The organism is Arthrobacter sp. P2b (assembly GCF_900168295.1).
GTDB lineage: Bacteria > Actinomycetota > Actinomycetes > Actinomycetales > Micrococcaceae > Arthrobacter.
This window is the reverse complement of the sequence record NZ_FVZL01000012.1, coordinates 1-56,769: the sequence shown is the minus strand read 5'-3', so window position 1 is coordinate 56,769 and position 56,769 is coordinate 1. Positions and strand designations below refer to the sequence as shown.

Below are 56,769 nucleotides of genomic sequence, written 5' to 3'. Positions count from 1 at the left end.
TTCGGTTCGATCCCGTCTTCACCCGCGGGGTGGTTCATCTTGCACCCATCCTGCCGGAGGCCGTCGGCACGTTCAGGGCTGAAAACGTCCTCCTGGATTCGGCCAGGGTGACCATCAACGCGTCCGGAACCGAAGGCAGCATCGAAGGGCTTCCGCCGGGCCTCAAGCTGGTGGCCGAACCACGCCCGCCGTTGGCCTACCCGCCTGAAGGCGTCGTGGCAGGGGGAGTGGCCGGAAGGTGAGCCGGGGCGTCGCTCAGGCGCCGGCGCAGGCAGGTGGTCAGGGTACGGCGCGCTCCAGGACGAAGTCGTGCTCCACGGTGCTGCCCAGGGTGAAGGACTTGGTGCCCACCTTGCGGAATCCGGACTTTTCGTAGAAGCGGATGGCCCGGGCGTTCTGGCTGTTGACGCCCAACCATGCTGCGGCCCCGCCTGCCGCCGCCGCGGCCTGCAGGCTGGCGTGCATGAGCTCGGCGGCGGCGCCGAGGCCGTGGTGCTCCGGATGGACGTAGCATTTGCTGAGTTCCACCGACGGAACGATCGTGAGGGCAGCCGCAACGTCAGGGTCCGCAGCCGGCCGGTTGACCAGCAGGCTGTACCCGTTCAGCCGTTTGCCGGACTCGAGGACCAGGATGGTGATGTCCGGGTCCGCGAGGTAGCGCTCGAAGTGTTGTTCACTGAGCGTGCTGGCCAGGTGCGCGGCAATGTCCTCAGGTGACGACGACGGCGGGCAGGCCAGCGGGAAGGTGACGGCCGCCAGCGCCGCCAGCGCCCCGGCGTCGTCCGCTGTTGCTGTGCGGATGGTGTGGTTCACGTGTTTCCCGGTGTCAGGCGGTGATGGTGCGGATGGGCGAGCCGGCGAGCCAGGCCGTCACGTCCTCGAATGCGCCGCCGTAGAACTGCCGGTAGCTCTCCTGGGTGACGTAACCGAGGTGCGGTGAGAGCACGGTGTTGGGGGCGGCCAACAGGGGATGCGAGGCAGGCAGCGGCTCCTGGTCGAAGACGTCCAGGGCTGCACCGCGGATCCAGCCCTGGGTGAGTGCCCGGATCAGTGCGTCCTGGTTGACCAAAGGACCCCTGGCGGTGTTCACCAGGACGCCCTCGGGGCCCAGCAGCCGCAGCTCCTCCTCGCCCACGGTGTTCTCGGAGCGCTCAGAAAGCCGAAGATGGAGCGTGGCGACATCCGATACCCGGAACAGCTCCTTCTTCGACACCAGCCGCGCCCCGGCGTCAGCGGCGGCTTCGGCCGTCAGGTTCTGGCTCCAGGCCACCACGTCCATGCCGAACGCCTGCCCGTAGCCGGCGATCCGGCGGCCAATTTTGCCCAGTCCCACGATGCCCAGCGTCTTGCCTGCCAGCTCGAATCCCACGGTGGACTGCCAGGTTCCGGCCCGCAGGGAGTTCTCCTCGGCCGGCAGGTGCCGGGCGGCTGCCAGCAGCAGGGCCCACGTCAGCTCCGGGGCGGCGGCAGGGGAACCGGGAGTTCCGCACACCGTCACGCCGTGCTCCGCCGCAGCGGCCACGTCAATGGAGGCGTTGGCCATCCCCGTGGTCACCAGCAGCTGGAGGCCGGGAAGTTTTTCAAATACTTCCCGGGGAAACGCGGTGCGCTCCCGCATGGCAATGACAATACCGACGCCGGCAAGCGCCGAGACCAAGGCGTCCTGGGACGCGAAGGGCTCCCGGAACGTGGTGACGGTGACGCCCTCCGCTTCCAGCGCCGCCCAGTCCGCAAAGCCGTGGGCTACGTCCTGGTAATCGTCGAGGATGGCAAGGCGGTGCTGCATGGCGGTGTCCTTCGTCCCGGAGTTCCTGGCGTGAAGTTCATCGTAAGCCAGGGTGCCATCCGGGCGCCCCAACAACCGTCCGTCCCGGCCCGTGATAGCAATGGGAGTGATGAAACTGCTTACTCCCTCCGCCGCCGCATGAGCGGCCGGATTTCTGCCCGCATACCCAAGAGCTGGATCCTGCTTGCCTGCATCGGCCTGCTCGCGCTTAACCTGCGGGGACCGTTTGTGGCGGTCGCCCCAGTGGTTGGCCCGATGCAGGCGGAGCTGGCCTTTTCGCCGGTCATGCTTGGCCTGCTGACCAGCATCCCTGTCCTCTGCTTCTCCCTGGCCGCGCCGCTGGCTTCGCTGGCGGCCCGGAAGTTCGGTGCCGAGTTCGCGGTGACGCTGACCATCCTCGGCGTGCTGGCGGGCGTGCTGGTCCGTTCGGCGGGCGGGCCGGTCCTGGTGGTTGCCGGCACGGTGCTGATTGGCCTGGCCATCACGGTGGGCAATATCGCCGCGCCGCTCATCATCCGCCGTGACTTCGCCCCCCGCCGGCAGGGGACAGCGATGGGAATCTACACCGCCGCGCTGAACATCGGGTCATTCCTGACGTCCGTGGTGACCGCACCGCTGGCCGACTTGGCGGGGTGGAGGTTTGCGCTGGGCTCGGTGGCTGTCCTGGCCGTTGCGGCCATCATTGTCTGGACCCTGGCCGTTGGTCCGCGGAGCGCATTCCTGGCTTCCGCGGAGGACGGCGGGGACACGACGCTGCCGCCGGTGAGCGGTACGGGCTGGACCACGGCGGGCCTGACCGCGGGCTTCGCCGGGCAGGCCTTCTCCTATTACGGGGTGACCGCGTGGCTGCCCAGTTACCTGCACGACGAACTGGGCATGTCCGTCACCGGGGCCGGTGCCGCTTCCTCCATCTTCCAGATCCTGGCTATCGTGGGCGGCCTGGGAGTGCCCTTTGCCGCCAAATTCATGAGTACGACGGCGGTGGCGGTCACCGTGGGAGCGTTGTGGACGGCCGTGCCGGCCGGGCTGCTGCTGGCGCCGCAGCTCTGGTGGCTATGGTCGATCTGTGGCGGCATCGCCCAGGGCGGCGGCATCACGGTCATCTTCATCGCGATCATCCGCTTGGCCCGCGACCAGGCCTCGGCGGGCCGGATGTCTGCCACCGTGCAGGGCCTGGGCTACTGCTTTGCCGCCGTGGCACCGCCCCTGATGGGCTTCGTGCACGACGCGTCCGGGTCCTGGACGCCGGCGCTGCTGCTCGTCCTGGTGTCCGTGCTGACCTTCTTCGTCAGCACCACCCTCGCCGTGCGGCGGGTGCCGAAGGGCCGCTAAGCCAAGTCCCGCCGTCGTACTTCCCTTAACCCCCACCCGCGAGATGGCAATTAACGGTGATGTTTACCCACAACACTGCCGTTAACTGCCATCTCGCGGGGAGGTGGTTCCGTCGCCGGGCCGGCCCTCCGGATTTCGGAGGTGCCTGTTGCGGAGGGCGTGCCGGCCCGGCGGACGGAAGCTGGTTACGCCGCGGCGAGTTCCTCGACGGTTGCCTTTTCGCGGGCCTCCGTCAGGTAGCGGGCGTAGGCGGGGAGGGTGAGGAAGGACGGGAAGTCGCGGGCCAGGGTGACTTCTTCGAAGATGTCGCGGGCGTCCTCGAAGCGGTCGCCGTCGAACCGTTCCAGCCGTGCGAATTCCTGGTCCAGGAGTTCTTCGATCCACTCGTGAGTGATGATCTCGCCGTGGTCCGTGATGGCCCGGGCGTAGATCCACTGCCAGAGCTGGGAGCGGGAGATTTCGGCGGTGGCGGCGTCTTCCATGAGGTTGTGGATAGCGACCGCGCCGTTGCCGCGGAGCCAGGATTCGATGTAGCGGATCCCCACTTCGATGTTGTTCCGGATGCCCTGTTCGGTGATGGTTCCGGTGGTGGCGGCCACGTTGATCAGGGCGCGGTCGTCCGGGGTGACGTCCTCACGGCTGCGGTCCAGCTGGTTGGGCTTCCCGCCCAGGATGCTGTCAAACACCTCGCGGCAAACCGGCACCAGGTCCGGGTGGGCCACCCAGGAGCCGTCGAAGCCGTCGTTGGCTTCGCGGGTCTTGTCCGCGCGGACCTTTTCGAAGGCGTTGGCGTTCGCTTCGGGGTCCTTGCGGTTGGGGACTGCGGCCGCCATTCCGCCGATGGCCATGGCGCCGCGCTTGTGGCAGGCCCGGACGAGCTGTTCGGTGTAGGCGCGCATGAAGGGCTGGGTCATGGTCACCTGGCCGCGGTCCGGGAGGACGAAGCGGGGGCCGCGGGTGCGGAAGTTCTTGATGAGGGAGAAGATGTAGTCCCAGCGGCCGGCGTTCAGTCCGGCGGCGTGGTCGCGCAGTTCGTAGAGGATTTCCTCCATTTCGAAGGCTGCGGTGATGGTTTCGATCAGCACGGTGGCGCGGATGGTGCCCTGCGGGATGCCGAGCAGGTCCTGGGCGAGGATGAAGATGTCGTTCCAGAGCCCGGCTTCGAGGTGGTTTTCGATCTTGGGCAGGTAGAAGTACGGACCCTTGCCCTGGGCGAGCAGGCGGCGGGCGTTGTGGAAGAAGAACAGGCCGAAGTCCACGATGCCGCCGGCGATGGGCTGGCCGTCGATGAGCATGTGCTTTTCGGGCAGGTGCCAGCCGCGGGGGCGGACCACGATGGTGGGCAGTTCGCCCGCGGGCCGGAGTTTGTATTCCTTGCCTTCTTCGGTGGTGAAGTCGATCCGGCGTTCCAGGGCGTCGGTGAGGTTCAGCTGGCCCTTGATCACGTTGCGCCAGGTGGGGGTGGAAGAGTCCTCCATGTCCGCGAGCCAGACCTTGGCGCCGGAGTTCAGGGCGTTGATGGTCATCTTCTTGTCCACCGGGCCGGTGATTTCCACGCGGCGGTCCTCGAGGCCGGGGGCCGGGGGAGCGACCCGCCAGGACGGGTCGTTGCGGATGTGTTCGGTCTCCCGCAGGAAGCGGGGGTCGGCGCCGGCGGCAATGTCAGCACGCCGGGTCCGGCGGGCCTGCAGCAGTTCCTGCCGCCGCTCAGCAGTAGCCCGGTGCAGTTTCGCCACGAACTCCAGGGCATCCGGAGTGAGAACCTCGTTCTGCCGGCACACGGGTTGAGCGGTCAAGGTGATGCCATTAATCGTGAAGCTATCGGTGAAGCTGTTCATCTCAGTCTCCTTAAAGACGAAAAGGGAAAGTTCGACGGCGGCTGGTGACGTACCTAAAGAGGCCGGGAACGCGCAAAGCCGAAGGAGCGGTGATGCGGCAGCCTGCGTAAAGGGGCCCTGTGCCCGCCCCCGACCGAGTTCTACGAGGTCATGGGGCGGGCATGGGGATAGCAGGCAGAGCATTGCCGCTTCGAAGGCGAGGGTGACCGGTCCGCCGTCGAGGGTTGGAAGTTAGTGGAACTGGCCCTCTTCGGTCGATCCGACCAGTGCGAGGGTGGATGCGTTCGGGTTGAGCGCAGTGGAGATGGTGTCGAAGTAGCCGGTGCCGACTTCGCGCTGGTGCTTGGTAGCGGTGTAGCCGCGGGATTCGGAGGCGAATTCCTTTTCCTGGAGCTCGACGTAGGCGCTCATGCCTTCACGGGCGTAGCCGTGGGCGAGATCGAACATCGAGTAGTTCAGGGCGTGGAATCCGGCCAGGGTGATGAACTGGAACGTGAAGCCCATGGCACCGAGCTCACGCTGGAACTTCGCGATGGTGGCGTCGTCCAGGTGCTTGCGCCAGTTGAACGACGGCGAGCAGTTGTAGGAGAGCATCTGGTCCGGGAACTCGGCCTTGACGGCTTCGGCGAACTTGCGGGCCAGTTCCAGGTCCGGGGTGCCGGTTTCCATCCAGATCAGGTCCGAGTAGGGGGCGTAGGCCTTGGCGCGGGCGATGCAGGGTTCGATGCCGTTGCGGACCTTGTAGAAGCCCTCGGCGGTGCGCTCGCCGGTGATGAATTCCTGGTCGCGTTCGTCCACGTCCGAGGTGATCAGGGTTGCCGCCTCGGCATCCGTGCGGGCGATAACCACCGACGGGGTGCCGGCGACGTCGGCCGCGAGCCGGGCGGCGTTCAGGGTGCGGACGTGCTGCTGGGTGGGGATCAGGACCTTGCCGCCGAGGTGCCCGCACTTCTTCTCGGAAGCGAGCTGGTCCTCCCAGTGAACACCTGAGGCGCCGGCCTGGATCATGGATTTCATGAGTTCGTAGGCGTTCAGCGGGCCGCCGAAACCGGCCTCGGCGTCAGCAACGATCGGAACCAGCCAGTCCTCGACGGTCTGGACACCCTCGGAGAATTCGATCTGGTCCGCCCGGAGCAGTGCGTTGTTGATGCGGCGGACAACCGTGGGAACCGAGTTGGCCGGGTAGAGGGACTGGTCCGGGTAGGTGTGGCCCGAGTTGTTCGCGTCAGCGGCAACCTGCCAGCCGGAAAGGTAGATCGCGCGGAGCCCGGCCTTGACCTGCTGCACGGCCTGGTTGCCGGTCAGAGCGCCAAGGGCGTTGGTGTACTTGCCTTCCTTGTGCTCTTCGGTGAGCTGCTTCCACAGCTTCTCCGAACCGCGGCGGGCCAGGGTGTGTTCTTCGGAGACGCGGCCGCGGAGGCGGACGACGTCGGAGGCTGAGTAGTCCCGGGTCACACCTTCCCAGCGGGGGTTGGCGGCCCACTCGAGCTCCAGGGCGGCGGCCTGCTGTTCGGGCGTCTGCTGGGTGGGCTCAAATGCTGCAGTCATCGTTGATCTCCTTGATTGAGCTCCGGATGGAGTAGGTGGGAACCGCGTCGTTGAGGTTCCCACCGGCTTTCCGGTGCGGTGTTTCTTTCCGTGTTCACTACTTTTCAGCACTTTCAACACCCTTTCTAGATAAAAATGCTGGAAAGAAATGCAGTTTTTCGCGTATTCTTCAGAAATGTCGCCTTCAAGCTGGAACAGGGAAGTTTCCCCGCCGCCGTCGTCCGGCTCCGCCGCGGAACTGGACGTCATTTCGCTGGGCCGCCGCGTGCGCCATCTCCGCAAGCAGGCCGGACTTACCCTCGATGACCTGAGCGCCGCCGTCGGGACTGCGCCCAGCCAGCTGAGCCTGATCGAAAACGGGAAGCGGGAACCCAAACTCACCCTCCTCCAGCACCTGGCCGGGGCACTCAATGTCAGCATCGACCAGCTGCTCGGAGCAGAGCCTCCCAGCCGCCGGGCCGCCCTGGAAATCGAGCTGGAGCGCTACCAGCGCGGACCGCTGTACGAGTCCTTGGACCTGCCCAAAATCCGCATCAGTTCGCGACTTCCGCTGGATGTCCTGGAGGCCCAGGTGGGGCTCCTCCACGAGCTCGAACGCAAGATGAACGAGCAGGTGGCAACGCCGGAGGAAGCCCGCCGCGCGAACGGCGAACTGCGCGCCATGATGCGGGAGCGGGGGAACTATTTTCCGGAGTACGAATCCGAGGCGCAGAAGGTCCTCAAGGAGGTGGGGTACACCACCGGGCCGCTGAGCCAGCACGTCATCGCTGACATCGCCGCGCACCTCGGCTTCACCCTGCACCATGTGGGCGACCTGCCGCATTCCACCCGTTCCGTGACGGATTTGAAGAACCGCAGAATTTACCTGACGCAGAGCCAGCGGCAGGACCACGACCCCCGGTCTGTGCTCCTGCAGGCCCTGGGCCACTACGTGCTGGGCCATGAAACACCCCGCAACTACGGCGATTTCCTGGCCCAACGAGTTGCCACGAACTATTTCGCCGCAGCACTTCTCCTGCCGGAGCAGGCCACCGTGGAATTTCTGCAAAAAGCCAAGGCAGCGAAGGAAATCGCCGTGGAGGACATCCGCGACGCGTTCGCCGTCTCCTACGAGACAGCCGCCCACCGCTTCACGAACCTGGCCACCAAGCACCTGGGTATCACGACGCATTTCCAGAAGACGCACCAGAGCGGCATCATCTACAAGGCCTACGAGAACGACGGCGTGAACTTTCCGCAGGACCACACCGGAGCCATCGAGGGCCAGCCGTCGTGCAAGGCCTGGACATCCCGAGCCGTGTTCGACGTGCCGGACAAGTTCAGCGCATACAGCCAGTACACCGATACGCCGTCCGGCACCTACTGGTGCACCGCCCGCACGGAACGCTCCGCCACCGGGGAGTTTTCGCTGAGCATCGGCGTGCCGTACCAGCACGTGAAGTGGTTCCGCGGGCGGGAGACGACAGCCCGTGCCACCTCCAACTGCCCGGATCCCACCTGCTGCAAGCGTCCGCCGGAAGCGCTCACCTCCGAATGGGCCGGGAACGCCTGGCCCTCGGCGCGTGCGCACTCGCACCTCCTGGCCGCCATGCCGCCGGGCGCCTTTCCGGGTGTGGACGAGACAGAGGTGTACAGCTTCCTGCAGGCCCACTCCGGAAACTGAGGGACGCTCTCTCACGTTTTGCGGCTTTTCCCGCAACGCTCTCTCAGTATGTGAAGGAGGGTTTCGGTTCATACCGCGACAGGTGAGAGAGGGTTCCCGATATCGCTGCAGGATGTGAGAGAGCGTGCCGGGTCAGCCGTGCAGTGCCCGGTATGCGTTCGCGGCCGCCGGATGCAGCGGGACACCGGCAGTGTTGATCAGGGTTTCCGGGCTGAGGAACTGCACGCCAAGGCTCGATTGCGGGATCAGCTCGCCGGCGTGATGCACCAGCAGTTGGACGGTCCGCTCCACGGTGGCGGCATCCAGGTCCGTCCGGCACAGCAGCAGGTTCGCGGCGCCCACCGTCCAGACCGCCGGCACACCGGGATAACTGCCCTCTGGAATGAGCACGCGGTCGTATTGCGCCCCATGCCGCTTGCGCAGCTCAGGCAGCAGCGCCGAAAGGTCCAGCAGTGCCAGCGGAACCTCCTGCTGCGCGGCGGCAACCGCGGCCGTGGGCACGCCGCCGGACCAGAACAGGGCATCCACCGTGCCCGCCTTCAGGGCGGCCAGGCCGTCGTTCAGTCCAAGGCTTACGACGGCGACCGTCCCGTCCGCATCGGTGCCACCGACCGTCCGGGTATCCAGGCCTGCTGCCGCAAGGATCCGCGGTGTGGTGAGGGACGTGCCGGATCCAGGCTGGCCGATGGCCACCCTGCGGCCGGCCAGCTGGCCGAGCCCGGTGATTCCGCTGTCCCTGCGCACCACGCAGTGAACATAGTTTTCATAAACCTTCCCGAGCGCCGCCACCTGCACCGGTGCAGAGCCAGGCTCCGGCGACTGTTCGCCCGCCGCATCGGCCAGCGCGACGGCGAAGGTTGCCCTCCCCGCGCGAAGTTCCGCCAGGTTGTCCAGGCTTCCGCCCGTGGACACCGCCGTGGCCCGGCCTGCCACCCCGTGCCGCTCCAGGGCCGCGGCCAGCAGCGTGGAGAACTCCAGGTAAAAACCGCCAGGTTCGCCGCCCGCCACCGTCAGCAGGTCCGGCCGCTTGCTGGTGCAACCGGACAGGGCGAACGGCAGGAACGCGGCCAGGGCCGCGGAAAAACCGGCTTTCAGCAGTGTCCGCCTCGAAAGCGGACCCGCAAGCCCTTCAACCACGCACCTCACCTCCTCCGGATTCCGGATGGTAGCCAGGCGGGGGAGCAGGAAACTCGAGGCGGGCGGACAGGCCCTGCGGTGTTGCCGAAGCAAGCACCAACCGGCCGCCGTTCGCCGCCGCCAGCTCGCCCACGATGGTGATGCCCAGCCCGGTCCCACGGACCGAGGAATGCCGGGGTGAGCGCCAAAACCGCGTCGCAGCGGCGGCGCGCTCCTGCTCGGAAAGCCCGGGGCCGTCGTCGGATATTTCCACTGCTGCCGTGCCCGCCCGAACCCGCACCGCAGCTGTCACCGTGGCACCGGGGGCGTACTTGACCGCGTTGGTGAGGAGCTCGCCGGCCATCTGGGCAAGCTCCGCCGGCTGGCAGGCAACCAGTGCCGGCGGGGAGGGAGGCGGCAGCAGGACAAGGCGGCACCCTGCACGCTCCGCCGCCGGAGCTGCCCGCTCCACCTCGCCCTGCAGAACGGGATACGGATCCACCGGTTCGGCGGGCGGCCGGACGCCCGGACTGCTGAACGAACGGGCGGAGTCCTCGGACGCCCGGTGCTCGGCAGCGGCAAGTTTCAGGACTCCGTCCAGGATCTCCTCCACCCGCTCCAGCTCCGCCACCGCGCTGGCGGCGGCGTCGTGCTCCCGGGCATTTTTCAGCTCAAGCTGGAGTACGTCCAGCCGCAGCCTGAGGGCACCGATGGGGTTCCGCAGCTGGTGCGAGGTATCCGCGATCAGCTGGCGCTGCGACTCGATGCTGGCGCTCACGGTGCGGGCCATCGCGGTGAAGGACCGGCTCAACTCGCGGAGTTCCGGCGGCCCGTCCTCCGGCAGGCGCCCCGCCCGTCCCGTCTTCGCCAGCTCGGTGACCGCCGAATTCAGGCGAAGGACAGGACGGAGCACCCACCCGGTCACCCGGGCCGCGGCCAGCAGGAGTACCGCGGCAAGGGCGACGGCGGCAACCGCCACCGCGAGCCAACGCCCGCGGAGCTTGTTGCGGGCAGTGTCGAGGTCCACGTCCAGGACGACGCCGCCCAGGACCTGGCTGGCGCTGCCAAAGGAACGGAAAATGAGTTCCGAGCCGGACCCGAAAGGCTCCAATGGGGCGAGATCCGTGTCACTGACGTTGAGCCCGGCGAGGGACAGGGCGTCCTGCACGTCGGTGCGCTCCTCACTCAGGCCCCCGGAGCGCAGGATGCCCTGCTGCAGCCGCACCACAATGCCTTCGCCGTAGAGGCTGGAGTAGGTGTCCATTTCCCGCTGCAGCCGCACGGTATCACCGTCGGTCGCCGCGTCGAAGGCCACCTGGGCCAGCCGGTTCAGGGACGCTGCCCGGTTGATCTGGACTTCCTGCGTCAGTTCGCGGGCAGCAGAGCCCAGGATGGTGCCGGAGACCAGGAAGACCACCAGCAGGCAGAGCACACTGAGGACCCCGAGGACGCGCAGCCTCACGCGGTATCCGCTTCCACCCGGTAGCCCACGCCCCGGACGTTGATGATGAACCCGGGCTTCTGCAGCTTGGCCCGGAGCCCGGTGAGATGGACGTCCAGCGAACGGGATGAGGCGAGGAAGGCGTCACCCCACAGAGCGTCAAGGATCTGCTCCCGCGTCACCACGGAGCCAGCATTCCGGGCGAGCAGGGCCAGCAGCTCGAATTCGGTGGCGGTCAGCGGAAGCACCTCTGCATTCTTCGCTGCTGTCCGCCGGTCCAGGTCGATCGTGAGGTCGTCCAGGACAATGGTGCCCGGCGTTGCTGCGCTGCCGCGCCCCACCCGCCGGGTGACCGCTTCGATCCTGGCCAGCAGTTCCACCAGCTTGACCGGTTTGACCAGGTAGTCATCCGCTCCGGAACGGAGGCCAAGCACCACGCTGCGTTCGTCGTCGCGCGCGGTGAGGATGAGGATGGGGCAGTCCGTTACCTGGCGGAGTTTCCGCAGCACCTCCAGCCCGTCCATGTCCGGAAGCCCCAGGTCAAGGAGGATCACCTGGAAACGGCGGTGCGCCAGCAGGGCATCGGCGCCACGGGAAACCCTGGTTGCCTTCAGTCCCGCTGTCCCGACACCGGCCGCGAGGGCACCGGCCATGGCGTCGTCGTCCTCGACGATGAGCACTTCCATTGCCATGTTCCTGTCCTTCGCTGCGGGGCTGCGCCATCCCCCCGTTTGTGGAGACTACCGCCTGGCGGACGTTTTTGCCCGGCCGGGCGGAGGCCGGGCGGGACGGGCACGGGTTTTCGGACCAAAACCTAAGGAAGTGTTAGGAAAGCCGCTGCCACGTTGGCTGTGCCCTGGATCACCCATATTTTGGTGGGGGTCCTCCGCGCTTTCGGGAGACTGTTCACGCCAAGGAAGGTTCATCGATGAGCACCCAACAAGCAGCGCCTCTCAGCGAGGCAGCCCCGACGGAGGCAGCACAGACCCGCAGGGCCGTGGGAAATATCCTCAAAGGTTCCGCCGGCAACCTCGTAGAGTGGTACGACCTCTACGTCTACACCGTCTTCGCGGCCTACTTCCAGGCCCACTTCTTCAGCTCCACTGACGACCTGCAGGCTGGACTTGAGGCAATGGCCGTCTTCTCGACGTCGTTCCTCATGCGCCCCATCGGTGCCTGGTTCTTCGGCAGGTACGCGGACCGCAACGGCCGCAAAGCCGCCCTGACCCTGAGCGTGACGCTGATGTCCGCCGGCTCCTTTGCCATCGCGGTGCTGCCCACCCAGGACGTCATCGGCATCTGGGCCATGGTCCTGCTGGTGCTGGTCCGCCTGCTGCAGGGCTTCTCCGTGGGCGGCGAGTACGGCACCAGCGCCACCTACATGTCCGAAGCGGCAACGTCCAGGCGGCGCGGTTTCTTCTCCAGTTTCCAGTACGTGACCCTGGTGGGCGGGCAGATGCTGGCCCTGTTGGTCCTGGTGATCCTGCAGAACAGCATCGGCAATGATGCCCTCACCGAATGGGGCTGGCGTATTCCGTTCGCGCTGGGTGGCGTCGCGGCCCTGGTGGTGCTCTGGCTGCGCCGCTCCATGGAGGAGACGGTCTCCGCGGACCAGATCCGCGCCGCACACGTTCCGGCTGCCGGCGAGGCGCAGCCCGGAACCCTCAAGCTGCTCTTCACCAGCCACTGGCGTCCGCTGCTGATCTGCATCGGCGTCACCCTGGGCGGAACCGTTGCCTTCTACACCTACACCAACTTCATCCTGAAGTTCATGAACGATACGTCCGGCATCGCCAAGACCGATACCTCCGTCATCAACTTCTGGGCATTGTTCATCTTCATGCTGCTGCAGCCCGTCTACGGCATCATCTCGGACAAGGTGGGCCGCAAGCCGTTGCTCCTCTGGTTCGGCATCACCGGCGTGCTGTTCACCTGGCCGCTGCTCTCCACACTGTCCGGCACCAAGGATCCGTTTACGGCGTTCCTGCTCATGATGGGCGGCCTGCTGGTGGTGGGCGGCTACACCTCCATCAACGCGCTGGTGAAGGCCGAGCTCTTCCCGGCGTCCATCCGGGCACTCGGGGTCGGGCTGGGCTACGCGATCGCAAACTCGCTGTTCGGCGGCACGGTTCCGCTGATCGGCGCGGCGCTGCAGAAGGCCGGCCAGGTGGACCTGTTCTTCACCTACGTCACCGTGGCCATCGCCGTTTCGCTGGTGGTCTACATCTTCGCGCTCAAGAACAAGAAGTCCACGCACCTGGACAAGGAACAGGGCGATGCCTGGGCTGCGGCCAAGACGGACGACGCCGACACGGTGGTGGGTGCCAGGCGCTGACTTAGCCCGACGACGGCTCCCCCTGGCCGGCAAGGCCGGGCGGGCGCCGCTTTTCGCCGTCGTGCCGTCCCGCCCTACCTGAAGCTGCCCGCAGCTGACCTCCGCACCCTGTTCGGCCCTGGCTGGGCGTGACCGAAACGACGGCAAACCGTGACCCGGCCGGCATCGCTACCTTCCGGTCTGGCTGCTTCACTGGACTCATGCAGCGGCTGGAAGTCCTGGGAAACTTTGCTCACAAACCACGCAAAGGTGCCGCGGCGGGCCGGCTTCGCGGCGCTCGGCGTTGTGGTTGCGCTTACCGCGTGTTCGGCATCCCCGCCCGAGATGGTGACCGCGCCGGGGGTCGAGCGGGCCTCCGTGGACACTGCCGCCTACCCGCGGGAGCTTGATTCCCTGCGCTCCTCGGCCTACGCGCTGGGGGAGGCCCTCCTGTCCGACGGCGGGGACGGCACCGCCGGGAACGTGGTCGCCTCACCGGGCAGCCTGCTCACCGCCCTGGTGATGCTCCGGGCCGGAGCGGCCGGTGAAACCGCCGCGGAACTGGACCGCATCCTGGCCCTGCCGCCCACCAACCGGGACGAAGCCGCCAATGCCATGCTGGCCGCCGTCGAACGCTACGACGGCGATCCCGGTGCCGTTGATGAGGACAACCCGCCGCGGAAGCCCGTCATCCACTCGGCGAGCGGACTCTTCCTGGACATCAACACCCCCACGGGACCGGACTACCTGGACACCCTGGCCCGTCATTACGGCACCGGTGTCCACAAAGTGGATTTCCGCGACCGGGACACCACGGAACCCGCCATCGACGCCTGGGTGGACCGGAATACCGGTGGCCGCATCAAGAAGGCGCCTGCTGCTTTTGATCCGAAGAACACCTTCAGCATCCTCAACGCCATCTACTTCGCCGCCGCCTGGAACACCCCCTTCGACCCCTCCCGGACGCTTGACCGGCCCTTCACGACGGGAACCGGGGAAGTGGTCAACGTTCCCACCATGGGGCAGACCGTGGACATGAAATACGCCGCGGGGGAGGGGTGGCAGGCGGTTGACCTTCCCTATGCGGAAGGGGCCGTGATGCGCCTTGTCCTGCCAGCGGACACTGCCGCCGGTCCCCCCGCCGGCAGTGCGGTGACGGCGGAACAGCTCTCCCGGCTGTCGGCCGCGCTGGATGCGGCGGCCATCCAGCCCGTGCACATCACCCTGCCCCGCTGGGACCATAAAACCAGCTTCGACCTGCGGGAAGTCCTGGGAGCCATGGGCCTGCACAACACCCTCAACACCGCCGAAGACTTTGACGCGATCCAGTCCGGGATGAAGATCACGCAGGCCGCCCAGGCGGCCAACATCACGGTTGCCGAGAAGGGGACCGTGGCCGCTGCGGTCACCCAGATCAATGCGCAGGCCGTCAGTGGCACGCTTCAGCCGGACGTGTCGATCGTCTTTGACCGGCCCTTCCACTACCAGATCATCCACACAGAGACGGGGCTGCCGCTCTTTATGGGCAAGGTGGCGGACCCGCGCTCCTGATGCCGGCCGTCCGTTTGGCGTGTCCTAGCGGGCCCCGCCCTGCCACAGGGCATCGAAGGGCGCGCCTGACGCTACCCGGTTGCGGATCCCCGCGGTGACGAATTCCTTGGCGGTCCGGGCCGCTTCCAGGGGGGAGGCACCCTTGGCCAGCTCGGCGGTGACGGCGGCGGCCAGCGAGCAACCTGCTCCGGACACGGCCACCTCGCCCACCTTCGGGGCGCTCAGGACCTCCAGCGTCTGGCCGTCGTAGAAGACGTCGACGGCGTCCGGGCCGTCCAGCCGGACCCCGCCCTTCGCCAGGACTGCTGCGCCGCTGAGTTCGTGGATGCGGACGGCGGCTGCCTTGAGGGATTCGACGTCGTTGATCTCGAGCCCGGACAGCGACTCCGCCTCGAAATGGTTGGGCGTCACGAAGGTGGCCAGCGGCAGGATCTGCGCCTTGAGGGCCTGGTCCGTGTCCAGCGCGTGGCCGGGCTCCTGGCCTTTGCAGATCAGCACCGGATCCAGGACCACGTTGGAAAACCGGTTGTCCCTCAGGGCGCCGGCAACGGTGGCGATGGTGGCCGGGCTGCCCAGCATGCCGATCTTCACGGTGTCCAGCACTGACGGAGCGCCCGACGACGGACCATACGCCGCCGTCGTTGCCTCCAGCTGGTGGGCAATCACCTGCTGGTCCACCGGCACGAAGCGGTGGTTCCAGCTGTCGTTCGGGTTGAACGAGACGATGCAGGTCAGGTTGGCGATGCCGAAGACGCCGAGCTCCTGGAAGGTCTTCAGGTCGGCCTGGGCACCGGCGCCGCCGGTGGCTTCGGAGCCGGCGATGGTGAGGACCACGGCCGGGCTGGTGACGGTCTGCGTTGCATCAGCGGAAACGGAAGTCATGCCCCCATCCTGCCATCCGCCGTCGGGCAATTTCCTTGTGTGGCCGTACAGCCGGTGCCGGCGAGGGGTGTTCAGGGCCACAAGGGTTTAGTTCTGAAAGCGGTCCTGGTTGGTCTGCAGATCAATACTGGGCTCGTCCTGGACTGTGGGGTTCTGGGGTACCTTGCCCTGCTGGTTTCCGCCGTCCTGGCTGGCGCTGACCTGGTCCGCGCTATCCGGTGCGCCATCATGGGCGGTGGCGTCCCGGACTGTGCCATCCCGGGCTGTCCCATCCTGGTCGAGGCGCACCAGCCGCCAGATGGACAGCCGGCCGACGGCGAGGGCGCCGCCGCACGTGAGCGCGGCGGTGGCGGCGAACGTCAGCACGTAGTCCGTCCGGGGCGCGGGGCCGGAGGCCAGCAGCGCGAAGGCGATCCCCAGCACCACTCCCAATCCTGCAAAGGCGGCAACGTGCAGCCACTGGTTCCGGACCGGCTGGAGCAGCATGGCCAGGGGTACGCCCAGGCAGAAGGCCAGGGCGATGGACGGCAGCACTCCCCAGATCACCGTCATCATGAGGGCCTGCCACCACGGGATCCAACTGCCGACCAGAAAGGCGAGCACCGTGGCGCAGCACACCAGGCTGACGAACGTCGCCAGCGCCAGCGCGCCCGTGCCTACGACGACTCGCCGCGGCCGGCTCACGCTGTTCCCTTGGCGACCTGAAGCAGTGCCCTGCCCAGCTCCGGCTGGCTGTAGACGAACCCCGAATCCAGCAGCTTCTGCGGCTGGACCCAGCGGCTCTTGAGCACCAGCTCCGTTTCCGTGCGGATCAGGACGGCGCCCGCGCGGAGCAGCCAGGCAGGGGTGGGAACGCCGAATCGTGCTCCATACGCGCGTCGCACCAGCTGCATCAGCTCCCGGTTGCTCACCACATCCGGCGAGGCCACGTTGACGGGGCCGGTGATGTCCGTCCGGGCGTGCAGGAAACGGGCGCACCGGTAGAGGTCTTCCACGTGCACCCAGCTGAACTTCTGCGTCCCGTTGCCCATGTGCCCGCCCAGTCCCAGCCGCGCGAGGTTGGCGAACGGACGCAGGGCACCGCCTCCGGCACCCAGCACGATGGCAATGCGGAGCGGAATCTTCCGGGTCACCGGCGTGACGGCGGCCTCGAGCTCCGCCTCCCAGGCCCGGGCCACCTCCACCGAAAAGCCCGTCCCCAGTTCGCCGTCGGATTCCGTCTGCGGGCGGTCGCGGGCGTCGCGGTAGATGGTGCCTGTGCTGGCATTCAGCCAGGTCGACGGCGGGCGCCGGCAGTGGGCGATGGCTCGGCCGAGAGCCGCGGTGGTGGAGATCCGGGAACCCAGGATCGCCGCCTTGTTCCGCGCGTTGTAGCGGCACGACACGGACCGTCCGGCGAGGTTGATGACCAGGTCGGCGCCGTTAATCACCTCGGTGATGGCGCCGTCGTCGTCCCAGGATGCGTGCGTTATTTTCCGGCCGGTGGTGCCGCCGTTAGCGCCCGGCCGCCCGGGAGTGCGCCGCCGCCCTCCGGTCCGCGCCCTTCCTACCGTTTTCACCGTCCAGCCGTCCTGCTCGAAGCGGGCGCGCAGGTACTTTCCAATGAAGCCCGAGGCGCCGGCGAGCACCACGGTCTTTGTCCTGGTCATGCTTTTCCCCCGATATTGTTTTGCTGGCTTGCGGCTATGCACGGATGCTCCGGCTGAGGCTGAGGATATCGTCCAGGAGCTTGCTGACGCCCGGGACGCGCGCCAGTGAGAGCACCCTGGCGATCAGCGGGACGCCGCCGTCCACCAGCTTCCTGGTGCGCTGCTGCCCCTCCGAGGTGTCGTAGACCCAGAACAGCGTGACGCCCATGTAGCCGAGCCACAGGAGTTCCGGAAGATCGGCGCGAAGCTTCTTGGGAACTGCCGGCCGCGCGCCCTCCACCGCCGACCGGAAGATCGACAGGGAGGCTTCCCGGGCTGCGGCGGAACCTGCCGCGAAGGGGTTCACTGGCGACGTGGGCCGGATGGCGGTGGTGAGGAAGTCGGCACCGAAGCGGTGGTACGGGGCCATGGAATCGAGGCCTGCATGAAGGGTGGCGCGGAGCCGGCTGCTGAGGTCGGTGGCGTTTTCCATGGCGGACAGCGCGCGTGCCGCATGCTCCTGCTGCACCTGCAGGTACAGCTCCTGGACCAGGTCGTCCTTTGAAGCGAAGTAGTAGTAGGCGTTGCCCACGGAGACGCCCGCCTCTGCCGCGATGGCGCGCATGGTGGTCTTGGCGAAACCAACCTCGCGGAACATCCGCAGCGCCACATCGGCCACCAACTGCCTGGTCTGCCCGCTTTTGTCCGTCATCCTTGCCCCCATTTTGAACGTGTTCAAGAATATTATGACATGTGTTTGAACATGTTCAGTTTTATGCCTGCCTTCACTGATACTGCCTTCAGCGGCACGGGTGGGAGAATAGGCCGACAGTGCTAATACAGCCGGCCTCCTTCCAGCAATCCGGGTGCCGAGCGAACCACTTTGAACGGACTCCCTCATGTCTTCTCCCTCCGGCCAGGACGCCCTGCCTGAAACAACTCCCTCCGGACCCGCGGCCAGGTTCGCATCCATCGGGTCCCCGTACTTCGGGATCATGCTGGCCTTCATGGCGGTGGTGCTGATCCTGTCCAACATCGGGGCGTCCAAGGGCGTTGCCATCGGGCCCATCGTCACCGACGGCGGCTTCTTCCTCTTCCCGCTGGCGTACATCCTGGGTGACGTCATCAGCGAGGTGTACGGCTTCAAGGTGGCGCGCAAGGCCATCCTCACCACCTTCGCGCTGTCCGTCTTCGCCTCGCTCTGCTACTGGGTGATCATTGCCCTGCCGGGATTCGACGACGAATTCGGAACGTCCAAGCAGGCGGCCCTTGAGGGCGCCCTGGGCCCGGTGCCGCAGATCGTGCTGGCCTCACTGCTGGCGTTCCTGGCGGGGCAAACCATCAACTCCTGGATCCTGGTCCGGATGAAGGCCCGTTCCGGAGAAAAGTCCCTGTGGGCCCGGCTGATGGGGTCCTCCGGCGCCGGCGAATTCGTGGACACGCTGATCTTCTGCAGCATTGCGGCGTCCGTCATCGGGATCACGGACTTCGGGACGTTCGTGAACTACGTGGTGGTCGGCTTCGTATACAAGACCTTGGTTGAATTCATCCTGGTCCCCGTGACGTCCCTGGTGATCGGCTGGATCAAGAAGCGGGAACCAAGCTACGGCACCGTGCCCGCCGCGGCCGCCTGACCGCTGTCCCGCCCGCAACGCCAGGACCCTCGCCCACGCCGAGGACGCCGGGACGGTGCGGTTTCGCCGGAACGTTTCAGCGTCCTGGATCCGTTCCGGCGATTTCGACGGCGGCGGGTGCCTCGGGCGCGGGCTGGCGCCTGAGCGCGTCCAGGACCCGGTTCTTGAACTCCTGCTCCCGGAAGAGGTCCCGCCATTCCACCCGGAGGAAGAACCAGCCGGCCTCGGTGAGCGCCTTTTCCCGGCGCCGCTCCTGGAACAGGACTTCGGAGGTTGGCTTGTAGTCGAAGTACTTGACCTTGCCGTCGAATTCAAGGGCAACCTTCTTGTCCCGCCAGGCGAAGTCCAGCCTGTGCCATCCCAACCGGGTTCGGACGTCAACCTGTGCGTCCGGCATGGGAAGCCTCAGCCGGGCCAGGAGTTCCCTGGTCAGTGTTTCTCCGGCCGATTCGGCTCGGGCGTCTGCGTTGGCCAACGCCATCCGCAGGTTCCGTACACCGCGGTGTCCCGAACGCCCCGCCGCCATGGCCTGCATCTGGCCCAGGTCAGCACCGAGCCGCAGTGCATGGTCCATGAGGATCAGCCCCTGGCGGTAATCAAGCGCCGTGACGCAGTCCACTACCGTCCGTTCAAGCGCTGTGACCCTCAGCCTGCCAATCGTTGTCACGTCCTGATCCGTGTAGGGCCGGGTGTGACCGCGTACGTCTTTCCCGAGGCGTTCGCCTGACGGCGATACCCGGAGCAGGATATGGATCAGGTCATTTACGTTCCAGAGGAAGAGGCCGTGAAGACGTGCAGCCGAGGTGTGGCTGTAGACATAGCCTCCCGTCGACGTCGTCAATGTCCCGTGGGCGTGCGCGTGGATCAGCTGCACGCTGCGGACAGTGGCCGGCTGTTTCTCCACACCGCAGCGCGGATATAGCAGCCCCATCGCAGGCGGACCAGCTCACCATGCTTCATGAGCTGGCGGATGTCCCGCGCCTGCAGTCCCTTGGCGCGAAGTTGGTCCGTTCGCCACAGGTTTCCTGTCTCCGGAAGCCGGGAACTTTGTGCTTGAGGCTGTGTCATCCACCCACCTTCCGGCACGCCCCACAGCCCCGCCACCGTTATGTGCACAACGCCAGAACGCCGAAACGGTGCGGGGACGCCGGAACGTTCCGGCTTACCTGCACCGTTTCGGCGATTTCGACGGCGGCAAGCAGTGAAGGGGGGCGCGGGGTGAGCCCTAGCAGCGGCCAGGGTCAGGAGTAGTACTGCCCCAGGGTTTCGGCCTTGAAGTCGAAGAACGTGCCGGACTCGATGGCCAGCCGGGCGTCGTCCACCATCTTCACCACGAACCGCTCGTTGTGGATGGAGATCAGCGTGGCGGACAGCATCTCCTTGGCCTTGAACAGGTGGTGGATGTAGGCCCGGGAGTAGTGGGTGCACGCGTAGCAGTCGCAGCCCTCCTGCAGCGGCCCGAAGTCGCGCTTGTACTTGGCGCCGGACAGGTTGAAGCGCCCGGACGGCGTGTAGAACGCGGAGTTCCGGGCAACACGGGTGGGCGAGACGCAGTCGAACGTGTCGGCCCCGTTCTCGATGGCGGTGAAGATGTCGTCCGGTTCCGAGATGCCCAGCAGGTGGCGGGGCTTGTTTTCCGGCAGCTCCTCGTTGCACCAGCGGACAATCGTGCCGAGGTTTTCCTTTTCCAGCGCCCCGCCGATGCCGAACCCGTCAAAGGGCATGGCGCCCAGGTCCCGGCAGGCCTTGCGGCGGAGGTCTTCATACTGCGCGCCCTGGATCACGCCGAACAGGGCCTGGTACGGCTTCCCCACCCGCGAATCGGTCAGCCGGAAATGCTCCTCGATGCAGCGCAGCGCCCATACCCGTGTCCGCTCCAGCGATTCCTCCTGGTAGCCGCGGGAGTTCTGCAGGGTGGTCAGCTCATCAAAGGCGAACATAATGTCCGCGCCAATTTGGTGCTGGACCTGCATGGAGATCTCGGGGGAGAACCGGTGGCGGTCACCGTTGAGGTGCGATTTGAACCAGACACCGTCGTCGTCGATGTGGGCCAGCCGCTCCTTGCCCGGCGCCACGGCGTCATCCGGCCCGGATGCGTCCACCGATTTCATGTCGATGACCTTCTTGAACCCCGAGCCCAGGCTCATCACCTGGAATCCGCCGGAATCCGTGAACGTGGGGCCGGGCCAGTTCATGAAGGCCCCCAGTCCGCCGGCCTCATCCAGGATGTCCGCGCCCGGCTGCAGGTACAGGTGGTACGCGTTGGCCAGGAGTGCCTGCGCTCCCAGCTCAGCCATGGACTCCGGCAGCACCGACTTGACCGTCGCTTTCGTCCCGACGGCGATGAACGCCGGCGTCTGGATCTCACCGTGCGGCGTGGTGATGGTGCCGGTGCGGCCCAGGAACTCCCCGCCGTTCGCGTCCACCTGCGCAGCCGACGGCGGGCACGATTCCGCCAGGCGGGTGCCCACCCTAAAGGAGAATTCTGACTGGCGGGCGGGGAGTGCGGAAGCAGGCGACGGGGCGGAGGCAGGGTTGGCTGGCACCGTACCAGTGTGCCAGCAATCAGCACACCCCCGGCAATCAGTGGGGCGCCGGCAAACCGGCCAGGACCGTTAGCTCACCGGTTCCGACGAGGGGTAGTTCTCGGACCGCCAGGAGTCCCACGACGAACGGATGGCGTCGAGTTTGGCAGCGCCGAGGTCGTACGTGGAGGCGATGACCAGGGAGCCCTCACCCTCCTCGCGCACATCCTTGATGGCAGGGTGGTCGGCCACCACCAGGAGCCCCTCGCCGTGCTCCGCGTAGCCTTGGACTGTGAGCCCTACCTGGTGGCTGGTCCGGTACCAGACCTTGCCGGAGATTTCCTCACCGGTGCCCAGCGTCAGCTGATAGGGCTCGCCGGGAGCCGGAACCGAGTCCAGTCCGAGCTTCTCGATCGCCGAGCCCTGCCCCTCGGTGAGGTGCAGGAAGAGGGTGTGGCGTTTGCCGTGCGGGTGGCGTTCCAGCGCGAAGCGGAGCTGCTGGAGAAAGGTCAGCCAGCCCTGGGTGATGTCCTCGTCCCAGGCGGCCCACTCCGAGTTGTGGTCCAGGGCCCCCCGCGTCACGCTCACGCGCGTTCCGTCCGTCACGGGCTGGAGTTCGAAGGTGTCCCCGCCATGGACGGTGAGGCTGGTGTGGTCCGGAGCCTCCTCCACATCGCCGGAAAAGTAGATCTCCTTGATTTCGGCGTCCAGGTCCTCGGCCTGCCAGCCATGCCATTGCGCTACTTTGGACGGTTCACGCAGCATGGTCCAGACCTGCGGAGCATCGGCGTTGATCACTACGCTCAGATTGTTCGTCATAGCCCCGAATGTACAACTAAGGTGCGGCCCCGGGTAGGGGCTATTTGTTATGCGCGGACGGCCTCAAGCTCGTTGCTGATGCGGCGCTCCAATTCGCCCATGCCGATCGTTTCCGACCCGCCGTGCGCGCGCAGGAACAGCAGGGATTCCAGCCGCAGCAGCCGCCATTCGCGCTCGGCGTCGTGGTTGGAATTATCGATGGAGCGGAAGATTTCCTTGTCGTACAGGTTGGGCTCGTTGAGAGAGCGCTGCCGGACCTTGGCAGCCATCCGTGCCTTGAACGGATCCGTTTCCTGGTTCTCCGGGGTCCTGATCAGTTTCTCGTAAACGGCTGCCCGTTCGTTCTGCCCGTCCTGCCGGCAGATGTAGCTGGCCAGCGCAAGGGACGCCTCCACCGATGCCCAGCGCCCGGGGTTTCCGTCGTAGGGGAGGACGGTGAGGAGGTCGGCAACGGCCAGCGAGCTTTCGGCGTCCTTGAGCGTGATGAAGAGTTCGTGCGCGAGGTCACTGAGGTCCTTCAGGCAGCTTCCGGATTTGAAGTTGACGCCCTTGGCCAGCCGGTCGGTCAGCAGCAGCACTCCCATCGCGTCCGGATGCGCCTCCGCTGCGGCCTCCACCACGGATTCCGGGGTGCCGGCCGGCGCCGGGATCAGGGCCAGTTCCTCCTCGCTGGGACCGTTCGCGGCAGGCGGCACAGGAGGAAGGGGAGGTACGACGACGGCGGGCACCGCCGCGACGGGCGCCGGCTTTTCGCCGGGCTGCTCCTGCGGTGATTCGGCAGGCTGCCCAACCTCGGCCGGTTCCTCCGGGTGCCCTGGTTCAAGGGACTGCCCTGCGTCCTGGGAAGGGGAGGTTGCCAGCGCAAGGTGCGTGACGTCGTCGGACTGCTCCTCAACAACCGTTACCGAGGAGCCGACGGCGATGCGCAGCGTCCCGCCGCCCGTCAGGCTGGCGAGCACCAGTGCCGGCGCGCCGAAATCGTCCCGCTCAAGCTCCACCTGGTGGATCTCGGCCGTCCGTTCACCGTCCGGCAGGAGGATGAGGTTGCCGGTGGTCAGGGATCCAGCCTGCTGTTCACGGAGGTGCCGGGCGGCTGGTGTTTCGGTCATGGGAGTCCTTAAGTTCTCTTGCGGTCCGCCCTACAGTCTACAAAGGCGGGCACCTAATATCGGGGACCCCCAGGTTCCGGCGAGGGCGTCAGGAGCCCACGCCTGCAAAGGCCAGCGCCTGCCGGATCAGCCCGCCGCGGCCGCCGGAAAACTCCATCTGGACGCCGGGGCTGAGGACTTCCTCAGGGGTCATCCACGTCAGTTCCAAGGCGTCCTGGCGGGGCTCGCACTCACCCGTCACCGGGATGACATAGGCCAGGGACACGGCGTGTTGCCGCTCGTCGGTGAAGCCGGTCTGGGACGGCGCCGGGAAATATTCGGCCACCGTGAAGGGAACCGGGCTGATGGGCAGCTGCGGGAACGCCAGCGGTCCCAGGTCCTTTTCCATGTGCCGGAGCAGGGCGGCGCGGATGGTTTCACGGTAGATGACGCGGCCGGACACCAGGGACCGGACCATGGTCCCGTCCTCGTCGGCCTGCAGCAGGGTGCCCACTTCATTCACGTAACCCAAGGGGTCCAGCCTGACCGGTACCGCCTCCACGTAGACCATGGGCAGCCGCCCGCGCGCCTCAAAGAGGTCTTCTTCGGAAAGCCAGCCGGGGTTCGGGTCAGGTGTGCGCACGTTCATGGTTAAGTTCTACCCCATGGGACGGTGCTGCGAGATCCAGACCGTTGCGGGCACGGAGGGCGCGCCGTTCCGGGCCGAGTCCGGGTTGGCGACGTGAAGGGTGCTTCCGAACGCCTCTTCGGTGAGGCTGACGTCGAACCCGGCGGAGGCGAGGCGGTCCCGCAAAGGTTCCAGCGCGCCGTCGTACTCAAAGCCCAGGCCGGACCGCGGCGGCCCCGACGCCGGCCGCACGATGAGGATTCCGCCGTTCTTTGCGGTGAAGTCCGCTGTCTCGTCGTTGTCCGGCACCGGGCGGGGCCGGGCACCGACGTGCCGCAGGGTGCGGGCAGCGGCGTCCGTGTCCGGTGTGAACCAGACCCCGACGACGGCCAGGGCCGGGTCCGCGTCCGGTGAGGGCACATCGGTGCCGGCCTGGTCCGCCAGGAAGCTGAACCCGTCAGGTGCGGTGATCCTGCAGGCGTCGCCGTGGTCAGCGGTGACCAGTTCGGCGGTGGCCGGCTCCGCGGGCGTGGCGTCGTCGTCCTGGGCAGCGAGGTTGGTGCGGCGGGCGAATTCCGCAAGGTCGCCCACTTCCACAGCGAAGGCCGTGGTTCCGTCGCTTGCATCCCCTTCCGGGACGTCGTGCAGGGCCAGCCGGCCCCCTCCGGCGTCAAAGATGCGGAACCCGCCGTCGCCCTCCGTGAGGACCAGGCCCAGGGCCGTGAGAAGCCGCTCCCAGGAGTCGATGGCGGACGTGAAATGCAGGGGACGGACGCGGAGCATGGGCTGTCCTTCGTGTCGGCGGTGACGTTTACGGCCATAATGCCACGGGCGCCGCCGCAAGGGCACCCGCTTGTTCCGCAGCACTTCAGGAGCAGAATAGGCGCATGGCCATTGAACTCGAGGAACTGCTGGTGCCGGACGCTGCCGCCTGGCGGAGTTGGCTGGAGTCGAACCACCAGAGCAGTCCCGGCGTGTGGCTGGTCCTGCACAAAAAAGGCGGGCAGGTCACGGAGCTGGACTACGCCGCCGCACTCGACGAGGCGCTGTGCTTCGGCTGGATCGACGGCCAGGCCAGGCGCCGGGATGACGAAACCTCTTTTCAGCGGATGACGCCCCGGGGGCGCCGCAGCGTGTGGTCGGCCAGGAACGTCACTTACGTGGCGCGGCTGGAGGAGGAAGGAAAGATGGCCGACGCCGGGCGGGCTGCCGTGGAGGCCGCCAAGGCTGACGGCCGCTGGGACGCCGCTTATGCCGGCCAGGCGACGGCGGAAATGCCGCCCGACCTGGCAGCCGCCATCGCCGCGGTACCGGCGGCCCAGGCGATGTTCGATGCCCTCACCAGGGCCAACCGTTTCGCCCTCATCGTCCGGACCAATTCGGCAAAGCAGGCCGCCACCCGGGAGCGCAGGATCGCCGGATTCGTGGAGATGCTGGCCCGCGGTGAGGCTCCTTATCCGCAGAAAAAGCGTCCGGGTGACGCCCCGTCACCACCGGGTTTGTGACCTCCCGCTCCGGAAGCCAATTAGGTTCCGTGCCCCGGGCCGGTAAAATTGACGGTTCACTTGCGCTGGTGCCGTTCCCCGATCCGGGGGACGGCACTTGTGCGTTCAGCGACGGATTGAAACCATGCCCCGAAATATCCTCGGAACCGTACTCCCCGCACTCAAGAGCTTTGCCCCCAGCCGGCGCCCCCTCCTGTGGGCGGTGGCCGCGGGGGCTGTCCTGGTCCTGGCAGTCTCCCTGGTGCTCGGCGGAAATGCCCGGCCGGGCGCAGCAGCTGCCGCCGAACGCGTGCTGGGAGAGGTAGCCGCTGCGCAGGCTGCAGCCAAGGACCGGAGCGGCGGCTACGCCTCCCTCTGGCTCAAAGGCAACGATTCCACCCTGGTTGAACGCGGCGGCGACGTCCCAGCGGATGGGACGGAAGACGTCCGCAGCATCGAGTGCGGCACGGGCTGGCTGGCCGGTGTGCGGACGGACGGGAAAGTCTATCTTCGCAGCAGCATGGCCGGCACGGTGGAAGATGACCCTGCAAAAGTGGAGCTTCCGGACTGCGTCAGCCCGGAAGCCCGGGACGCCCTGTTGAGTGACTTGGGCGTTCAGCAGTCATGGCCCCCGCCGGAGGCGGCACGTCTGGCTGCACCGGCCGGGGACCCCGGTTACCGCCCGGCCTACCACCTCACGCCGGAGCAGCGCTGGATGAATGATCCGCAGCGGCCGTTCTTCCTGGACGGGCTGTGGCACTACTACTACCTCTACAACGCCCACTACCCGGAGGGGAACGGCACCGAGTGGTTCCACGCCACCAGCCCGGACCTGGTGCACTGGAAAAACGAGGGCGTGGCCATCGAAAAGTTCCGCAACGGCCTGGGCGACATCGAAACCGGCTCCGCGGTGGTGGACACGGAAGGGACTGCCGGCTTCGGCAAGGGGGCCGTGATCGCCGTCCTCACCCAGCAGCACGACGGCGTCCAGCGCCAGTCCCTGTTCTACTCCACGGACAACGGGTACAGCTTCCGGAACTACGACCAGAACCCGGTGATGGACAACCCCGGCGCGGAGCACTGGCGCGACCCGCGGATCGTGCGGGACGAGGCCAACAACCAGTGGCTGATGCTGCTGGCCGAGGGCCACAAGATCGGTTTCTACACCTCCCCGGACCTCAAGCAGTGGAACTACGTCTCCGCCTTCGAGCGGGACGGGCTGGGCATCCTGGAGTGTCCCGATTTCTTCCAGATGGACGTGGACGGCGATCCCGCCAAGCGCACCTGGGTGCTGGCGGCCAGCGCCAACGGTGCGGAGGAGGGCCGCACCACCGGCCTGGCGTACTGGACCGGCGCCTGGGACGGCAGGGGATTCTCCCCGGAGGGCGGCCACCAGTGGCTCGACGCCGGTTCGGACTTCTACGCCGCCGCCACCTGGGATGACCCCCGCCTGACGGACGGCCAGCGCAAGGCGTCCCGCCACGCCATCGGCTGGATGAACAACTGGGCCTACGCCCGCGAGCTCCCCACTGACGGTTGGTTTGGCGCGGCTTCCGTGGTTCGGGACATTCGGCTGGAGTCCGACGGCGGCCGCCCGGCCCTGGTCTCCACGCCGACGCCCGCGCTGCAGTCACTGGAGGGCGAGCCCGTCCAGGTACCGGGCGCCACCTTGGGTGACATCCCCCTGCCGGCGTTGCCGGAGAGTGGTGCGTTCAAGGCTGACATCGAGCTGGAAAAGCCGGCTTCAGCAGCAGGGGAAGCGCGGCTGCTGCTGCAGAGCGGAGGCAGGACGTACGCCACGGTGGGCTATGACTTTGAAACCGGCAAGGCCTTCGTGGTCCGGGACGGCGATGTAGTTGCAGCAGCACCAGACCGGGCTGCCGGTACGGGAGCCCGGGCCGCCGCGTACGAGTACCGGCAGGCGCGTGCCGTGGAGGCGAAGTCCGGCGGCGGCACGGTGAACCTGACGGTCTACGTGGACCGGTCCTCCCTCGAGGTGTTCGTGGACGGCGGCCGCCAGACGCTGACCTCGCTGGTGTTTCCGCCGGCAGGCAAGAAGGAAGCCCGGCTGGCGGCGGAGGGCGGGCCGGTGTCACTCAAGAGCGCTGCCGTCACGCCTCTCGCCGCCATCCGCCAGTGAACGTCCCCACGGCTTGCCGGAGCTGATGGCCGCCGCGGCCTCCAGCACCATCCATGCCTGCAGCTGGGTGGAAAGTTCGACGGCGGCTCCCCGGGGATACGTCTCCTCCGCCGGTCGTGCAGCATGCACCGAAAAGATGCTCCCGCCGCGATGTTTTCCCCCAGGCTCGGCGGCGCCCAGGCTGCGCTTTCCGCTCCAGAAGGCCTCCGCGGTATCGGTCACCAGCCGCGTGGCAGTGGCGCGGGTCAGTTCCGGAAGCCGGGTATCCGTTGCGGCGAGCGCCAGGTAGCGGCAGAGGATCCCGGTGAACAGGCCGCCGTCGCCCGTTCCGTCACAGCGCAGCACCGTACCGCCGCCGGGCACGGTCAGTTGCCGGTTCACCGCCTCCACCACCTCGGCGACGCGGGCGAGGTTGGCCTCCCCGCCCAGCTCCAGGAGGGCCCCCAGTACCGGGCCCTGGTTGTAGGTGTAGACGGCCCGGTCCACCTGGACTTCACCGGCGGCGTTCAGCCGTGCGCCGTCCAGGTACAGGCCCTGGGCTGGATCGAAGAGGGTCCTGTCCAGCCAGTCAACCAGCGCCTGGGCTTTCGCCTGCTGACCTGTCCGGGCGTAGAAGAGCGCAACCGGAGCGGTGGCGGGCGTGTTTTTGAAATCCCGCTTCTTGCTCCAAAACACACCGCCGCCCATATGGTCAGTGCTGGCTGCATCGAACTCGAGCTTCAGCCTTTCGCGGACGGCTGCGTTGCGGCGGCGTCCAGATCCCCCCGTCTCCCCGGCCAAAGCATCCAGGCGGAGGGTGGCCAGGGCGAGCCAGGCCATGTCGTCGTAGTAGTTGTTGACCACCGTGAATGCGTTGCGCAGCCAGATGCCCGTGAGCAGCCGGGACGCCAGCCTCCCGCCGAGGGGGCTGCCGGGAGCGCGCCTGCCCGCATCCACCAGGCAGTCAACGTAGTGGGCCTGCCACCAGTAGTGCCAGGGAAACTGCAGGCCTGCGAGTGAGCCCAGCCGCTGCAGGGCTGCCTGCCACGTCCCCGCAGGCTGCCCGGGGTTCCGTGTCACGGCGGCCAGGTGCGTGCCCGGCAGGAACAGCAGTTTCCGGCCAAACAGCGCGGTAACGGAGTGTGCGGCATGGTCTGCCCGGCCCTGCCAGGCCGGATCAGTGGCGGAACTGGAGGTCATGGTTTCCACCATAACGGGCATCCCGCCGCCCGCCCGGAACGGCGGGTGGTGCAGGCGGCGGGCATTTCAGTTAACATTCACTAACTGTTACTCCGCGGCCTGCCGCGGTGCGGGGCCACATCAAGGAGGATGGATGGACATCACAGGCAGCGTCGCGCTCATCACCGGAGGTGCGTCCGGCCTGGGTGCCGCCACCGCCCGGACCCTGTTCGACGCCGGAGCCTCCGTGGTGCTCCTGGACCTCCCCACGTCCGGCGGGGCGGACCTCGCCGACGAGCTCAACCGTTCAGCGGACGGAAGGACGGCCGTCTTTGCCCCCGCTGACGTGACCAGCGAGGCGCAGGTGCAGGCCGCCGTCGACACCGCTGTTGGGCTGGGACCACTGCGGATCGTGGTGAACTGCGCGGGCATCGCCACACCGGGAAAGGTGCTGGGGCGCGACGGGGTGCTTCCCCTGGAGGCCTTCAACCGGGTGGTCCAGGTCAACCTCGTCGGAACCTTCAACGTGCTGCGCCTGGCGGCAGCGGCAATGGTGGCCACCGAGCCGGCCGTCACCGAACTGGGCGGCCCGGAACGCGGCGTCATCATCAATACCGCTTCCGTGGCGGCATTCGAAGGCCAGATCGGGCAACCTGCCTACGCTGCCTCCAAGGGCGCCGTGGCAGCCATGACCCTGCCTATCGCCCGGGAACTGGCGCGCTCGCTGGTGCGGGTGGTGACCATCGCGCCGGGAATCTTCGAAACTCCCATGATGGCGGGCCTGCCGCAGGAGGCACAGGACTCGCTGGGTGCCCAGGTTCCGCACCCGTCGCGGCTGGGGAAACCGCAGGAATACGCCAGGCTGGTGGCACACATTGTGGAGAACGCCATGCTGAACGGGGAAGTTATCAGACTGGACGGTGCCATCCGGATGGGGCCGAAATGAGCCCCGCCGCCGGCAACCTCGTGGACCTGCCCACCGCGGACTTCTTCGCCTACGAATCCCTGCTGAGCCAGCCGGAACGCGACAAACTGGCCGAACTCAGGGCCTTCCTGGCCACCGAGATCGCACCCTACGCGGGGGAGTGGTGGAACAAGGCCGAGTTTCCCGCCCACATCCTGCCGAAGCTGGCCGCCCTGGAACTGAGCACCCCGGCGCAGCGCGGCTACAGCCATCTGTTCGCCGGCCTGGTCATTGCCGAGATGACTCGCGTGGACACGTCCATTGCCACGTTCTTCCTGGTCCACCACGACCTTTTCGTGGAATCCCTCTACGCCTTCGGCAGCCCGGAACAGCAGCAGCGGCTGCTGGCGGACGCCGCGGATCTACGGATCACCGGAGCGTTCGCCCTCACCGAACCCAACCACGGCTCGGACGTGGCCGGCGGAATGGAAACCCGTGCCCGGCGAATCTCCTCCTCCACAGGCCGGCCCGACGACGGCGGGGACACCTGGGTTCTGAACGGCGCCAAGCGCTGGATCGGCAACGGGACGTTCTGTGACTACATGCTGGTGTGGGCGCGGGACGAGGCTGATGGTGCGGTCCGCGGCTTCATCGTGGACGCCGCCCTTCCGGGCGTCAGCCGGACCCGGATCGAGAACAAGGTCGCCCTGCGGACAGTGCAGAACGCGGACATCGTGTTCGAGGATGTCCGGGTGTCGGAAGCCGACCGCTTCGCCGCGATCAGCAGCTTCGAGGACACCAAGGAACTCCTGCGCGGCTCCCGGATCATGGTGGCGTGGCAGACCGTGGGCCAGCAGTTGGCGGCGTTCGACGTCGCCCGGCAGTACGCCGTCGAACGCCATCAGTTCGGCCGTCCGCTGGCGCAGTTCCAGCTGATCCAGCAGCAGCTGGTGACCATGCTCGGCAACGCGGTGGCAAGCATGGCGATGATGGCGGGCCTGGCGCGGCTGCAGGACGAAGGCGCCGCGGACATGCCCCAAGTGGCTTTGGCCAAGTCCTACCTCAGCGCCCGGATGCGCGAGAGCGTGGCGCTGGGCCGCTCCATCCTGGGCGGCAACGGGATCCTCACCGACTACCGGATGGCCAGGATCTTCTCCGATGCCGAGGCCATCTACACCTACGAGGGGTCCTTCGAGATCAACACCCTGATCGTTGGCCGCGCCGTCACCGGGGTGTCGGCCATCGCCTGACTGCCGGTGGTTGAGGCAGCTCCATCACCGGGCTGCCGGCAGGCTCAATCGTTCGGGAACGGCAGCTTTTCACCGGCTTCCACCCGGATGTCCAGGCTGTTGTTCTTCACGGGCATGGGGCAGGTGCCGTACGGCGTGAAGGCGCTGGGGTAGTTGATGGCCCGGTTGAAGTCGAGTACCACCGTGGCACTTCCGCCCATGCCGGGCCGGGGCCGGGGCGCCGAGAGCTTCCGCCAGTCGTCCGTGGTGTCCCCGTTGGTCTCATCGTGGAAGGTGACCGTGAGGGCGCCGAGCTTTTCCTCCTCCGCCTGGAGCCGGAATTCGTGCGGGCTGCCCGGGAGGCGGAACACCACCTCGCCCACGGTCCGGTGGACGCCGTCCACCAGCGGGTTGGCCGTGGCGATGGGCACCTCCACCGGCTCGGGGTACGGCTCGAAGCGTGCAGTGACCTCCCAGTCCGGGTCGTAGCCGTAGGTGGGCACGCCGTCGAACTCCGTGAACACGGGCGAGCCGGAGTCCCTGGTGCGGATCGCGTAACGCCCGCCCCGCATGGCGAGCTCGACGACCACCCCGGCGCCGTCGGCCCCGCCGAACTGCACCCACATCAGCGACTCCTCATCGGCGAGCGCGGCTGTAATGATGCCGTCCACTGCTTCCCCTGTCTCCACCAGCGTCAGCCCGTCCTCCCGGACCGCGGTGAGTGCCGCCGTCGTACCGTCCGTGGACCACAGGCCGGGAACCAGGTCGACGGCGGCGGGGGAGGCGTCCAGCCACTGGAAGGAGGTGAGGGTGAGCCAGCCGTGGGGAGCGGCGAGCGCTTTGTCCCGGTTGGCGCGGAAGCGCTGCCAGCGCTCCACCTTGGCGTCTGGGTGGGTGGACATAATTCCTTCCGGTTGGTGGTGCCCACGCTACAACTGCCGCCACGGCGTCTTCATTCCTTATCCCGAACATTGCCTGCCACGGACCGCGGAGTACCCTCGGAACCGGCAGGTCCGGGTCGAAACCTTCAGTCGGCCCGCTGCCCGTCAACGGGAGATGCCATGAAGATTGCCGTCCTGGGAACCGGAACAGTGGGACGCACCCTCAGCGCTGCGCTGGTCAAACTGGGGCACGAGGTAACGCTGGGCACGCGGGACCCCGAAAGTACCGCCGCCCGGAGCGTACCCGGCCGGACAGGCGGGCCGACTTTCAGCGAGTGGCATGCGGGCCACCGGGACGTCGCCCTGGGCACCTTCGCGGAAGCCGCCGGCAACGGCGAAGTGGTGGTAAACGCCACCACCGGCGCCGGTACCCTTTCGGCTCTGGGCGCGGCAGGGGCGGCCCGGCTGCACGGAAAAGTCATCATGGACGTCGCGAATGCGCTGGACTTTTCGCAGGGGATGCCGCCGGTCCTGAACCCGGTCAACACGGACAGCCTGGGGGAGAGGATCCAGCGGGCGTTCCCCGACGCCCGGGTGGTGAAAACCCTCAACACGATGAACGCCGGGCTGATGGTGGACCCGCAGCGGCTTGCCGGTGGGGACCACTCGGTGTTTGTTTCCGGCGATGACGCGTCGGCCAAAGCCGTCGTCAAGGAGTTGCTGGAATCGCTGGGGCACCGGGACATCATCGACCTGGGCGACATCACCACGGCCAGGGGAGCGGAGATGGTGCTTCCCCTGTGGCTGCGGCTTTACGGTGCACTGGGCACGCTGGACTTTAACATCAAGGTGGTTCGCGCGGTTGAATAGGTGGCGTGGACATCCTGGCAGGAATCAGCAGCGAGTGGCTCAAAGCGTTGACATGGATCGCGGCGCTGGCCTGTGCCGCGGCTCTGCTCTTGTGGCGGCCCCGCCGTCCGGACCTCGCCGCGCTCGCCGCCGTCCTCGCCTTCATGGCCGCCAGCCTCGGCGCCGGCATCTACGTCCTGAACCACCTGGGCGATGGGCGCTGGGGCGGCGACAAGGAAGCAAGGCTGGACCCGCCGTCGTTCTCTGAAACGCCCCTGGTGGGGGAGGCCCTGCGGCCCCTGGACGGGGTGATGAACGGGATGGCCGACGGCGTCAACGACTTCGTCGACTTCCGTGCGGCCCTGCCCGTGGCGCTGGACTACTTTGCGGCGGCCGGTTGGGCGCTGGCCCTGATGGTGCCGCTGGGGGTGGCGGCATTTGCCACCAACACGGTGCGGGACCGCCGTCGTGCTGCGGAGTCGGCGGCGCAGGTGACGGAGTTGGCGCGTTTCCGGGTGGAGCTTGAGCTGGTGAAGCGCCATGTCGGGTACCCGGAGCCCGACATTATCTGAGACGGATTGACCCTTGCCCCCGCCCTGCGGGTAGCATCTTTAGCTAGTAACGTGGCTCACAGTATCCAGCGCAGTGTACGAGCCAAGTCCGAAACCCTCGAAAGATTGCTTCCATGGCTCACACTGCAGCACACCCCGAAACAGACCTTGCCTCCGAACTGAGGGCAGACGTCCGGCGCGTTTCCACCCTGCTGGGCGAATCCCTGGTCCGCCAGCACGGGCCGGAACTCCTGGACCTCGTGGAACAGGTCCGCCTCCTCACGAAGGAGTCCAAGGAGGCCGCCCGCGGCGGCGCCGACGCCACAGGTCCCTGGAGCGCGCACGACGTCGTCGCCCAGGTCCGCGAGCTCCTCGGCTCCCTGCCCATCGAGCAGGCCACGGACCTGGTGCGTGCCTTCGCGTTCTACTTCCACCTCGCCAACGCCGCCGAACAGGTCCACCGCGTCCGCGGGCTGCGGACCCGGGCGGAAAAGGACGGCTGGCTGGCCAAGACCGTGGCCGACATTGCAAGCCAGGCCGGGCCCGCGGTGCTGCAGGACGTGGTGAACGGCCTGGACGTGCGGCCCATCTTCACCGCCCACCCCACCGAAGCTTCCCGCCGTTCGGTTCTCGACAAGATCCGCAAGCTCTCCGACGTGCTCGCCCAGCCCACGGCCGAAGGCACCACCGCCCGCCGCCGCCAGGACCGGCAGCTCGCCGAGATCATCGACCAGATGTGGCAGACCGATGAACTGCGCCAGGTCCGGCCCACACCCGTGGATGAAGCCCGCAACGCGATCTACTACCTGGGCGGCATCCTCACCGACGCCATGCCGGAGATGCTGACGGAACTGTCCGAGTTGCTGGGTGAGCACGGCGTCAGCCTCGCCTCCCAGGACGCCCCCATCCGGTTCGGTTCCTGGATCGGCGGGGACCGCGACGGCAACCCCAACGTCACCGCGGCCGTCACCCGCGAAATCCTGCAGATCCAGAACCAGCACGCCGTGCGCATCAGCATCGGCATGATCGACGAACTCATCTCCATCCTGTCCAACTCCACCGCGCTCGCCGGTGCGGACCGGGAGCTGCTGGAATCCATCGACGAGGACCTGAAGAAGCTGCCGGGCCTGGACAAGCGGGTCCTGGAACTGAACGCCCAGGAGCCCTACCGGCTGAAACTGACCTGCATCAAGGCCAAGCTCATCAACACCGGCAAGCGGGTGGCTGCCAACTCCAACCACGAGCACGGCCGGGACTACAGCGGCACCGACGAACTGCTGGCGGACCTTGAGCTGCTGGAGCTCTCGCTCCGCAACCACTCGGCGTCGCTCGCCGCGGACGGTGCCCTGGCCCGTGTCCGCCGCGCCGTGGCATCCTTCGGCCTGCACCTGGCCACCCTGGACATCCGCGAGCACGCCGACCACCACCACGACGCCGTGGGCCAGCTGATGGACCGCATCGGCGGACCGGGCCTGCGGTATGCCGAGCTGAGCCGCGAGGAGCGCTTCGAGGTGCTGGGCTCCGAGCTCGCCTCGCGCCGCCCGCTGTCCGGCCACCCCATCAAGCTCGACGGCGCCGCTGACGGCACGTATGACGTCTTCCGCGAGATCCGGCGTGCCCTGCGCACGTATGGCCCGGACGTCATCGAGACCTACATCATCTCCATGACCCGGGGCGCGGACGATGTCCTGGCCGCCGCCGTGCTGGCCCGCGAGGCCGGCCTGGTGAACCTCTTTGGCGAGAAGCCCTACGCCAAGCTCGGCTTTGCCCCGCTGCTGGAAACCGTGGAGGAGCTGCGCGCCTCGGCCGAGATCATCGACCAGCTGCTCTCCAATCCGTCCTACCGGGAGCTGGTGCGGCTGCGCGGGGACGTACAGGAAGTGATGCTGGGCTACTCGGACTCCAACAAGGAATCCGGGGTGATGACCAGCCAGTGGGAGATCCACAAGACCCAGCGCAAGCTCCGCGACGTTGCAGCCAAGCACGGCGTGCGGGTCCGCCTGTTCCACGGCCGCGGCGGGTCCGTGGGCCGCGGCGGCGGGCCCACCTACGATGCCATCCTGGCCCAGCCCAACGGCGTCCTGGAAGGTGAAATCAAGTTCACCGAGCAGGGCGAGGTCATCTCGGACAAGTACTCCCTCCCGGAGCTGGCACGGGAAAACCTCGAGCTGTCCCTTGCCGCCGTGCTGCAGGGTTCCGCCCTGCACCGCGACCCCCGCACCTCCGAAGACCAGCGGGAACGGTACGGGCACGTCATGGAGACCATCTCCGACGCCGCCTTTGACCGCTACCGGAAACTGGTGGACCACCCCGACCTGCCGGCCTACTTCATGGCGTCCACCCCGGTGGAGCAGCTGGGTTCCCTGAATATCGGTTCCCGCCCGTCCAAGCGCCCCGACTCCGGTGCAGGGCTGGAAGGCCTTCGCGCCATCCCGTGGGTATTCGGCTGGACCCAGTCCCGCCAGATCGTGCCCGGATGGTTCGGCGTCGGATCCGGCCTCAAGGCTGCCCGCGAGGCCGGCAACTCGGCGCAGCTCGTGGAAATGATGGAGCACTGGCACTTCTTCCGCTCGGTGCTGTCCAACGTGGAGATGACCCTCGCCAAAACGGACCTGGACATCGCCGGATACTACGTGGACACCCTGGTGCCTAAGGACCTGCACCACATCTTCCGGACCATCCGCGAGGAATACGAGCTCACCGTCACCGAGATCCAGAACCTCACCGGTGAGCACGTGCTCCTGGACGCCCAGCCCACGCTCAAGCGCTCCCTCGAAGTCCGCGACCAGTACCTGGACCCCATCAGCTACCTGCAGGTGGAACTCCTGCGCCGCGTCCGGGCCGAAAGCGGAACCATCAGCGGGGCCGAGATCGACGAACGGCTCCAGCGGGCCATGCTGATCACCGTCAACGGCGTGGCAGCGGGCCTGCGCAACACCGGCTAGCCACCTGGACCCTCTCTCACCTTCTGCAGCCTTTTCCCAAACCCTCTGGCACTGCGTGAAAGAGGGTTTGGGGTTTCGCGGCAAAAGGTGAGAGAGGGTTTGGATAGGGTGGAGGGCATGCCTTCGTTCCAGACCCGCCTGAAGATCACCGGGCTCCGGCCGGGCAACCCGCCGGAGTCGGTCATGGATGCCGCCGTCGAGGCGCTGGGGACGCGCCACCACGTTGAGTCGCACCAGCTGCAGATCTCCGGCGGGGTGCCGCAGCTTAACCTGCGCTTCCTCGTGGAGGCAACGGAATACAGCGGCGAGAACCGCCAGGCGCGGGAATCGGCAGCGATGATGCGCGACGCCGTCGAACGCGTTGCCCTGACCGGTTCCCTCAGCGTGCTCCGGCGCAGCCGCGGCCGCTGGGCACCTGTCTAGGGCACGTCAGGCCAGCGGCCCTGGCTCCTCCACGGGAGACCGGTTGCCGCGGCGCCGGGTGACAATGATTCCGACGACGGCGCCGACCACCAGCCCGAGTCCCACCCCAATGAGCGAGCTGGCCCAGAACGGCAGCCCGGTGGCTGAACCAGTGAAGTAGCCCAGGCCCACCAGCCAGCAGGCCCAGAGCAAGGCGCCCAGGCCGGCGCACAGGCTGAAGCCCCGGACGGACACGTTGGCGATGCCGGCTGCCGCTGACGTGGCAAGCCGGCCGCCGGGGATGAACCTGGCGCCGATGATGGTGCCGTACGTGGATGACCGGCCCGCTTTGGCGATCGCATCATGAATGCCTTGGTGGACCCGCCGTCCCCACCTCCAGCGGTCCAGGACATGGCTCAGCCGTTTCCGGAAGAGCTGGAAGACCACCATGTCGCCCACCCAGGACGCCACCGCAGACAGGGCCACCACCAGGAACACATTGGTCCTGCCATCGGCGGACAATGCCCCGCTGGTGATCACCACCATCTCGGACGGGATGGGCGGGAAGATGGCATCGCCGAGGACCACGGGGATGATCCAGAAGTAGATGGCCGCCCCCCAGCTGTCAGCGCTGCCGAAGTCCATTGCCACAAATTACCGCACTTTTTAGCTCCCGGACGGGCGGGTTTTTTCCGCACCTGGCGCAGGGCGACAGTCGTGCTAATCCGGCGTTGTCAGGGACGGGCCCGCGCGGCCTCGCTGAGTTCCAGGCCGCTGCGGTACTCCACCGGCTGCCCGGAGATGGGATCCACGAACCGGATGCCGCGGGCCAGGAGCTGCAGGGGTTTGGCGTAATCGTCCGGTGCTTTGTCCAGCAGCTCAGGGTAGAAGGCGTCATTGAGGATTCCGAGCCCCAAAGACGCCATGTGCACCCGGAGCTGGTGTGTCTTGCCACTGTGCGGCTCAAGGCGGTACCGGGCGAGGCGGCCACCGGCGGCGGTGCCCGGGGCACTCATCGCAGGGCCGCCGTCGAACGTTTCCAGCCGCTCAATCCTGGTTTCGGCGTTCGGCTCGCCGTCAATCACTTCGGCGAGCAGGTAGCTGCGGGACTTGGTCATCCTGTTGCGGACCACCACCGGGAACTCGACGGCGGGATGCCCCGGGGCCGGCTCTGCGGCGGACACGCACTCGTATTCCTTCTGGACCTGCCGCTTTTCGAAGAGCACCTGGTACTTGCCGCGCGTCTGCGGATTGGTGGAGAACAGGAGCACCCCGGCGGTCATGCGGTCCAGCCGGTGCATGGGGATGAGGTCCGGCAGGCCAAGCTGGTTCCGCAGCCGGACCAGGGCGGACTCCTGGATGTACGTGCCGCCCGGAGTGGTGGGCAGGAAGTGGGGCTTGTCCACCACCAGCAGGTGCTCGTCCTGGTGGAGGATGGTGATCTCCACGGGAATCCGCTCCTCCGGAGGGAGCGTGCGGTAGTACCAGATGAAGGTGTGGTCCCGGAGGGGCGTGCCGCGGTCCAGCGGAATGCCGCCCTCGCCGACGATCTCGCCGGCGTCGAACCTGTCCTCGATGCCCTGCGGGTCGATGTGCCCCCACCGGTGCATCATGTAGTCCATCGCGGTGTCCCACGGGCCCTCCCCGGGGAGGCGCAGGCGCGTGGCGTTGACGCCGTCGCGCACGGGAAGGGGGGATTGCATCACCGGCCTATTCTACCGGGGGCGCTGTGGGAGCCTTGCCGCGTCGCGGACCTGCGCCGACGGCGACGCGCACTTGAGCTGCCGACCCGCACATTGCCTGGCGCACGTGACATACGGTCCGCGCCGGCCAATGTGCGCGTCGGGACGGAATTGGCGCCACGGGAACGTGTCCGGACGCCTGTGATGCAGGGGAGTCAGGCGGCCCAGCCGCGTGCGATAGCGTCCAGCGCGGAGTCGTACGCCGCGGCCCAGTCGGCGTCCGGCGGACCAACCTGCGCCAGTTCCAGGCTGACCAGCCCGTGGACCTGGCCCCAGATGGCAACCGCCACCATCTCCACCGGGGCCTCTAACAGCCTGCCGGCCTTTTGTGCTGCGGCAACCGCGCTGATCAGGGGCACCATGGCCTCGGCGGCGACCTCCGGGCTGGGCTGGCAGTCGACGTACGCGGCCAGTGCGCCGCCGAACATCAGCCGGTACAGCGCCTGGTGTTCCAGTGCCCAGGTCCGGTAGGCCACGCCCAGTCCCTGAAGGCCGCCCGGGGCTGCGGCGGCCTGGGAGTCATGGAAGGACTGAAATCCGCTGTCAACCACCGCGGTGAGGAGCTGCGATTTCCCGCCGAAGAGCGAGTAGACCGCCGACGTGGAGGTTCCGGCTGCTGCGGCAACATCCCTGAGGGTTACCCGTGCCGGCCCGTGGCGGTCCACGAGGTCTGCCGTGACGGCCAGGAGCTCTTCACGCAGGGAACTGGTGTGCACCACAGGTCTTGCCATGGGTCCCATTGTTTCATAACCTTGTTTTGTAACGTTGTTATGAAACAAGGTTATGACCTTTTATCGAGGAGTTCTCATGGAACAGCAGGTATTTCCGGGCCGCTACACCGCGGATCCCGGGCGGGAGTCCGTAACGGTGTTCCTGATTGGAATGCGGGCCAACCGGTGGTGGAAAGTGGGCAAGGTGGCACAGGTGGCCGCCGCCATGCCGCGGATCCTCCGGCATCTTGCCACCGATCCTGCCTCCGGAATGCTGGGCTTCGAACAGTGGTTCGGGCGCACCACCATGCTGGTGAGCTACTGGGAGAGTCCCGAGCACCTGCGGAAGTTCGCCGCCGACCGGGAGGCGCCCCACCTGGAACCATGGCGGCGTTTCATGAAGGAGCTCTCCGGAACGGGGGACGTCGGCATCTGGCACGAGACATACCAGGTTCCCGCGGCGGGAATCGAGACCGTGTACAGCGGAATGCCGTTGTTCGGGCTGGCGAAAGCCACAGCGCAGATACCCATCGGACGCGGCACCAATACCGCAAAGCAGCGTATGGGGCATTCCCGTGCGCGGGGTGACGGTGCGAAAACGGCCGTGGCGGGCCAGGCTTCCTAGGGGAGCGCAAACTCCTCAGGCGATGGCAGCTGCCGGCGCTTTCTTGAGGGTCCGCCGGAGCTGGGGGGCGGCGTCGAGCCTGTCCTGCGCGGCGCGAAGTGCCAGTACCGCACTCTCGAGCCGGTCGGGCGGCAGCGTGAACGGCACGCGCAGGTTGCGTTCGAAGGCGCCGCCGATTCCGAACCGCGGTCCGGCCGCCAGCCGGATGCCGAAGTCCGGCGCGATGACGGCCAGGGCGGTGCTGGACGGCTCGGGCAGCCGGCACCAGACGGACAGGCCGCCGGCAGGCTGCATCGTTTGCCACTCCGGGAGGTGTTCCCCGAGCAGTTCAAGCAGTGCTTCCCGGTTGTCGCGAAGTGCCCGCAGCCGGGCGGGCAGCGGCTCATCAAGTGCCCGGACCAGATGGGCGGCTGCAAGCTGTTCCATGGCCGGACCGCCCAGGTCAAGGGTGGTGCGGGCCGCTGCGAACCGCTGGATCATGGGTTCGGACGCGCGGATCCAGCCGGTCCGGAGGCCGGCCCAGTGCGATTTGCTGAGCGAGCCGATGGTGACGACGGCGGAACTGAAGCCTGCCACTGGGGTGGTGGTGACGCCGTCGAGGTTCAGTTCACGAAGGGTCTCGTCCACCACCAGGACGGTTCCGGCCGCGGACGCGGCGCGGGCCAGCCTGCGGCGCTGGGAGTCAGGCATGACGAGGCCGGTGGGATTGTGGAAGTCCGGCACAACGTAGGCGATTTTCGGGCGTTGCCGGGAAAGGGTTGATTCCAGGGCCGGCAGGTCCCAGCCTCCTGGCGCGAAGGCCACCGGAACGGGGCGGCACCTGGCTGCCCGGATGGCGTCAAGCGCGTTGGGGTAGCTGGGGTGCTCCACAAGGACCCGGTCCTGCCGGTCCGCCAGGGTACGGATAACGATGGTCAGCGCATGTTGGGCGCCGGAGGTAACCATGATCTGGCCGGCGTGGGTCGGTACTCCTGCTGCCGTATACCGGTCCGCGATCGCCTGGCGCAGGGGCAGCAGGCCGATGGCGTGGTACCCGAAGCCCGGCAGCAGCGCCGGAAGTTCCGTCAGGGCCGCGGCGAAGGCGCGGTGCACCACCTCGCCACTGGCCGGCAGGGCCGAGTACGCGAGGTCGATCAGGCCGTCCGGTGCGGCGAGCCCGGGAGCGGCCAGGGCCGGGTGGGGGCTGGACTGTGGCGGGCCCACAAGCGCTGGCCCGAACGGGGTGAGTTGGGGGATGCGCGTCCTGCCGCGGCTGCCCTGCCCGCTGCTCAGGAAACCCTGGTCGCGGAGGCTGGCATAAGCGGCGGTCACGGTGGTCCGGCTGACGCCCAGGGCTTCAGAGAGCGCGCGCTCGCTGGGCAATGCCGTGTCCAGCGGCAGTCTGCCATCCAGGATGAGGAGTCGCACCACGTCCGCCAAACTGCGGTAGGCAGGAGCTGTCCCGTTGTTCCACGTCCCGAGGAGGCGGGACAGTGATGCTGCGGTAACGGAAGGCGCCATAGGGCCAGTATCTCAAACTGGCTATGCAATTCAATGCCAGTTGCATGGGAAGGTATGTGCATGATGACCCGCAGACTGATCCAGCTCTTCACCGGCCTTGCCATGTACGGCATTTCCCTTGCCATGTTCATCAGGGCCGGCCTGGGACTGGATCCGTGGGATGTCTTCCACCAAGGCACGGCCAACCGGACCGGCCTGAGCGTCGGGCTGGTGGTGATCATCGTGAGTTTCCTGGTCCTGCTCCTGTGGATCCCGCTGCGGCAACGGCCCGGTTTCGGCACGCTGTGCAACGCCGTCCTGGTAGGTGTGTTCGCGGATATCGGCCTGGCCGTGATCCCCGCCATGCCCCACCTGGGCGGCCAGATCGGGATGCTGGCGGGAGCCGTCCTGCTGAACGGCGTGGCCTCAGCCTGCTACATCGGTGCCCGTTTCGGCCCCGGAGCGCGCGACGGCCTGATGACCGGACTCGCGCGCCGTACCGGGTGGACGGTCCGCCTTTCCCGCACCCTCATCGAGATTACGGTCTTGGCCATCGGCTGGCTGCTGGGAGGTTCGGTGGGCGTGGGAACGGTGGTCTACGCGCTCGCCATCGGACCACTGGTCCAGCTGCTGCTGCCGCTGTTCATGGTTCCCGCCGCCGTGCCGGAGACTGCCGGCGAGGCTCCCGCGCCGGTCCGCTGATGGCCCGTCCGCTGATGGCCCGTCCGCTGAGGGCCCGTCCGCTGAGCGCCCGCCACTGAAGGCGGCTCACTGAGCGCCAACCATTGAACGGTGTCCACAGAACGCCCCAGCCCCAGGATCCGGCGTCCGCGGACCGGCGTACGAGGACACGCCTACGCCGGAGCCGGCTGGCACCGGGGGCAGAAGTAGATGTCGCGCTCTTCATCGCCGTTGGGTTTGCCCAGCAGGCCGCGGCGGATGGGGGTCCCGCATTTCAGGCACGGCTGGTGCTCGCGCCGGTAGACCCAGTACCCGGGACGTCCCGCCATCCTGCCTACCGGCAACCCGCGGGCATTGAGGATGGTGACGCGGCGCCCGGGGCCGAGGTTGACCTCCAGCAGCTGTTTGGCGTCCGTCATCATGGTCCGCACATCTTCGACCCCGGAGACAGGAGTGGCGGGATGCACGCCGGAGAGGAAGCAGGTCTCGCACCGGTAGATGTTGCCGATTCCGGCAAGGTTCCGCTGGTCCAGAAGGGCCACTCCCACGGGAACGTCCGGCGCGGCGCGGACCCGGCGTTCGGCCTCATCCAGGTCCCAGTCCGGGCCCAGGAGGTCCGGGCCGAGGAACCCCACAACGGAGTCTTCTTTGTCGGTGGCCACAACTTCCAGCAGGCCCAGGGAAAATCCGACGGCGTCCGCGGCTTTGGTGCGCAGGACGCACCGTGCGGTGAAGCCGGGTTTGCGCCACCTGCCGCCGGGTGGATAGACCTGCCAGGTTCCCTCCATCTTCAGGTGCGAATGGATGGTGAGCTTCTTGTCATCAGGGCTTACCACCCGCATCAGGAGGTGTTTTCCGCGGGGCACCACCTCGGCCACCGTCCAACCGGCCAGGTTAAGGGTGGCGAAGCGTGGGACGCGGAAATCGGAGGCCAGCAGGGTCTGCCCGGCCAGGGCCTGGTGCAGCTGGTTGGCGGCACGCCAGACGGAATCACCCTCAGGCACGGATCCGCAATCCCTTCGGCGTGGAGTAGGCCCCCGCGGAGCTGAGGGCGGCCGCCACAGGGGTGTCCAGAATGCCGTGCCCGTTCACCTTCTCCATGATCAGCTTGTCCACCGCGCCCCGGGCCACAATACCCACCAGCGCCGCGCCCGCGGCGGCCAGGACGGCTTCGTCGTCATTGAAAGCCAAAAGCGTCTTCCCTCCGCGTTCCACATAAAGGACCAGCGCTCCGTCCACCAGGACAACAAGGGCCCCTGCCTTGCGTCCCGGGCGGTGCCCGGTTCCGGCCTCGTCCTGCAGGGCTGGCCAGGGCAGGGCAGCGCCGTAGGGATTGGCGGGGTCGGTGGCCGCGAGTGCCAGAGCGACGGGATCGGGCTTGGCGAGCTGGGTGTCCTCCGCGTAGGAGCGGAGCCGGTCCACAGTGGCCGGAACAGCGAACTGGGCAGCCCCGAGGTGTTCGATGAAGTAGCCGCGGCGGCAGCGCCCTGCTTCTTCAAGCCGGGCCAGTACCTTGTACATCAGGCCGAAGCCGCCCAGGATCTGCTCGGCCATGACCGAACCCCGGGTGACCACCCCGTACCGGTCCAGCAGGAGTTCGGCGGTGGCGCGGGCATGGATGGTGGCGTCCAGTTCCGGTTCAGGAAGCGCAGACCAGCGGCCGGCGGCCATGGGCGGAGTGGCGGCAGCACCTGAGGTGCCGTAGCGGCCGCCGGCCAGGCCCGGAGAGCCCATGAGCCCGTTGCCGTGTGAACGGCCCAGCCTGCTCAGCCGCGGTGCCCGGGCCCGTGGTGCGCGGGCCACCTGGCGGTGCGCCGTGTGGCCGCCCGCAATGAGGGCCCGGACGGGAGCGAAGGTGTCACCGGTGATGCGCCCTGCCCACGCCAGCTCCCACAGCGCCGTCACCACCTCCTGGTCGCTGAGTACGGTGTCCATGCCGCCGGCGACGTCCGTCAGCTGGCGGAAAAAGTAGCCGCCGCCGTTGTTCCGCAGATGGTCCAGGAGGCGCTGCCCGGCATCACCCGGCTCGTACTCCGGCGCCGGGTTCAGGGTCAGTTCCGCCGAATCCGCCAGGTGCAGGCTGACCCAGCCGTCGTTCCCCGGCAAAGCCCCGGCGCCGGACCACAAAACTTCCCCGGCAGCCATCAGCTCATCCAGCATGGCCGGCTGGTAGTTGGACACCCGGCTGGCCAGGATGAGCGGTTCCCAGGCGGACGCCGGCACCGGTACCCCGGAGAGCTGGTCGATGGCGGTGACGATGCCGTCGAGGCCGCGCAGCGACGGCTGCCCCCGGCCGGTTCCGGGAACCCTGACGTGCTGCCAGGCAGGCAGGAAACGCCCGTAGGCGGCGGCGTCCACCGGCTCAACTTCGGCACGCAGGGCAGCCAGCGAACGGCGCCGGAGCTTGCGCAGCACCTCGGCATCACACCATTCGCTGACAGCAGTGTGGGGAACGGCCTGTGGTGCCGGCGACAGGAGACTTTCTTCCGGCCCCGCTTCGACATCCAGCGCCGTTTCAGGATCTTCCGGGGCCTCCGCTTCTACAGGGTTGGAGGTGTTTTCCGGCTCCGTTGCGTGCGGGCGGAACTCACCCTCCACTACCCGGCCGTCCGCGGCGAGCCGTTTCAGGGCCGTGCCCACCACCGCCACGCCGAGTCCCAGCCGCGCTGCCGCCTCACCTGAGGTGAAGGGCCCGTGGGTCCGGGCGTACCGGGAAACGAGGTCTCCCAGTGGATCGGCCACCGGCTCGATAAAGGCCAGCGGCACACCCATGGGCAGCGGGACGCCGAGGGCATCCCGGAGCCGGGCGGCGTCCTCGACGGCAGCGAAGCGCTCCACCCCGCCGATATTGACCTTGATGGCGCGGTTGGCGCGCTGCAGCGCGAGCAGGTGTGCGGTGGCCAGCGCGGCGTCGGCCGGCGCGTCGGCGTCTGCCTCCGCCTGGAGACGTGCCGCAGCCTCCTCCGGCGCCAGCGGGCCGAGCAGCCGCAGCAGGTCGGCCACGCCTTCGAGGCCCCGCGCCCGCCGGTCCGGGACCAGCCGCTGCAGCTCACGTTCGGTGGCTTCGATGACCTTGGCGTCCAGGAGTTCGCGCAGTTCAACGCGTCCCAGCAGTTCGTTGAGGAGGGTGGAATCCAGGGCCAGGGCTGCGGCCCGCCGCTCGGCCAGCGGGGAATCGCCCTCATACAGGAACTGGGCCACGTAACCGAACAGGAGGGACTTGGCGAACGGCGACGGCTGCGACGTGGTGGTCTGCACGATCCGCAGCTCCCGCCGTTCCACAGAGGCTGCGATGTCCTTCAACGCAGGGAGATCGTACACATCCTGCAGGCATTCCCGGACGGTTTCCAGCACGATGGGGAACGTGGGGTACTTCCGGGCCACATCCAGCAACTGCGCCGAGCGCTGCCGCTGCTGCCAGAGGGGCTGCCGCTTCCCCGGGGTCTGGCGGGGGAGCAGCAGGGCCCGGGCGGCGCATTCCCGGAACCGGGAGGCGAAGAGTGCGCTGCCGCCTACCTCCGCGGTGACAATCTGCTCCAGCTCCTCCGGATCAAAGAGGAACAGCTCGGCGCCCGGCGGCTCGTCCTCCATCATGGGAACGCGCAGGACGATGCCGTCGTCGGCCGCCATGGCCGAGCCGTCCAGCCCGTACCGCTGGTGCAGGCGCTGCCCGACGGCGAGGGCCCACGGGGCGTGGACGGGCATGCCGAACGGGCTGTGCAGGATGACGCGCCAGTCGCCCAGCTCGTCGTGGAACCGCTCCACCACCAGCGTGGTGTCGCTGGGGACCACCTCGGTGGCCTGCTTCTGTTCCGTCAGGTACTGGATCAGGTTGTTGGCAGCGAACTCGTCCAGGCCGCTCGCTTTGCAGCGCTCGGTGGCAGGGCCGGCGTCCGACGCGGAGAGTTCGCGGACGAAGGCGCCGAGGGCGCGGCCCAGGTCCACGGGCCGGCCCAGAGAATCGCCCTTCCAGAACGGCAGCTTGCCGGGCTGGCCGAAGGCGGGCGACACCAGCACGCGGTCGTGCGTGATGTCCTCGATTTTCCAGCTGGTGGCCCCCAGGGCAAAGACGTCCCCCACCCGGGATTCGTAGACCATTTCCTCGTCCAGTTCGCCGACGCGCCGGCCTCCCTTGGGGGCAGGGGCGGGCTTGCCGTCGGCGGACGGCGACGCCGAGCCCTCAAGCTCGGTCCCGATGATGTAGACACCGAACAGTCCGCGGTCCGGGATGGTGCCGCCCGACGTGACGGCCAGGCGCTGGGCACCCGGCCGCCCTTCGATGGTGCCGGCATTGCGGTCCCAGACGATCCGGGGGCGGAGCTCGGCGAATTCGTCCGACGGGTAACGGCCCGCCAGCAGATCAAGGGTGGCCTCGAACGCCGAGCGGGGGAGCGACGCGAAGGGGGCCGAGCGGCGCACCGTACTGAACCATTCCTCGACGTCGATGCTGCCCAGTGCGGTGGCGGCGACGGTCTGCTGGGCCAGGATATCCAGCGGGTTCGCGGGGATGCTGAGCCGCTCGATCTTGCCCCCGAGCATCCGTTCCACCGTGATGGCGGTGTGGACCAGGTCCGCGCGGTGCTTGGGGAACAGCACACCCTGGGAAACTTCCCCCACCTGGTGGCCGGCGCGGCCCACCCGCTGCAGGCCGCTGGCTACGGACGGCGGGGATTCCACCTGCACCACCAGGTCCACGGCGCCCATGTCGATGCCGAGTTCCAGCGAGGACGTGGCCACCACACACCGCAGCCGGCCGGATTTGAGGTCATCCTCGATGAGTGCCCGCTGGTCCTTGGAGACCGAGCCGTGGTGGGCCCGGGCGAGCACTGGATCAGCTCCCGCCGAGCTTCCCGCCTGGGCCATCATGTGCGCCGGCGTGGCGGTGGAGGCTGGAACGCCCGACGGCGGGACGCCAGGCGCGGAGGCACCGCCGGCGTCCAGCCCTTCCGCGCCGGGATCGTCCCAGCCGCCGCCCACGGCCACCAGCTGGCGTTCGGCGTAGATCTCGTTCAGGCGGGCCGTCAGCCGTTCGGACAGCCGCCGGGAGTTGGCGAAAACGATGGTGGACTGGTTGGCAAGCACCAGGTCAACGATCTTCTCCTCCACGTGCGGCCAGATGGACGCCTGGGGCTGGAGGCCGGAGGCAGGACCCGAATCGAAGGCCCCGGCCGCACCCTGGAGGTCGGACATGTCCTCCACAGGGACCGAAACCGTGAGGTCCCAGTTCTTCTGCGCGGGCGGCGCAACGATTTCCACCGGCGCCGTGCCCGCCAGGAACTGGGCCACGAGCTCCCGGGGTTCCACGGTGGCGGAGAGCCCGATCCGCTGGGCGGGTTTGGGCAGCAGGGCATCCAGCCGTTCAAGGGAGACGGCGAGATGCGCGCCGCGCTTGGTTCCTGCCACGGCGTGGACCTCGTCAACGATGATGGTGTCCACCTCGGTGAGGGTCTCGCGGGCCCGGGACGTCAGCATCAGGAACAGGGACTCGGGCGTGGTGATCAGGATGTCCGGCGGGTTGCTGAGCAGCGCCCGCCGGTCCGACGTGGTGGTGTCCCCGGACCGGACTCCCACGGTGATCAGCGGCGCGGGCAGTCCCAGGCGCTTGGCGGTCTGCGTGATGCCGATGAGCGGGGAGCGGAGGTTCCGTTCCACGTCCACGCCCAGCGCCTTCAGCGGCGAAATGTAGAGGACCCGGGTTTTCCGCTTGGGAGCCCGCGGGCGCCGGCCCTTTGCTGCTCCCTTTGACCCGGCGGCAGAAACCGCGGGACCGGCAGCTTCGGGTTCGGGGCTTGCTGCTGCAGAGGAGAGGAGCCGATCCAGGGCCCAGAGGAAAGCGGCAAGCGTTTTGCCCGAACCCGTAGGGGCGACCACGAGCGCGTGGGAGCCCGAGGAGATGGCGTTCCATGCCCCTGCCTGCGCGGGGGTGGGCTCGGAAAAGGCGCCCAGGAACCAGTCGCGGGTGGGCCTGCTGAACTGGCCCATGGGCGCGGCCGCACCGGCGTCCGTGCCGCTGCCGTAAGGCTGTTCCTGGTTCATGCCTCCATCATGCCCCAAGGCACCGACAGGGATGCCGGTGCCTCGGGAACGCCCGCTCAAGCCTTTCCGGCCTGGGGGAGGTCCCGGGTGGCCGGGCCCTCCAGGAGCTTGCCCTCACTGCTGAACCGGGAACCGTGCAGGGGGCAGTCCCACGTCAGTTCACTGTCGTTCCAATGCACGATGCCGCCAAGGTGGGTGCAGACAGCAGACAGCTTGCACGTGGTCCCGTCCACAGTCGAGGCAGCTACGGGCCGCGTTCCCTCCCGGTAAACCTCGCCCTGGCCTTCGGCCGGCACCACCGGCGCCGCCGCCGGGGCAGGTTGCTCCTTGCCCGTCTTCAGCGCCTTGGCGCCTTCGGTTTTCAGCCCTTCCGCGGCCAGCTGCCCCCAGCCGGATGCAAGCTTGGCGGCAACTCCGGCGTTGAGTGCTACCGCGGAGAGTGCACCGGAGGGGGACGTGACCCGGTGATGGATGGTATCCGCCCACGGCACCTGGCCGCCCAGGATATCCGCTGAGATTCCCACCGCTGCCGCAACGGCGTTGGTCATGCCCCATTTGTTGTAGCCCGTGCCGAAATAGACGTGCCCTTTACCCCGGGGGAGCTTGCCGAAGAACGGCATCAGGTTGGTGGCCATGTAATCCTGGGCGGACCACGTATGCGTGGTGACCGCACCCGGGTAGTGCTGCCGGGACCAGTCGAGCAGCCCGGCAAGATGGGCTTTTTCCGATTGTGCACGTCCGACGTGGTGTCCGTGGCCGCCCACCAGCAGGAGCCTGCGGCCGTTGTGCTCGAAGTCCCGGAGCGAGTGGGTGGGCTGCTCCACCGAGATGTACATGCCCGGAGGCGGCTCCTGCCCTTCCTGCAGCTGAAGTGCTGCGGCATAGGAACGGCTCGGCTTCAGCTTGGCGAAGTACAGGCCCCGGTCGAGGACGGGGATGCCGGTGGCGAGCACCACCCGGTCCGCCCGCACGCTGCCGCGGTCCGTCTTCACGGCTGAGGGAATGTCGCCGGTGACGTCCCGCAGGCGCACCCCGCTGACGATGGTGCCGCCGCGGCTCCGGATGTCCGCCATCAGTGCGTCCAGGACCTGCATCGGGTTGATCTGGGCCTGGTCGGGGAGCCGGACGGCGCCGTGCACGGCAAAGGGAAGGCCGGCGTCGCGCACGTACTCCATGTCCAGTCCGGCGGTGGTGCCGGCACTGACCTCCTCCCGCAGTTTTTCGGTGCCCTGCGGGGTGGCGGCGTAGGTGTAGGCGTCCCGGCGCTGGTAGGGCACCTGGTGTTCGTCCAGGTAGCGCAGCAGCCACGCCTGGCCTTCACGGTTCGCATCAACATACGCCTGGACCTGTTTGGCGGAGTACTGGCGGGCGAGCTGGGACAGGAAGGTGCCTTGCAGCAGGGTCACTTTGGCGGTGGTATTCCCGGTGGTCACAGCTCCGGGGAACCGTGCCTCGATCACCAGTACCTTCTGTCCGGAGCGCGCCAACAGCAAGGCGGTGACCAGGCCGGTCAGCCCGGCCCCTGCCACCACGGTGTCGTACTTGCTGTCGGGCTCAAACGGATCAGAAGTGAACGTTTCGCTGCGGTCCAACCAAATCGACGTCATGAGCTCAACCTGCCTCCGGTAATAAATCCGCTGGTGGGGGGCCAGTTTGTGATGGGTCTGTTATATACCCTGACCTATCCGTGGCGCACTTGATAAGTATACTTACCTTGTCGGGGTTTAAGTCTATGGTCAGGCACAGCCCGGCAGCCATGATGTGAACGTTTTCGACAAATAGCAGGAGAAACCATGACAAGCATGAGTTCCGACGGTCGAACCGTAGGCCGGACAAATATTCAAAAAGCAGCCCTCGCCGTAGGAGCGGTCTTCCTCCTGGTAGGCATCCTGGGATTCATCCCCGGGATCACCACCAACTACGAGACCATGAGCTTCGCGGGGCATGGATCCGGGGCCCTGCTGCTGGGCATCTTCCAGGTGTCCGTGCTGCACAACATCGTCCACCTGCTCTTCGGCGCAGCCGGTATCGCCATGGCCCGCAGTGCTGCCCAGTCCAGGAACTACCTGGTCATTGGCGGTGCCATCTACCTGGTGCTGTGGCTTTACGGCCTGCTGATCGGCCTGGACACCCCGGCCAACTTCGTCCCTGTCAACATGGCGGACAACTGGCTGCACTTCATCCTGGGTGTCGGCATGCTGGGCCTGGGCCTCGCCCTGTCCCGGGGCACGGCACGTGCCGGCCGCACCACCACGGCGCACTAGAAAAGCGCCGCACCAGGAATCATCCAACGAGGAATCAAGAACCAGGACCATCGGACCAGGCAGCCAGCCTGGTGGGCGGACATAGCACTGCAGGCGGCCCGGCTACACGCCGGACCGCCTGCAGTCGTTTGCGGGTATGGACAGGAAATGGCGCTAGGCCGGCTGGAACGCGCCTATGCTCAGCAGCGTGATGCCGGCGTTGCTGCATGCCTTGGTGGGCTGCGGCAGGAACAGGGACGCGGTGTCCTCCGGCGGGTAGATCCGGTAGCCCGCGGCGTCCACCATGGTGCAGTCAGTGTAGTTTCCGGCCTGGGTATAGCGCAGCACCGCGGAACCCGTCTGGCCCGGGGCCAGGAGGACGTCCACAACGGGGGCAGACTCGTCGCGGGTGGCAGGCGCACCGATGGGAGCGCCGGCGTTGTCCGCGGCCAGGGATACACCGGGGAAGCCCTTGAGGATGCAGGATTCAGGGCCGGTGTTGGTCAGGTTGAGCTTCATGTAGACGCTGCCGGCAGCGCCCCCGCCTGATGCATCGGTGGCGGCGGACAGTGCCGCCGCCTTGCACAGGCCCGGTGACGCCGGGGTGGAGGTTGCCGGTGCAGCGCCCGACGGCGCGGACGACGGCGCTGCGGACGACGGCGGCGACACGGACGGTGCCTCCGGGCTGGCTGAGCCGGTGCCCGGCGCCGTCGTGGTGGTTTGCGCCTGCGGCGTGCTGCTGGGCCCGCACGCTGTAAGCATCAGGGCGGCAGCTGCTGCCGCCGTCGACACGGCTATCCCCTGGAAAATTCTCTGAGACCTCATGGCACCACCTTCGCGGCAGCCGCTGGCCGCGTCAACGATGCGGTGTGCCTGGCGGGCATTTGATGCCCGGATCGTGATGATCCGGGCATCAAACGGGCCATTAGTGTGGCGCCGGTTTGCGTGACGCGGGCCGCTTACTTTCCGGCGGCGCCGGCCGTTGCCTTGTTACGGGCACCGCTGCGCAGCAGGGCTGCCCCGCCCAGGGCCAGGCCGCCGATGCCGGCCGCGAGTCCTGCCCAGCTGCGGGTCCCGGCTCCACTGTCCGTGACGGCCGCGGCCTGCTCCGTGGAGTGGGATGCCGGGCTGGCGGAGGCCTCGCCATGGCCGGCAGCGTTAGCCGCCTCCGTGATGGTGATGGTCGGGGCGGGGGCCTTGAGGGAGTGCGGGTCCGCGCCGTCCTTCGCGATCTCCGACCAGTCCGTCTGGCCCGCTTCGCAGGTCTGGAGGGTGGGGAAGTGCAGGGTTGTCCCGGCTGAGTCGGGGAGCTTTACGGACAGGACCAGGGCGTCCCGGAGTTCGTGGGGGAGGGGCGCCTTCGCGGTGTAGATGATCTGGCTGGTCCGCTTGGTGACGGACGTGCCGTCCGCGAGCTTTTGAGGCTCAGGAAGCTGCTCCGTCACTTTTTCGACGGTCCAGTTGGGGTTGACTGTGGGCTGGGCGTCATTGAGTTCCGATGGCAGGGTGATGGCCACCTTGGTGGTGCCGGACTCCTCGCAGCCGTGCGGAATCGCGAAGGTCAACAGGGCGTAGGAGTTGGCTGAGGTCTTGTCCGGTGTGACGCCGACGTGTGCCGCGGCCCCGCCCGCTGCTGCCAGCAGCAGGGCTGCTGCGCCGCCGGTTGCAGCGGCGGCGGCCAGGGAACGGTGCATCAGGGAACGGTGCATCAAGGAACGGTGCATCAGGAAACGGTGGTTCAGGGAACGGCGAATCTGGGCACGGCGAAGGGATCGGGTGTTCATGGGGTTGCCTTTCGGATGCATGCCCGGAACCGGGCGTGCAGGAAGTGGGGGCCGCGGCCGGCAGGTATCCGGGTGCGGTTCAGGACGGGAGAACGACGGCGGAAGGCGGGCCGCGCCGGTTGTCCTGCCGGAGATTGCGCCAGGGACGCCGGGGCGCGGCGTCGGGCGGAAAAGTTTCGGCAACGGGGCTGTCAGCGGTCGGCGTTACGGCCTGGGGGAGGGCGGCCAGCGGACGAAGCCAGGCGGCGAGGGCCCAGAGGGCCGCCTCACCCCTGGCGAGCAGGAGCGCGCAGCCGAGTGTTGCCACTGCGTGGGCGGCCAGCATCAGCGGCGCCGAGCCGGGGTCTGCAGGGCTCACGTGCGCGGCCAGGGCAGCCAGTTCCGCTGAAGCTGCGTGGCTCCCGGCATGCTGGTGGCCGTCCAGCGGAAACCCCGGTGCTGCCGCCAAACCCGGGCGGCCGAACGCGGTGAAGATCTCGTGCAGCACAAGCTGGCCGGCACCGAGGAGCGCTGCCATCGCAGGGAAGGCGAGCCGCAACCGTGTGGCTGCGGTGCTGACGAGGGCGGTTAGTGCCAGGACTGCCAGCAGGATCCCGGGGGCGGGCAGCTGGGCGCCGCCGGCAAGGTGCGCCCCCGCCGCAAGAGTGAGGATGCCGGTTGCCAGCGTGGAGGAACGGAAGACGTGGAAGGGAGTCCGCGTGCGGTGCGTCGGCACGGCTACTCCTCTCCGGGCAGATGCGGAACTGCCGGGGGCAGAACTGCGGTCCAGGCCATGTTTTCGGTCCACCAGATACTATCGGGGATTCGACGTACAAACCCGCCGGGATGGGGTCTACGTGGATAACTGGCCGGGGACGCCGGCCAGCAGTTCGGCCAGGACGTCCGCGGCAGTGTCATACCGGATCAGGCGTGCGGACTGGCCAGCCCAGAGGGACATCAGCTCAGTTTTTCCCTGCGCAGCGGCCTCGGGCCGGAAGCGGCCCGTGAGCCAGTTTTGGACCGGGAACGGTGCGACGGACGGGGAGTCGGCCAGTTCTGTGATGACGCGGTTGGGGATGCCGCGGGCCAGCCTGCCGCTCATTGCACGGGTAAGTACAGTGTGGCCGGCGGCGGGACTGCGGAGTACTGCGCGGTAAGCGGGCACGGCGGCCGATTCGCGCGTTGCCAGGAACGCCGTGCCCACCTGCACGGCGTCGGCGCCGAGTGCACGGGCGGCGGCATATCCGCGCCGGTCGGCGATTCCACCAGCCGCAACAACCGGAATTGCCACGGCATCCGCCACCTGGGGGATAAGGGCGAAGGTTCCCACCAGCGATTCTTCGGCCGGCTTCAGGAAGGAAACGCGATGGCCTCCGGACTCCATCCCGCTGGCGACGACGGCGTCCACGCCGCCTTCCTCAAGGGCAACTGCCTCATCAACGGTGGTGGCGGTGCCGAGGACCTTGATGCCGCGCCGGTGTGCTTCTTCCACAACCTCGGGAGCGGGGACACCGAACACAAAACTGACGACGGCGGGCCGGGCTTCCAGCGTGGCCTCCACCTGCTCCCCGTAGTCGGCAAGGTACCGGGCCGGCATCTGCGGCAGTGGAATGCCGAGCTCCTCGAAGTAAGGTTTGAGGCCACCGACGTAGCGGTCGAAGTCAGCCTGCGGCACGGACGTGGCCTCACTGCCGGTGGGCACCCATAGATTAAGCGCGAAGGGTTTGGCCGTGGCAGCGCGCAGGTCCGCCGCGGTCCGCTGGATCGCCTCGCCGTCGTAACCGTACAGGCCGTAGGAACCCAGCCCGCCGCCGTCGCTCACTGCTGCGGTGAGCTGGACGGAGGAAGCACCGCCAAAGGGGCCCAGGATCACTGGAACGTCTATTCCCAGGAGATCCGTGAACCGGGTGGTGCCGAAGGCGGGGCTGCTGTGCGGGGCCATGGGGGTCTCCTGACGGTTGGCTGCTGGGCTGGTGCCAGTCTTGCAGGACCGGCCGCGGCACCCAAGTCAGCCAGGACCCGCGTCATTCGGCACCCAAGTCAGCCAGGACCCGCCAACCAGAGCCTCAGTCCGTCTCCGGGCCCCGGCAGTAGTGGCAGTCCTCCGGGCAGCTCTCCGTCACGCCGGTGCCGCTGCCAGGTGGTAGCCGTCGGCGATGTGGAACAGCCGGCGTCCTCCGCCAAGGGCAACAACCCACACCACGTCGCCGTCTTCCGTGCGGGCATCCACCAGCCCGGCGAAGACGGGGGCATCATTCCGTCGAAGTTCGACGTTGTCGCCAATTTCGACATCGTCCCAGCGGGCAGGGCTTGTGACGCGGTTCGCCATTGAAGTCACGGTTTTTTCCTTCGGTTTACGGCAGCGGCCTTACCACCGCTTCCTGCCATCAAACAGGTGCCGGGCCCGCTGCTTCAATGGAGGACTGACCACGGCCTCCGCTGCCTGTTTGTGCAGCCCTCCAGCACGCATCCGGGCCAGCCAAAAGGAGCGGAGCGCTAGACTGCCTGCGTAAGTGCCAGGCGATTGAAGGAGAAGTTCATGAACTACACCGGAAGCCAGTCAGAGAAGGCCGTTCCCGCAGGTGAGCTGGACCGTTCCCATATTGGCCACACCGTCAGCTTTCAGCCGAACGAGTTCACCGTTGTCTTCGGCAGGATCGCCGGGATCGCCCGGACCGAGGCAATGGTCTACCTGTCGCTGGACGGGGTGGCGGGCGGCACGCACCTGAAGGATGAGTACGATCTTCCCCTCACGCACGACGTCTACCTGCAGGTGGACGTCATGACAAACGCCGAATCCACCATCAAGGACCTGTTTGGCAAGGTCCAGGAAAACCTCCGCGGGGCAGGCCACAAGGGCGGCGACGACAGGACGGACCGGCTTTAGCCGGCGGCCGGCAGGGAAAGCGGACGACGCCGGGACCTCCCGGCGCCGTCCGCTTTCCCTGTGGCACGCGTTCAGCGTGCGGTTTCCTCGGTACGCATTGACTGGCCAGTACGCCTTGACTGGCTAGTACGCCTTGACCCGCTGCGCCACCACCAGGTGGATGAGCGCGAACACGCCGTCCGCGTCGATGGCTGCCAGCGCCGCGTCCAGCGCTGCCGCAACATCCTTGTCCTCGGTAACCGTGATGCCGAAACCGCCGAAGGCCCGGGCCATGAGGCCAAAGTCGGGGTTCTTCAGCTGGGTGCCGGACACCCGTTCCGGGTAGTGCCGCTCCTGGTGGGTGCGGATGGTGCCGTATTCCTGGTTGTCCATCACAATCACCAGCGGAGTGGCGCCGTACTGCGCCGCCGTGGCCAGCTCCTGCCCGTTCATCAGGAACTCGCCGTCCCCGGCGATGGTGACCACCCGCCGTCGTGGTTCAGCCAGGGATGCCGCGATGGCCGACGGGACGGAGTAGCCCATGGAGCCGTTGCGGGCGCTGATCATGGACGCGTAGCGGCGGGTGGGGAAGTACCGGTGGGCCCAGTTGGTGTGCTCGCCCGCCCCGAACGTCACCATCGCATCCCCGGGCAGCCGCGGCACCAGGTTCGCCATCAGCGTGTCCATCCGTGCCTGGCCCGGTGCAGGCGCCGCCGGGGGAAGCGCGGCGAACTGCTCCTGCTCGGCGCGCATCCGGCCGGTCCAGGCCTTCCACTCCTCCTTCACCGGGAGGCTGATGTCCGCCAGTTCACGCACAAACGCTTCCGGCTTGGCCAGGATCTGCCGTGATACTGGGCCGGACCGGCCACGAAGGGACGGGTCGACGGTGACCAGGAAGTTTTTCTTGTTCCAGTCCTGCCGGCAGACAAAACCGTCCGTAATAACGTCGCCGGGCACCGTGCCCACGAACACGAGCAGGTCCGTTTCCTCCAGCAGGTCATAGGTGGGGCGGGGGCGGCCATAGCCGATGGGCCCCACATAGGAGGGGGAATCGAATGACACTGTTCCCTGGGTGCGCCATTCCGCCGCTGCCGGGATGTGGTGCCGCTCCAGCCATGAAGTGAGCTCGTCGGCAGCTTCCTGCGTCCAGTCGTTGCCGCCCGTGACGAAGAGCGGTTTTTTCGAGTCCGCCAGTGCAGCTTCCAGCGCCGCGGCGTCCGTCCTGCTCATGCCGCCGGCGGCAACCGGAATGGCGGGGTGCAGTGCGGGGTCAATTTGTTGCCGGATGATGTCCTCCGGCAGGCCAACCACCACCGGACCGGGCCGGCCGCTCATGGCAGCGAACATCGCCTCGGCGACGATTTCGGATGCCCGCTCGGCATGGTCCAGTACCATCACGCGCTTGGCGCCGGTATCGAACCAGGCCTTGATATCGAACTCCTGGAATGCCTCGCGGTCCCGGTGCGCGAAGGGGATGAGGCCTACGAAGAGCAGCATGGGCGTGGAGTCCTGCCACGCCGTGTGCAGCCCTACATGGGCGTTGGCTGCGCCCGGTCCGCGGGTCACCATGGCCACGCCGGGCCGCTGGTTCATCTTGCCGTCGGCCTCGGCCATGTAGGCCGCACCGCCCTCGTGCCGGCACACGACGGTCTCGATATCCGAATGGTGCAGGCCGTCCAGGACGTCCAGGAAGCTTTCGCCCGGAACCACGTAGGTGCGCTCCACGCCGTGGGCCGCGAGCGAATCGACGATCACGTGGCCGGCGGATTTGAGTGTTGCCGTGGGAACGTCGGGCCGCGCCTGCAGCGCGCCGTCCTGATGGAGGACGACGGCGGCGGGCGGGGTGGGGGAGGTGGTCACGGTGGACTGGGGCTCAGGTGTCATTGTCTTTCTTTTGTTGAGGGCGGGCTGGAGACGAATGCGGTTGATTCAGGAGATGGGCGTGCGGTTGGCGATGACGGGTGCGGCGCCGGTGTAGCCTTCGCGGGTTTCGGCGATGTCGCGGATGCGTTTGCGGCAGGCGTACCAGCCGAAGACCATCAGGATCGAGGCGATGGCGGTGACGAGCATGGTCAGGGGCGATTCGATGAAGACCATGACCAGGACCCCTACCAGGAAGAGGAGGGAGAGGTAGCCGGTGTAGGGGGCGCCAAACATGCGGAAGGTGGGGCGTTTGAGCCAGCCTTTGTCGGCCCAGCGGTGGAGTTGGATTTGGCACAGGACGATGGTGGCCCAGGTCATGATGATGCCGACGGAGGCGACGTTGAGGACGATTTCGAAGGCGTCGG

49 protein-coding genes and 2 pseudogenes (1 of these 51 only partly in view) are annotated in these 56,769 nt (G+C 67.6%); 18 read left to right on the top strand and 33 right to left on the bottom strand.

What is annotated here, in order from left to right; translation table 11 throughout:
• Nucleotides 1-242, top strand: partial view of an amylo-alpha-1,6-glucosidase gene (locus B5520_RS16320; RefSeq protein ID WP_079598132.1) — the 3' portion only. It extends 1,921 nt beyond the left edge of the window; 242 of the gene's 2,163 nt are visible here — the last part of the coding sequence; its start codon lies beyond the left edge, outside the window; the stop codon is at nt 240-242.
• Nucleotides 243-279: 37 nt separating this feature from the next.
• On the opposite strand, the gene B5520_RS16315 is transcribed toward B5520_RS16320, so the two are convergent.
• Together B5520_RS16315 and B5520_RS16310 are read right to left on the bottom strand one after the other, a co-directional pair.
• The gene (locus B5520_RS16315; RefSeq protein ID WP_079598131.1) at nt 280-813 is read right to left on the bottom strand and encodes a GNAT family N-acetyltransferase; all 534 of its coding nucleotides are present in this window, start codon (nt 811-813) and stop codon (nt 280-282) included.
• A 13-nt stretch (nt 814-826) separates the two neighbouring features.
• Nucleotides 827-1,786: a D-2-hydroxyacid dehydrogenase family protein gene (locus tag B5520_RS16310; protein WP_079598130.1), complete on the bottom strand. Its 960-nt coding sequence runs from the start codon at nt 1,784-1,786 to the stop codon at nt 827-829.
• 138 nt (nt 1,787-1,924) lie between these two features.
• Between B5520_RS16310 and B5520_RS16305 the strand changes: the two genes are divergently transcribed.
• Nucleotides 1,925-3,118: an MFS transporter gene (locus B5520_RS16305; protein WP_079598129.1), complete on the top strand. Its 1,194-nt coding sequence runs from the start codon at nt 1,925-1,927 to the stop codon at nt 3,116-3,118.
• A 185-nt stretch (nt 3,119-3,303) separates the two neighbouring features.
• Here B5520_RS16305 and aceB read toward each other — a convergent pair whose 3' ends face one another.
• Together aceB and aceA are read right to left on the bottom strand one after the other, a co-directional pair.
• Nucleotides 3,304-4,956, bottom strand: coding sequence for a malate synthase A (aceB, locus tag B5520_RS16300; RefSeq protein ID WP_079598128.1), 1,653 nt, complete (start codon nt 4,954-4,956; stop codon nt 3,304-3,306).
• 231 nt (nt 4,957-5,187) lie between these two features.
• Entirely contained in the window at nt 5,188-6,504 is a 1,317-nt protein-coding gene (gene aceA / locus B5520_RS16295; RefSeq protein ID WP_079598127.1) for an isocitrate lyase, read from the bottom strand.
• A 148-nt stretch (nt 6,505-6,652) separates the two neighbouring features.
• Here aceA and B5520_RS16290 point away from each other — a divergent pair, with 148 nt between their 5' ends.
• Complete coding sequence (locus B5520_RS16290; protein ID WP_079598126.1) at nt 6,653-8,167, top strand: XRE family transcriptional regulator; 1,515 nt, start codon at nt 6,653-6,655, stop codon at nt 8,165-8,167.
• A 132-nt stretch (nt 8,168-8,299) separates the two neighbouring features.
• Here the strand turns inward: B5520_RS16290 and B5520_RS16285 are convergent, their stop codons facing one another.
• From B5520_RS16285 to B5520_RS16275, 3 genes are read right to left on the bottom strand one after another with little or no spacing between them, the layout of a single operon-like run.
• A complete protein-coding gene (locus tag B5520_RS16285) occupies nt 8,300-9,304 on the bottom strand; it encodes a TAXI family TRAP transporter solute-binding subunit (RefSeq protein ID WP_079598125.1) in 1,005 nt (334 codons plus the stop codon).
• A complete protein-coding gene (locus tag B5520_RS16280) occupies nt 9,297-10,745 on the bottom strand; it encodes a sensor histidine kinase (RefSeq protein ID WP_079598124.1) in 1,449 nt (482 codons plus the stop codon). The genes B5520_RS16285 and B5520_RS16280 overlap by 8 nt, the downstream gene beginning before the upstream one ends.
• Nucleotides 10,742-11,410, bottom strand: a complete 669-nt coding sequence (locus tag B5520_RS16275; protein WP_079598123.1) for a response regulator transcription factor — start codon at nt 11,408-11,410, stop codon at nt 10,742-10,744. The genes B5520_RS16280 and B5520_RS16275 overlap by 4 nt, the downstream gene beginning before the upstream one ends.
• Nucleotides 11,411-11,652: 242 nt before the next feature.
• On the opposite strand from B5520_RS16275, the gene B5520_RS16270 reads away from it, so the two are divergent.
• Both B5520_RS16270 and B5520_RS16265 read left to right on the top strand, forming a co-directional pair.
• Nucleotides 11,653-13,059, top strand: a complete 1,407-nt coding sequence (locus B5520_RS16270) for an MFS transporter (protein ID WP_079598122.1) — start codon at nt 11,653-11,655, stop codon at nt 13,057-13,059.
• Between the two features lie 228 nt (nt 13,060-13,287).
• On the top strand, nt 13,288-14,589 hold the full coding sequence (locus tag B5520_RS16265; RefSeq protein WP_254865600.1) for a serpin family protein: 1,302 nt from the start codon (nt 13,288-13,290) through the stop codon (nt 14,587-14,589).
• Between the two features lie 24 nt (nt 14,590-14,613).
• On the opposite strand, the gene B5520_RS16260 is transcribed toward B5520_RS16265, so the two are convergent.
• The 4 genes from B5520_RS16260 to B5520_RS16245 all read right to left on the bottom strand — a co-directional run bounded on the left by B5520_RS16260 (nt 14,614) and on the right by B5520_RS16245 (nt 17,811).
• Complete coding sequence (locus tag B5520_RS16260; protein ID WP_079598121.1) at nt 14,614-15,471, bottom strand: hydroxymethylpyrimidine/phosphomethylpyrimidine kinase; 858 nt, start codon at nt 15,469-15,471, stop codon at nt 14,614-14,616.
• Between the two features lie 87 nt (nt 15,472-15,558).
• Nucleotides 15,559-16,155: a hypothetical protein gene (locus tag B5520_RS16255; protein ID WP_079598120.1), complete on the bottom strand. Its 597-nt coding sequence runs from the start codon at nt 16,153-16,155 to the stop codon at nt 15,559-15,561.
• Complete coding sequence (locus B5520_RS16250; protein WP_079598119.1) at nt 16,152-17,120, bottom strand: TIGR01777 family oxidoreductase; 969 nt, start codon at nt 17,118-17,120, stop codon at nt 16,152-16,154. The genes B5520_RS16255 and B5520_RS16250 overlap by 4 nt, the downstream gene beginning before the upstream one ends.
• Nucleotides 17,121-17,154: 34 nt before the next feature.
• Entirely contained in the window at nt 17,155-17,811 is a 657-nt protein-coding gene (locus B5520_RS16245) for a TetR/AcrR family transcriptional regulator (RefSeq protein WP_079598118.1), read from the bottom strand.
• A 187-nt stretch (nt 17,812-17,998) separates the two neighbouring features.
• On the opposite strand from B5520_RS16245, the gene B5520_RS16240 reads away from it, so the two are divergent.
• Nucleotides 17,999-18,733, top strand: coding sequence for a queuosine precursor transporter (locus tag B5520_RS16240; protein ID WP_079598117.1), 735 nt, complete (start codon nt 17,999-18,001; stop codon nt 18,731-18,733).
• A gap of 76 nt (nt 18,734-18,809) precedes the next feature.
• Here the strand turns inward: B5520_RS16240 and B5520_RS16235 are convergent.
• From B5520_RS16235 to B5520_RS16210, 6 genes and pseudogenes are all read right to left on the bottom strand, one after another.
• A pseudogene (locus B5520_RS16235) lies at nt 18,810-19,801 on the bottom strand (hypothetical protein).
• 173 nt (nt 19,802-19,974) lie between these two features.
• Nucleotides 19,975-21,279 (bottom strand): tRNA guanosine(34) transglycosylase Tgt, encoded by a 1,305-nt coding sequence (tgt, locus tag B5520_RS16230; RefSeq protein WP_079598116.1) that lies wholly within the window; start codon nt 21,277-21,279, stop codon nt 19,975-19,977.
• Between the two features lie 69 nt (nt 21,280-21,348).
• Entirely contained in the window at nt 21,349-22,077 is a 729-nt protein-coding gene (locus B5520_RS16225) for an SRPBCC family protein (protein ID WP_079598115.1), read from the bottom strand.
• 47 nt (nt 22,078-22,124) lie between these two features.
• A complete protein-coding gene (locus B5520_RS16220) occupies nt 22,125-23,186 on the bottom strand; it encodes a DUF6707 family protein (RefSeq protein ID WP_079598114.1) in 1,062 nt (353 codons plus the stop codon).
• Nucleotides 23,187-23,274: 88 nt separating this feature from the next.
• The gene (locus B5520_RS16215) at nt 23,275-23,814 is read right to left on the bottom strand and encodes an NUDIX hydrolase family protein (RefSeq protein WP_079598113.1); all 540 of its coding nucleotides are present in this window, start codon (nt 23,812-23,814) and stop codon (nt 23,275-23,277) included.
• 9 nt (nt 23,815-23,823) lie between these two features.
• Nucleotides 23,824-24,576 carry a hypothetical protein gene (locus B5520_RS16210; protein WP_079598112.1) on the bottom strand — a complete coding sequence of 251 codons (753 nt, stop codon included), beginning with the start codon at nt 24,574-24,576 and terminating at the stop codon, nt 23,824-23,826.
• A gap of 104 nt (nt 24,577-24,680) precedes the next feature.
• On the opposite strand from B5520_RS16210, the gene B5520_RS16205 reads away from it, so the two are divergent.
• Nucleotides 24,681-25,298 carry a YdeI/OmpD-associated family protein gene (locus B5520_RS16205; RefSeq protein ID WP_079598111.1) on the top strand — a complete coding sequence of 206 codons (618 nt, stop codon included), beginning with the start codon at nt 24,681-24,683 and terminating at the stop codon, nt 25,296-25,298.
• 124 nt (nt 25,299-25,422) lie between these two features.
• On the top strand, nt 25,423-27,417 hold the full coding sequence (locus tag B5520_RS16200) for a glycoside hydrolase family 32 protein (RefSeq protein WP_079598110.1): 1,995 nt from the start codon (nt 25,423-25,425) through the stop codon (nt 27,415-27,417).
• On the opposite strand, the gene B5520_RS16195 is transcribed toward B5520_RS16200, so the two are convergent.
• Nucleotides 27,370-28,596, bottom strand: a complete 1,227-nt coding sequence (locus B5520_RS16195) for a glycoside hydrolase family 76 protein (protein WP_079598177.1) — start codon at nt 28,594-28,596, stop codon at nt 27,370-27,372. The genes B5520_RS16200 and B5520_RS16195 overlap by 48 nt on opposite strands.
• A 133-nt stretch (nt 28,597-28,729) precedes the next feature.
• Between B5520_RS16195 and B5520_RS16190 the strand changes: the two genes are divergently transcribed.
• Together B5520_RS16190 and B5520_RS16185 are read left to right on the top strand one after the other, a co-directional pair.
• The gene (locus B5520_RS16190) at nt 28,730-29,521 is read left to right on the top strand and encodes a 3-hydroxyacyl-CoA dehydrogenase (protein ID WP_079598109.1); all 792 of its coding nucleotides are present in this window, start codon (nt 28,730-28,732) and stop codon (nt 29,519-29,521) included.
• A complete protein-coding gene (locus B5520_RS16185) occupies nt 29,518-30,729 on the top strand; it encodes an acyl-CoA dehydrogenase family protein (protein WP_079598108.1) in 1,212 nt (403 codons plus the stop codon). The genes B5520_RS16190 and B5520_RS16185 overlap by 4 nt, the downstream gene beginning before the upstream one ends.
• Nucleotides 30,730-30,773: 44 nt before the next feature.
• Here B5520_RS16185 and B5520_RS16180 read toward each other — a convergent pair whose 3' ends face one another.
• The gene (locus tag B5520_RS16180; protein WP_079598107.1) at nt 30,774-31,610 is read right to left on the bottom strand and encodes a DUF1684 domain-containing protein; all 837 of its coding nucleotides are present in this window, start codon (nt 31,608-31,610) and stop codon (nt 30,774-30,776) included.
• A 159-nt stretch (nt 31,611-31,769) separates the two neighbouring features.
• On the opposite strand from B5520_RS16180, the gene B5520_RS16175 reads away from it, so the two are divergent.
• The 4 genes from B5520_RS16175 to B5520_RS16160 all read left to right on the top strand — a co-directional run bounded on the left by B5520_RS16175 (nt 31,770) and on the right by B5520_RS16160 (nt 36,357).
• Complete coding sequence (locus B5520_RS16175) at nt 31,770-32,459, top strand: NADPH-dependent F420 reductase (protein WP_079598106.1); 690 nt, start codon at nt 31,770-31,772, stop codon at nt 32,457-32,459.
• Between the two features lie 5 nt (nt 32,460-32,464).
• On the top strand, nt 32,465-33,010 hold the full coding sequence (locus B5520_RS16170) for a hypothetical protein (RefSeq protein ID WP_079598105.1): 546 nt from the start codon (nt 32,465-32,467) through the stop codon (nt 33,008-33,010).
• A gap of 113 nt (nt 33,011-33,123) precedes the next feature.
• Complete coding sequence (gene ppc / locus B5520_RS16165; protein WP_079598104.1) at nt 33,124-35,934, top strand: phosphoenolpyruvate carboxylase; 2,811 nt, start codon at nt 33,124-33,126, stop codon at nt 35,932-35,934.
• Nucleotides 35,935-36,051: 117 nt separating this feature from the next.
• Nucleotides 36,052-36,357: a hypothetical protein gene (locus B5520_RS16160; RefSeq protein WP_079598103.1), complete on the top strand. Its 306-nt coding sequence runs from the start codon at nt 36,052-36,054 to the stop codon at nt 36,355-36,357.
• Nucleotides 36,358-36,363: 6 nt separating this feature from the next.
• Here the strand turns inward: B5520_RS16160 and B5520_RS16155 are convergent, their stop codons facing one another.
• The 3 genes from B5520_RS16155 to B5520_RS16145 form a co-directional block, all read right to left on the bottom strand.
• Entirely contained in the window at nt 36,364-36,981 is a 618-nt protein-coding gene (locus tag B5520_RS16155) for a DedA family protein (RefSeq protein WP_079598102.1), read from the bottom strand.
• A gap of 89 nt (nt 36,982-37,070) precedes the next feature.
• Nucleotides 37,071-38,039: an RluA family pseudouridine synthase gene (locus B5520_RS16150; RefSeq protein ID WP_079598101.1), complete on the bottom strand. Its 969-nt coding sequence runs from the start codon at nt 38,037-38,039 to the stop codon at nt 37,071-37,073.
• A 194-nt stretch (nt 38,040-38,233) separates the two neighbouring features.
• On the bottom strand, nt 38,234-38,809 hold the full coding sequence (locus B5520_RS16145; RefSeq protein ID WP_254865599.1) for a TetR-like C-terminal domain-containing protein: 576 nt from the start codon (nt 38,807-38,809) through the stop codon (nt 38,234-38,236).
• A 76-nt stretch (nt 38,810-38,885) separates the two neighbouring features.
• Between B5520_RS16145 and B5520_RS16140 the strand changes: the two genes are divergently transcribed.
• The gene (locus B5520_RS16140) at nt 38,886-39,413 is read left to right on the top strand and encodes a DUF4188 domain-containing protein (protein WP_079598100.1); all 528 of its coding nucleotides are present in this window, start codon (nt 38,886-38,888) and stop codon (nt 39,411-39,413) included.
• 15 nt (nt 39,414-39,428) lie between these two features.
• Here B5520_RS16140 and B5520_RS16135 read toward each other — a convergent pair whose 3' ends face one another.
• A complete protein-coding gene (locus tag B5520_RS16135; RefSeq protein WP_079598099.1) occupies nt 39,429-40,913 on the bottom strand; it encodes a MocR-like transcription factor YczR in 1,485 nt (494 codons plus the stop codon).
• 60 nt (nt 40,914-40,973) lie between these two features.
• Between B5520_RS16135 and B5520_RS16130 the strand changes: the two genes are divergently transcribed.
• Nucleotides 40,974-41,594 carry a membrane protein YczE gene (locus tag B5520_RS16130; protein WP_079598098.1) on the top strand — a complete coding sequence of 207 codons (621 nt, stop codon included), beginning with the start codon at nt 40,974-40,976 and terminating at the stop codon, nt 41,592-41,594.
• 152 nt (nt 41,595-41,746) lie between these two features.
• Here the strand turns inward: B5520_RS16130 and B5520_RS16125 are convergent, their stop codons facing one another.
• From B5520_RS16125 to B5520_RS16115, 3 genes are read right to left on the bottom strand one after another with little or no spacing between them, the layout of a single operon-like run.
• Entirely contained in the window at nt 41,747-42,577 is an 831-nt protein-coding gene (locus B5520_RS16125; RefSeq protein ID WP_079598097.1) for an Fpg/Nei family DNA glycosylase, read from the bottom strand.
• Complete coding sequence (locus tag B5520_RS16120; protein ID WP_079598096.1) at nt 42,570-47,609, bottom strand: ATP-dependent helicase; 5,040 nt, start codon at nt 47,607-47,609, stop codon at nt 42,570-42,572. Before B5520_RS16120 ends, B5520_RS16125 begins: the two co-directional genes overlap by 8 nt.
• Nucleotides 47,610-47,665: 56 nt before the next feature.
• Nucleotides 47,666-49,216, bottom strand: coding sequence for an FAD-dependent oxidoreductase (locus tag B5520_RS16115; RefSeq protein WP_079598095.1), 1,551 nt, complete (start codon nt 49,214-49,216; stop codon nt 47,666-47,668).
• 195 nt (nt 49,217-49,411) lie between these two features.
• On the opposite strand from B5520_RS16115, the gene B5520_RS16110 reads away from it, so the two are divergent.
• Nucleotides 49,412-49,873, top strand: coding sequence for a DUF4383 domain-containing protein (locus tag B5520_RS16110; RefSeq protein ID WP_079598175.1), 462 nt, complete (start codon nt 49,412-49,414; stop codon nt 49,871-49,873).
• A 153-nt stretch (nt 49,874-50,026) separates the two neighbouring features.
• Here B5520_RS16110 and B5520_RS22795 read toward each other — a convergent pair whose 3' ends face one another.
• The 5 genes from B5520_RS22795 to B5520_RS16080 form a co-directional block, all read right to left on the bottom strand.
• Nucleotides 50,027-50,677: a DUF4232 domain-containing protein gene (locus tag B5520_RS22795; RefSeq protein ID WP_176156890.1), complete on the bottom strand. Its 651-nt coding sequence runs from the start codon at nt 50,675-50,677 to the stop codon at nt 50,027-50,029.
• Nucleotides 50,678-50,811: 134 nt separating this feature from the next.
• Nucleotides 50,812-51,561 carry a YcnI family copper-binding membrane protein gene (locus B5520_RS16095; protein ID WP_079598172.1) on the bottom strand — a complete coding sequence of 250 codons (750 nt, stop codon included), beginning with the start codon at nt 51,559-51,561 and terminating at the stop codon, nt 50,812-50,814.
• 154 nt (nt 51,562-51,715) lie between these two features.
• Nucleotides 51,716-52,351 (bottom strand): hypothetical protein, encoded by a 636-nt coding sequence (locus B5520_RS16090; protein WP_079598094.1) that lies wholly within the window; start codon nt 52,349-52,351, stop codon nt 51,716-51,718.
• Between the two features lie 117 nt (nt 52,352-52,468).
• Nucleotides 52,469-53,557, bottom strand: coding sequence for an NAD(P)H-dependent flavin oxidoreductase (locus B5520_RS16085; protein WP_079598093.1), 1,089 nt, complete (start codon nt 53,555-53,557; stop codon nt 52,469-52,471).
• Nucleotides 53,558-53,734: 177 nt separating this feature from the next.
• Entirely contained in the window at nt 53,735-53,944 is a 210-nt protein-coding gene (locus tag B5520_RS16080; RefSeq protein ID WP_079598092.1) for a hypothetical protein, read from the bottom strand.
• A 210-nt stretch (nt 53,945-54,154) separates the two neighbouring features.
• Here B5520_RS16080 and B5520_RS16075 point away from each other — a divergent pair, with 210 nt between their 5' ends.
• Nucleotides 54,155-54,502, top strand: coding sequence for a hypothetical protein (locus B5520_RS16075; protein WP_079598091.1), 348 nt, complete (start codon nt 54,155-54,157; stop codon nt 54,500-54,502).
• Between the two features lie 123 nt (nt 54,503-54,625).
• Here the strand turns inward: B5520_RS16075 and B5520_RS16070 are convergent, their stop codons facing one another.
• Both B5520_RS16070 and B5520_RS16065 read right to left on the bottom strand, forming a co-directional pair.
• Entirely contained in the window at nt 54,626-56,365 is a 1,740-nt protein-coding gene (locus B5520_RS16070) for a thiamine pyrophosphate-dependent enzyme (protein ID WP_079598090.1), read from the bottom strand.
• Between the two features lie 45 nt (nt 56,366-56,410).
• Nucleotides 56,411-56,769, bottom strand: a pseudogene (locus B5520_RS16065) (L-asparagine permease); the annotation flags it as partial.

Bases quoted from the DNA above. Each gene is read 5' to 3' on its own strand.
- B5520_RS16185 (WP_079598108.1), top strand. From the start codon at position 29,518: ATGAGCCCCGCCGCCGGCAACCTCGTGGACCTGCCCACCGCGGACTTC.
- B5520_RS16225 (WP_079598115.1), bottom strand. From the start codon at position 22,077: ATGACGAACAATCTGAGCGTAGTGATCAACGCCGATGCTCCGCAGGTC.
- B5520_RS16150 (WP_079598101.1), bottom strand. From the start codon at position 38,039: ATGCAATCCCCCCTTCCCGTGCGCGACGGCGTCAACGCCACGCGCCTG.
- B5520_RS16310 (WP_079598130.1), bottom strand. From the start codon at position 1,786: ATGCAGCACCGCCTTGCCATCCTCGACGATTACCAGGACGTAGCCCAC.
- B5520_RS16200 (WP_079598110.1), top strand. From the start codon at position 25,423: ATGCCCCGAAATATCCTCGGAACCGTACTCCCCGCACTCAAGAGCTTT.
- B5520_RS16220 (WP_079598114.1), bottom strand. From the start codon at position 23,186: ATGACCGAAACACCAGCCGCCCGGCACCTCCGTGAACAGCAGGCTGGA.
- ppc (WP_079598104.1), top strand. From the start codon at position 33,124: ATGGCTCACACTGCAGCACACCCCGAAACAGACCTTGCCTCCGAACTG.
- B5520_RS16190 (WP_079598109.1), top strand. From the start codon at position 28,730: ATGGACATCACAGGCAGCGTCGCGCTCATCACCGGAGGTGCGTCCGGC.
- B5520_RS16275 (WP_079598123.1), bottom strand. From the start codon at position 11,410: ATGGAAGTGCTCATCGTCGAGGACGACGACGCCATGGCCGGTGCCCTC.
- B5520_RS16145 (WP_254865599.1), bottom strand. From the start codon at position 38,809: ATGGCAAGACCTGTGGTGCACACCAGTTCCCTGCGTGAAGAGCTCCTG.
- B5520_RS16270 (WP_079598122.1), top strand. From the start codon at position 11,653: ATGAGCACCCAACAAGCAGCGCCTCTCAGCGAGGCAGCCCCGACGGAG.
- B5520_RS22795 (WP_176156890.1), bottom strand. From the start codon at position 50,677: ATGAGGTCTCAGAGAATTTTCCAGGGGATAGCCGTGTCGACGGCGGCA.
- B5520_RS16250 (WP_079598119.1), bottom strand. From the start codon at position 17,120: ATGACCAGGACAAAGACCGTGGTGCTCGCCGGCGCCTCGGGCTTCATT.
- B5520_RS16160 (WP_079598103.1), top strand. From the start codon at position 36,052: ATGCCTTCGTTCCAGACCCGCCTGAAGATCACCGGGCTCCGGCCGGGC.
- B5520_RS16135 (WP_079598099.1), bottom strand. From the start codon at position 40,913: ATGGCGCCTTCCGTTACCGCAGCATCACTGTCCCGCCTCCTCGGGACG.
- B5520_RS16095 (WP_079598172.1), bottom strand. From the start codon at position 51,561: ATGCACCGTTCCCTGATGCACCGTTCCCTGGCCGCCGCCGCTGCAACC.
- B5520_RS16210 (WP_079598112.1), bottom strand. From the start codon at position 24,576: ATGCTCCGCGTCCGTCCCCTGCATTTCACGTCCGCCATCGACTCCTGG.
- B5520_RS16075 (WP_079598091.1), top strand. From the start codon at position 54,155: ATGAACTACACCGGAAGCCAGTCAGAGAAGGCCGTTCCCGCAGGTGAG.
- B5520_RS16085 (WP_079598093.1), bottom strand. From the start codon at position 53,557: ATGGCCCCGCACAGCAGCCCCGCCTTCGGCACCACCCGGTTCACGGAT.
- B5520_RS16245 (WP_079598118.1), bottom strand. From the start codon at position 17,811: ATGACGGACAAAAGCGGGCAGACCAGGCAGTTGGTGGCCGATGTGGCG.
- aceB (WP_079598128.1), bottom strand. From the start codon at position 4,956: ATGAACAGCTTCACCGATAGCTTCACGATTAATGGCATCACCTTGACC.
- B5520_RS16175 (WP_079598106.1), top strand. From the start codon at position 31,770: ATGAAGATTGCCGTCCTGGGAACCGGAACAGTGGGACGCACCCTCAGC.
- B5520_RS16110 (WP_079598175.1), top strand. From the start codon at position 49,412: ATGAGTTCCGACGGTCGAACCGTAGGCCGGACAAATATTCAAAAAGCA.
- B5520_RS16140 (WP_079598100.1), top strand. From the start codon at position 38,886: ATGGAACAGCAGGTATTTCCGGGCCGCTACACCGCGGATCCCGGGCGG.
- B5520_RS16080 (WP_079598092.1), bottom strand. From the start codon at position 53,944: ATGGCGAACCGCGTCACAAGCCCTGCCCGCTGGGACGATGTCGAAATT.
- B5520_RS16195 (WP_079598177.1), bottom strand. From the start codon at position 28,596: ATGACCTCCAGTTCCGCCACTGATCCGGCCTGGCAGGGCCGGGCAGAC.
- B5520_RS16290 (WP_079598126.1), top strand. From the start codon at position 6,653: ATGCAGTTTTTCGCGTATTCTTCAGAAATGTCGCCTTCAAGCTGGAAC.
- B5520_RS16070 (WP_079598090.1), bottom strand. From the start codon at position 56,365: ATGACACCTGAGCCCCAGTCCACCGTGACCACCTCCCCCACCCCGCCC.
- aceA (WP_079598127.1), bottom strand. From the start codon at position 6,504: ATGACTGCAGCATTTGAGCCCACCCAGCAGACGCCCGAACAGCAGGCC.
- B5520_RS16130 (WP_079598098.1), top strand. From the start codon at position 40,974: ATGATGACCCGCAGACTGATCCAGCTCTTCACCGGCCTTGCCATGTAC.
- B5520_RS16240 (WP_079598117.1), top strand. From the start codon at position 17,999: ATGTCTTCTCCCTCCGGCCAGGACGCCCTGCCTGAAACAACTCCCTCC.
- B5520_RS16155 (WP_079598102.1), bottom strand. From the start codon at position 36,981: ATGGACTTCGGCAGCGCTGACAGCTGGGGGGCGGCCATCTACTTCTGG.
- B5520_RS16120 (WP_079598096.1), bottom strand. From the start codon at position 47,609: ATGAACCAGGAACAGCCTTACGGCAGCGGCACGGACGCCGGTGCGGCC.
- B5520_RS16115 (WP_079598095.1), bottom strand. From the start codon at position 49,216: ATGACGTCGATTTGGTTGGACCGCAGCGAAACGTTCACTTCTGATCCG.
- B5520_RS16215 (WP_079598113.1), bottom strand. From the start codon at position 23,814: ATGAACGTGCGCACACCTGACCCGAACCCCGGCTGGCTTTCCGAAGAA.
- B5520_RS16305 (WP_079598129.1), top strand. From the start codon at position 1,925: ATGAGCGGCCGGATTTCTGCCCGCATACCCAAGAGCTGGATCCTGCTT.
- B5520_RS16260 (WP_079598121.1), bottom strand. From the start codon at position 15,471: ATGACTTCCGTTTCCGCTGATGCAACGCAGACCGTCACCAGCCCGGCC.
- B5520_RS16180 (WP_079598107.1), bottom strand. From the start codon at position 31,610: ATGTCCACCCACCCAGACGCCAAGGTGGAGCGCTGGCAGCGCTTCCGC.
- B5520_RS16205 (WP_079598111.1), top strand. From the start codon at position 24,681: ATGGCCATTGAACTCGAGGAACTGCTGGTGCCGGACGCTGCCGCCTGG.